Origin of the sequence: Pseudomonas sp. A-B-19 (assembly GCF_019947515.1) — a bacterium.
GTDB lineage: Bacteria > Pseudomonadota > Gammaproteobacteria > Pseudomonadales > Pseudomonadaceae > Aquipseudomonas.
Genome location: NZ_JAGYGN010000017.1, coordinates 1 through 57,032 on the forward strand (window position 1 = coordinate 1; position 57,032 = coordinate 57,032).

Below are 57,032 nucleotides of genomic sequence, written 5' to 3' on the forward strand. Positions count from 1 at the left end.
GACTGTGGACGCCGCAGGACTTCGCCTCAGCCCCTTGCTGAGCTGTTCAACCGCCGGATGCGGAAAACCGCACGTCCGGTGGTGTGGGAGGGGTAACGGGCGCAAGCCCGTTGCCTCCACCCAATCAGGGTTCGGTGGTGTTTTCTAATGCTGGTTAAAAAACAACCATCATTCTGTAGCCTATACGTAGTGCGGGCTGCCGGCCCTTTCACTCAGGTTATCCACAGGCAGTTCCACAGGCATTGTGGGTAAAGCATCCACAGTTCAGTGACAGCCTGATGACTGCCAGACGCGCTGCGCGCTGTGATGGAGGATGCCGTGACGGCGGGCCAGGGCCTGGCGGTCCTTGCTGTAGCCGCCGCCGATCACCCCGACCAGAGGAATGTCGCGGCCCAGGCAATGGCGCATCACGCTTTCATCACGGGCAGCGACGCCTTCGTCGGTCAGCTGCAGATAACCCAGGGCATCGTCCTTATGCACATCGACCCCGGCGTCATACAGCACCAGGTCCGGTTGGTAGAGCGGCAGCAGGTAATTGAGTGCATCGTCCACGACCTTCAGGTAGTCGGCATCGCCCATGCCGTTGGGCAGCGCAATGTCCCAGTCGCTTTCGGCCTTGCGTGCGGGAAAATTCTTCTCGCAGTGCAGGGAAACGGTCACTGCTTCCGGGGTGTTGTGCAGAATTCGTGCAGTCCCGTCGCCCTGATGCACGTCGCAATCGAAGATCAGCACCCGGTTCACCCGTCCACTTTCCAGCAGGTAATGGCTGATCACTGCCAGGTCATTGAAGATGCAGAACCCGGCCGGGTAGTCGTAGTGCGCGTGGTGGGTGCCGCCCGCCAGGTGACAGGCCAGGCCATGCTCCAGCGCCTGCTCGGCGGCGAGCAACGAGCCGCCGACCGCCCGCACCGTGCGCCGGGCCAGGGCTTCGCTCCAGGGCAAGCCGAGGCGGCGCTGGTCTTCGCGGGACAATTCGCCACTCATGTAGCGTTCGATATACGAAGGGTCATGGGCGAGGGCGAGAATGTCCGCAGGACACAGTTGCGGACGCAGCAGGTCGGCGTCGCAGGTCAGGCCGCTGTCCACCAGGTGGTCGCGCAACAAGCGGAACTTGTCCATGGGGAAGCGGTGGTCCGCCGGAAACTCGGGACTGTAGTCTTCGTGATAAATCAGCGGCAGCGGCATGATGACTTCATTCAGGAATGAGAGAAGGATCCTACCAGCGTTGTAGACTTGCGACATTGAAATGGAGGGGCGGGGCACGATGGAGCCAATACTGGAGCTTGAAAGCGCTCGGCTGCTGTTGCGCCAGTGGCGCGATGAAGATTTAGCGGGCTTTGCGGCGATGTGTGCCGATCCGCAGGTGATGCGCTATTTCCCGGCAACCTTGAGTCGGCTGGAAAGCGCATCATTGATCGGGCGAATCCGTGGTCATTTCGCCGAGCATGGTTATGGTCTCTGGGCCTTGCAGCGAAAAGACTCTGGCCAGTTCATCGGGTTTACCGGGCTTGGCGTGGTCGGTTTCGACGCACCGTTTACTCCGGCCACGGAAATCGGCTGGCGCCTGGCCCGCGAGCACTGGGGCCTCGGTTACGCCAGTGAAGCGGCGTGGACCGCTCTGCGCTGTGGGTTCGACCGCTTGCCGTTGAAAGAGGTCGTGGCCTTCACGACGCACACCAATCTACCGTCAGAGAAAGTCATGCAGGCCATCGGCATGCACCATGATCCGGTGGATGACTTCGATCATCCGCGACTTGAGGCTGATCATCCGTTGCGTCGGCATGTGCTGTATCGCATCAACCGGGAACAATGGCTGCAAACCTTGCATGGATAACCTGGCACGGACGTTTACAATGGCCTTCATGGGCCCGGTCCAGAAACTGAATCGACCGTTGCAGCCAAGGCTGCACGGCAATGTTTTGCGTGAGGAGCATCTGAATGAGCCAAGTGTTGGATGATCTGGTCGACCTGCTGACCCTGGAGCCGATCGAAGAGAACCTGTTCCGTGGCCGCAGCCAGGATCTGGGTTTTCGCCAGTTGTTTGGTGGGCAGGTGCTCGGCCAGTCGCTGTCGGCGGCCAGTCAGACGGTTGAAGAGGCGCGCCATGTGCATTCGATGCACGGCTATTTCCTGCGTCCGGGCGATGCCGGGTTGCCGGTGGTGTATCAGGTTGACCGGGTGCGTGACGGTGGCAGTTTCAGTACGCGCCGGGTGACGGCGATTCAGAAGGGCCACCCGATCTTCACGTGCAGTGCGTCGTTCCAGTACGACGAAGAAGGCTTTGAGCACCAGAGCGAAATGCCGGTCGTGGTCGGCCCGGAAAATCTACCCTCGGAGCTGGAAATCACCCAGCAACGCGCGCATCTGATCCCCGAAAAAATGCGCGAAAAGCTGTTGTGCCCCAAGCCGATCGAATTCCGCCCGGTGACCGAGAAAGATCCCTACAACCCGCAGCCGTCCGACCCGGTCAAGTACGTCTGGTTCCGCGCCGACGGGGCGCTGGCCGATTCGCCGGCGCTGCATAAATACCTGCTGGCCTATGCATCGGATTTCGGTCTGTTGGTCACCTCGATGCAGCCCCACGGCAAATCGGTATGGCACAAGGACATGCAGGTCGCCAGCCTCGATCACGCGCTGTGGTTCCACCAGAATCTGCGTGCCGATGACTGGTTGCTCTATGCGATGGACAGCCCGTGGGCCGGCAACTCCCGGGGATTCTCCCGTGGCAGCGTGTACAACCGCGCCGGGCAACTGGTGGCCTCGGTCACCCAGGAAGGCTTGATCCGTCATCGCAAGGACTGGGCATGAGCCTGGCCGATGTGCGTCACTGGGTGTTCGACATGGACGGTACCCTGACGGTTGCCGTGCACGACTTCGCGGCGATTCGCGTGGCGTTGGCGATCCCTGCCGGACACGACATCCTGACTCACCTCGCCGCACTGCCGGCCGATGAAGCCGCAGCCAAACATGCGTGGCTGCTGGAGCATGAGCGGGACCTGGCCCTCGGTTCGCAACCGGCCCCGGGCGCGGTGGAGCTGGTGCGCGAGCTGGCCGGGCGCGGTTATCGCCTGGGCATCCTCACGCGCAATGCCCGGGAGCTGGCGCATGTCACGCTGGAGGCCATTGGCCTGGCCGACTGCTTTGCGCTGGCGGATGTGTTGGGCCGCGATGATGCACCGCCCAAACCGCATCCGGGCGGGCTGCTGAAACTGGCCGAGGCATGGAAGGTGCCGGCGAGCGAGATGGTGATGGTCGGTGATTACCGCTTTGATCTCGATTGCGGGCGAGCGGCCGGTGCACGCACGGTGCTGGTGAATCTGCCGGATAATCCATGGCCGGAATTGACCGATTGGCATGCGGCGGATTGTGTCGAGTTGCGGCAGATGCTGTTGGCTTGAAGAATTTGTCGCCTGCTAAATCGCCATCGTCAGATCAAGCACTGCAAAACCTACTGCCCAAACAAAGCCTTCTGCCCCTCCGGCGATGTAAACATTCCGTCGCCGTTATGCCCGACCCCGGGTACTTCAACCAGCTGCTGCTTCAAACCCTGCGGTTGCAGCCGCTTCAGATAATCAAAGTAAAAGCGCCCGCGGGCCAATCGATACGGTCCTTGCGCCTTGGCCTCACAGCTCTTGTCCAGCGCCGGATGATTCGGGTCGGTGTCCTGTTGCCCCAGCAGATAAACGACTTCACGCTTGAGGTAATTTTCCTGCAGCTGCGCAGCGGTTTGTCCTTCGGCGTAGGCCGGTAAATCCGCCAGCCCGTACTTCCAGCGATTGAAATTCGGGCAACCGGCGTGGCTGAACGCCACGGGCCGGCGCTCATCGAAATAAGCGTAGGAGGACGGATTGGCGATCACATAGCGCACCTGCACGCCTGCTGCATCGAGTCCGGACTGCGCGTGACCGAGCAATGCATAGCGCTGAACCACCTGCGCGCCGCCGGAGTGCCCGGCGATGACAATTTGCTTCACATCCGGAAACTGCTGACGGTCACCCAGGCGGGCGATGATTTCGTCGAGCGCGGCGTAGGAGCTCAGCCGAAACGGCGCTGTGGATTCGCCACCGGCCATCCACTCATTGCCTTGCCAACGCAAAACCGTGTCGGCCACCGGATGGACCGCAACGTCGGTTTCATTGAGAAACTGCGGGGCAATCACCAGTGTCGTGGCGCTCTGTCCGGCCAGTTCGGCGGCGTGTTCACCGCTTTGCAGATACGTTTGCGCATTGCGCAAGCGCCCGTGGAGAAGGATCAACACCCGTTCGATTTTTGCCGGGGCGGGGCTGATGCCCACCGCCATTTCACCTGAATTCAACAGCAGGCGCCCGGAACTGAGTTCCTTGACGCCATGTTCTGCAGCCTGGGCACCTGCGCTAACGATCAGTACAGCCAACAACCAATTTTTCATTTACAGATTTTTCGTCGCAAAGGTATCGCACTGGCTTACCTGGCCTTGGGCGAAACCGGTTTTGAACCAGCGCACCCGTTGCGCCGACGTACCGTGGGTGAACGAGTCCGGGACCACGCGGCCCTGACCCTGTTGCTGCAAACGATCGTCACCGATGGCGTTCGCTGCGTTCAATGCTTCTTCGATGTCGCCCGGTTCCAGCCAGTTCAGGCGCTTCTGCGCATTGTTGGCCCAGACGCCGGCCAGGCAATCGGCCTGAAGTTCCTGGCGAACCAGCAAGCCGCCGTCGCCCTCCATCTGCCGACCCTGCTGGCGCGCTGCCTGAATTTTCGCGGATACCCCGAGCAAGGTCTGCACGTGGTGTCCGACTTCGTGAGCGATCACGTAGGCCTGGGCGAAGTCGCCCGCGGCGGAAAAGCGTTGGGACATTTCCTGGAAGAACGCCATGTCCAGATAGACTTTCTGGTCCGCCGGGCAATAGAACGGGCCGGTCGCCGAGGTGGCCAGGCCGCAGGCCGAATTCACGCGGTTGCTGAACAGCACCAGGGTCGGGTCTTTGTATTGGCGGCCAGCCTGCTGGAAAATCGCACCCCAGGTGTCTTCGGTATCGCCCAGGATCGAACGCACGAACTCCGCGCTTTCATCATTGACCGGCGGTGCCCGGCGACTCTGGTGGGTGGCGGGTGCTGATTGCTGGTCCATTTGCCCGGCCAGTTGTCCGAGGATTTGCAGCGGATCCTGGCCGGTGATCCAGCCGATGCCAACGATCAGGAGGATTGCTGTCAGGCTCAGGCCCTTGCCACCGCCCAAGCGCATCCCACCGCCGCCACTGCCGACATCATCACCACGGGCGTCGACCACGTTGTCGCTGCGTCGGCCTTTTTTCCATAGCATGTGGGAATCCTCTTCTGTTCCGGGTAACGCTCCGTGCGATGAGTGTTGCTGCCAAGTGGGAGCGACGCCAGTCCGGTCGTCAGACTATCGGTTGGGCGACTGGTTCCAAATTTTGCTTCGTGGGGCTTCTCTTCTAGAATCAGCCAAATTTTGTTTGAGACCTACCATGGCTGGCAGTCAGATCGAGCGTGTCTTCAGCGTACTGGAAAGCCTGACCGGTGAACCGCAGGGTTTGCCGATGCAGACGTTGGCCGAGCAATTGGAAATCCCGAAAAGCGCGACTCATCGGTTGCTCGCCGAACTGATTCGCCTGGGTTACGTGCGCCAGAATCCGGACAACCTGCGCTATCACCTGTCGACCAAACTGGTGGCCATGGGCTTTCGATACCTGTCCGGCAGCGGTGCGGATATCGTTCAGCCGGTGCTTGACCGACTGGCCGGGGAAACCGGTGAACTGGTGCGTCTGGGGGTGATTCAGGGTGAACGGCCCGTCTGGATCGCCAAGTCCCAGGGTGCCCGCTCGGGCCTGCGCTACGATCCGGACATGGGGCGTGATGCGCCATTGTCCTACACGGCTTCCGGGCATGCGTGGCTGGCGTGCATGAGCGATGCCGAGGCGCTGTCGCTGGTCGAGCGGCAAGGGGCCGAATTGCCTCGGGACATCGGGCCTAATGCACCGCGTTCGAATATTGAACTGCTGGAACGCTTGCGTCTGGCGCGCGAGCAAGGCTACGCCTGGGTCGAGGAAAGTTCGGCGGTGGGCACCTCGGCGATTGCCGCCGTGGTCCGTCATCCACTGGATGGCCGGGTCATCGGCGTGCTCAGTATTGCCGGGCCAAGCGCGCGAATGCCCGGTGCGCGATTGCATGATTTGGCGTCGACCTTGTTGAAGTACGCCGAAGAGCTTTCGCTGGCGAGCCAGGCGTCAGAGTTGTTCAGTTGAGCGTGATGTCTGCTTGAATAGAGTGTGCGGTATCCGCACACTTTCTTGAGTCATTGATGTCATAAAGTGGAACCGGGTTCTAAATTATTCAGATCTCGCCTCAACCCATAAAAGGACTTCATTTTGACGTCGCCCAGCAGTACTCCGCTTTCCGGCGTCAATCAGCCCTTCAAAGGGATCCTGCTGATTGTTGTCGCGACCTTCCTGTTTTCCACCCACGACGCCTTTTCCAAATATCTCTCGGGTTTCTATCCCATTGTCATGGTGGTCTGGGCGCGTTACGTGGTACACACTTTGCTGATGGCAGGGATTTTCCTGCCGCAATCCGGGCTGCGAGTGCTGCGTACCAAACGGCCATTGCTTCAGTTGATCCGGGCGCTGTGCCTGCTGGGTACCAGTCTGTTTTTCACCACAGGCTTGATGTACATCCCGCTGGCCGAGGCTACGTCGGTCAACTTCCTGGCTCCGGTGCTGGTCACCGCGTTATCGGTGCCGCTGCTGAAGGAGCGAGTGACACGGGGGCAATGGCTGGCGGTGATTTTCGGTTTCAGCGGAGTGCTGATCATCGTTCACCCCGGTGGTGATCTGTTTACCCCAGCGGTGTTGCTGCCGTTCTGCTCGGCGCTGTTTTTCTGTTTCTATCAACTGCTGACACGCAAGCTCAGCGAGATTGACAGCCCGACCACCAGCAATTTCTTCGCCGGTTTGTGCAACACGCTGGTGATGAGTGCGCTGGTGCCGTTCTTCTGGCAAACGCCGAACCTGATGCATGGCGCGATGATGCTGGCGCTGGGGGCTTGCGGAATGACGGCACACCTGTTCCTGACTCAGGCTTTCCGCCTCGCGGCACCGGCACTGCTGGCACCGTTCAGCTATTGCCAGATCATCTTCGCCGGTCTGCTGGGCTGGCTGCTGTTTTCCCATACGCCGACACTGACCACCGTGCTCGGCATTGCCGTTATCTGCTGCAGCGGGTTGGCAGCGGCCTGGCAACAAAGCCGTCGCTAAAACCCCTGTGAGAGCGGGCAAGCCCGCTCTCACAGGGTTTTTGCGCCGAACCTTAGTCAGTGACGGTCGGAATCTTGCGCGGTGCCATGAAGTACATCCAGGTCAGCGCAATGAAATACATCGCCGGAATCATGGTGAACAGCACGGTGTAATTGTTGTTGGTGATGGTCAGAATGTGGCCGACCAGTTGGGTCATGAACATCCCGCCAATCGCCGCACACATGCCGCCGAAGCCGAACACCGTACTCATCATGTGCTTGGGCGTGTAGTCCATCACCAGGCTCCAGATGTTCGCAGTCCAGGCCTGGTGTGCGCCGATGGCCAGGGAGATGGCGAACACCGCGACCCACAGGTTGCTGGAGCCGGCCGCCATGATCACGCCGATGATGCAGCAGGCGAACAGGAACATGGACATCAATCGCGCCTTGATCGGGTTGACTCCGCGACCGATCAGGAACGAGGAGAGAATGCCACCGCCAACGCTACCGAAGTCGGCAGTGAGGTAGATGATGATCAGCGGGATACCCATCTGGGTGACGTTGATGCCCAGGTTGTATTGCTGGTTGAGGAACGGCGGCAGCCAGTACAGGTAGAACCAGAACACTGGCGCTGTGATCGAGTAGGCGAGGGCGAAGGCCCAGGTGCCACGCATGCGCAGGATTTTCGAGAAGGGTACGCGGCTTTGTTCCGGCTCGGCTTCGTGCTGAATGTAGTCCAGTTCCGACTGTTTGACGCTCGGGTGATCTTCCGGGTTGAAGTACTTCAGGCCCCAGAACAGCAGCCAGATCCCGCCCAGTGCCGACATGCACAGGAACGCGGCTTGCCAGCCCCAGACGTGCAGGATCAGTGGCAACAGCATCGGTGTGAACATCGCACCGACGTTGGTGCCGGCATTGAAAATGCCGGTGGCCACGGCGCGCTCGCCGGCCGGGAACCACAGGCGCGTGGTTTTCACGCAAGCCGGGTAGTTCGCGGCTTCAGTCAGGCCGAGAATGAAGCGACAGACCATGAAGCCGACCGCCGAAGTGGCCAGGCCGTGGGCGCCGGTCGCCAGGCTCCAGAGCAGTACGGCACAGAAGAACACGCGCTTGACGCCGACCCGGTCGATCAACCGGCCCTGCAGCACGAACCCGATGGCGTAACCCACCTGGAACCAGAAGTTGATGTTGGCGTAATCCATCGCCGTCCAGCTCATCTCCTTGGCCAGGATGGGCTGCATCACGCCCAGGGCGGCGCGGTCGATGTAGTTCAGGGTGGTGGCGAAAAACACCAGCGCCAGCATACCCCAACGGGTTTTGCCGACCGCCATGGCGCCGCGGATTTTGTCGCCGATGCTACCGGCAGTGACGTTCATGGCCGTAGCCATGCGAGAGCTTTGGGAAGGAATCATGTGTACCACCCGTTTTTTGAATTTGTTATTTGGTGTTTTGGACATCGCGACCGGTGCTGCGTGTCCGGACTTAATGTGAGGACGGATGTTGGGCAGTGGACAAAAAATCGTCAATTCGCCTACGGCCATTTTGTTCGATAATCGAACACAAAACTAACTGGGTAGTACACTTTAAATTGCCCAATGGACAACCCGGCTCAATAATCCGCTCACTCTTTTAAAAGCGGCGCAAATTCCCTGTAGCCGAAGCCTCCACCGGGAGCCGAAATATGCAGCGTTCCATTGCCACCGTATCCTTGAGCGGTACCCTGCCGGAAAAACTCGAAGCCATTGCTGCCGCCGGGTTCGACGGTGTCGAGATTTTCGAGAACGACCTTCTCTACTACGACGGTAGTCCACGGGAAATTAAACAGATGTGCGCCGATCTCGGGATCGCCATCACCCTGTTTCAACCATTCCGTGATTTCGAAGGCTGTCGGCGTGATCGGTTGTCGCGCAATCTGGAACGTGCCGAGCGCAAGTTCGACCTGATGCAGGAGCTGGGCACTGACCTGGTGCTGGTGTGCAGCAACGCCTCGGCCGAGTCCATCGGTGATGAACGGATTCTGGTCGATGACTTGCGCCTGCTGGCCGAACGCGCCGGGGCACGAGGCCTGCGCATCGGTTACGAAGCGCTGGCCTGGGGCCGGCATGTGAACACCTGGCAACAGGTGTGGAACATCGTGCGGCAGGCCGATCACCCCAGCCTCGGCGTGTTACTGGACAGCTTTCACACCCTGTCGCTCAAGGGCGACCCAAGTGCAATCGCCGAGATTCCGGGCGACAAGATCTTCTTTGTGCAGATGGCCGACGCGCCGATCCTGGCCATGGACGTGCTGGAGTGGAGTCGGCATTTTCGTTGCTTCCCGGGGCAGGGCGAATTCGATTTGCCGGGATTCCTCGCGCCGATCATCAAGAGCGGGTACACCGGGCCATTGTCGCTGGAAATCTTCAACGACGGCTTCCGCGCCGCGCCGCCACGAGCCAACGCCGCTGACGGCTTGCGCTCGTTGTTGTACCTGGAAGAGAAAACCCGTGAGCGTCTGGCGCAGGAGGCCAAGCCAATGGCCTGCCCTGAGATTTTGTTCGAAACGCCAAAGGCCAGCCAGTACAACGGCATTGAGTTTCTCGAGTTCGCCGTGGATGAAAGCCTCGGCGCCAAGCTCGCCCATTGGCTGGAGCGACTGGGTTTCGTCAAGGCCGGGCAGCATCGCTCCAAGAGCGTCAGCCTGCTGCGCCAGGGCGATATCAACCTGATCCTCAACTCCGAGCCTTACTCTTTCGGTCACAGCTTTTTCGAAGCTCACGGCCCTTCGTTGTGCGCGACTGCCGTGCGGGTCAAGGACAGCGCAAGTGCCTTGGCCCGGGCAGTGGCCTACAAGGGCCAGCCATATCGCGGGCTGGTTGGCCCCAATGAACTGGAACTGGCGGCGGTGCGTGCGCCGGATGGCAGCCTGATCTATCTGGTGGATCAGGATGCCGACGTCTACGGCACCGACTTCAATCTGTACCCGCAAGCGGCGGCCAGCGGTGGCCTCAAACGCATCGACCACATGGCCATGGCGCTCCCGGCCGACAGCCTCGACAGCTGGGTGCTGTTCTACAAGGGCTTGCTGGATTTCGAGGCGGACGATGAAGTCGTATTGCCCGATCCTTATGGTCTGGTGAAGAGCCGTGCCTTGCGCAGTCGCGACAGTTCGATCCGCCTGCCACTGAACATTTCCGAGAACCGCAACACTGCGATCTCACACGCGCTGTCGAGTTATCGCGGCTCCGGTGTGCATCACATCGCGTTTGATTGTGATGACATCTTTGCCCAGGTCAGCCGTGCAAAAGAGGCGGGCGTGCCGCTGCTGGATATTCCGCTCAACTACTACGATGACCTGGCGGCGCGGTTCGATTTCGACGATGAGTTCCTCAGTGAACTGGCCTACTACAACGTGTTGTACGACCGCGACGCCCAGGGCGGTGAACTGTTTCATGTGTACACCGAGCCGTTCGAGGGGCGATTCTTCTTCGAGATCATCCAGCGTAAAAACGGTTATGCCGGTTACGGCGCGGCCAACGTCGCGGTGCGGCTGGCGGCCATGGCCAAATCCCGTAGCGGCGCATTGCGCCAGGCGAAGTTGTAGGGAATTGGTAAACGCTGGATTAAACGTGGGCTGTGCGGCTTCCTTCGCTGTGTCGCGCGGCCCATAATCGCCAGCCTGTGCAGTGATGGCCGTGAGCCCGCAATGACAATGACCTCAGAACTCCCCGCAGCCTCCGCCGAACCGGGTGCCGAGCCGCGCAAGAGTCGCAAGAACAACCCGGAAAAGACCCGCGAAAACATCCTGCAGGAGGCGATTGTCGAATTCGTCCAGCAGGGGCTTTCCGGGGCTCGTGTCGATGCCATCGCCGAGCGCATCCATACCTCCAAACGCATGATCTATTACTACTTCGGCAGTAAGGAACAGCTCTACGTCGAGGTGCTGGAGAAGCTTTACGGCGATATCCGCAACACCGAAAGCCGCCTGCACCTGACCGAACTGCCTCCGGTGGAAGCCATTCGGCGGATGGTTGAATTCACCTTCGATCACCATGATCGCAACGTCGATTTTGTGCGCATCGTCAGTATCGAGAACATTCACAACGCCGAGTACGTGAAGCATTCCGAGGCGATCAGGGCGATGAACAACACCGTTCTCGATTCCCTCGATGTGATTCTGCGTCGTGGCGTTGAAGAGGGTGTCTTCCGCGCTGGCCTGGTGCCGCTGGATGTGCATCTGCTGATCAGTTCGTTCTGCTTCTATCGCGTTTCGAACCGCCATACCGTGGGTGAGATTTTCCAGATCGACTTGCCGGACGAGCGCATCAAGCAGCGTCATCGTGAGATGATTTGCGAGTCGGTGTTGCGCTACCTGCACGCCTGATGCACAGCGTTGTGCCGGCTCCCAACACACACAACACACTGTAGGAGCTGGCTTGCCAGCGAAGGCGGCCTGCCTGATACACCGCATCGCCCGTTTCGCCAGCAAGCCGGCTCCTACGAATCGGCAAGATTGCCGCTTTAGCCATTCATGCTCTGGAAATGCTCAAGCATCCGCTGGGCATCCGGTACCACGCCGCTGAACAGCTCGAACGCCTTGACCGCCTGAAACACCGCCATGTTGCCGCCATCCAGCGTTCGGCAACCGAGGGCGCGGGCGTGGCGCAGCAGTTCGGTTTCCAGCGGGAAGTAAACGATCTCCGCCACCCACAATTCGCCCCGCAGCAACGCGGCCGGCACCGGCATGCCCGGCAGTTTTTTCATGCCCATCGGCGTGGTGTTCACCAGACCGTCAGCCAGGGCCATGGCGCTAGGCAAGTCATACCCGGCCACCGCTCGCCCGACGCCGAAATGCTGATTGAGGTTGTCGGCCAGATCCTGGGCGCGGCGGATGTCCACGTCAAAAATGCTCAGCTGTTGTACGCCTTCACTCAATAACGCGTGGGCCACCGCCGCACCTGCGCCACCGGCACCCATCTGTACGACACGTTCAACGGCAACGCCCTTCAAGCCCCGGCGAAAACCCTCGGCAAAACCCAGGCAGTCGGTGTTGTGGCCGATGCGTTTGCCATCCTTGAGTACCACGGTGTTGACCGCGCCTATACCGCGAGCTTGCGGCGAGAGTTCGTCGAGCAGCGGGATGATCGCCTGCTTGCAAGGAAAAGTGATGTTCAGCCCGGTGAAGTTCATGCGCTCGGCAGCCATCAACAGCTCGGGCAGGGCGTTGCTGTCGAGTTTCAACTGATCGAGATCAATCAGGCGATACAGGTAGCGCAGCCCCTGGGCATCACCTTCATGCTCGTGCAAGGCCGGTGTGCGGGAAGCCAGGATGCCAGCGCCGATCAGCCCGGCCAGTATCACGTTGTTCTGAGTCACGGCGATCACCCCTTCAAACGATGGCTGAAGTGTTCCAGCGCCAGGCGATAGCCGTGACTGCCAAAACCAGCCATCACCGCAGTCGCGATGGCGGAGACGAACGAGTGGTGGCGAAAGGGCTCGCGGGCATGCACGTTGGACAGGTGGACTTCGATGACTGGCAGTTCGCTGGCGACCAAGGCGTCGCGGATGGCGACCGAGGTGTGGGTCCACGCGGCAGGATTGATGACGATCCCGGCGCAGCGGCCACGGGCGGCGTGAATCCAGTCGAGCAATTCGCCTTCATGGTTGGTCTGGCGAAACTCCACTGCCAGGCCGAAATCTTCGGCGGCGCGTGCGCACAGGGCCGAGATGTCTGCCAGGGTTTCGTGGCCGTAAGTCGCCGGTTCACGGGTGCCGAGCAGGTTCAGGTTCGGGCCGTTGAGCACCAGAACGATGGGGGGCATCAGAATCTCTCCACTTATTATTTTTGGAATCGGCCGAGGTTTTCGGCCTGTGGAGATAAATTGTACTAACTAGTTAATTCGGTCAATTGAAGAGACGGCTCGCTGACGGTTTGTGGGCGATGATCGGACACTTTCGCTGTTCAGCGCGGCAAATGCTCCACCAGAAAATCAATGAACGCCCTCAAGCGCAGCGGCACGTGACGACTTTGCGGGTAAAGCAGCGTGAATGGCCGCGAGCGCCCGCCATAGGGTTTGAGCACTTCCACCAGCGAGCCGGCGGCCAGTTCCTTTTCCACGATAAAACGATAGGTCTGAAACAACCCCGCCCCGTGCTTGGCCAGGGTCACACCGCCCAGTACATCATCGGAACAACTGAGGTTGCCCTCGGCCAGAATCTCCCGAGGCACGCCTTCATCGTTGAACAACCAGGCAATGCGCCGGCCGCTGCTGGGCAATTCGTACTGAATGCATTCGTGGTTTTCGAGGTCGTCGAGGGTTTGCGGAGTGCCGGCCCGTTTCAGGTAGTCAGGGCTTGCGATCAACACCAGAGCGGCATCTTCCAGCTGTCGGGCGATCAGGCCGGAGTCCGGGATGGCTCGTACACGAATCGCCATGTCGTAGCCTTCGCCGACGAAATCGATGTTGCGATTGCTGATGTGCGACTCGACCTTCACTGCCGGATAGCGCGCCCGAAATTCGGGCAACAAAGGCAGGATTCGATGATGCGCGTAGGTGGTCGGAATACTGATGCGCAAGGTACCGGATGGCACTTGCTGTTGGCCCATCACCTCACGCTGGGCCTCGACCAGTTGTGCAAGGGCCAGGCGGCACTCCTCGTAATAGCGGCGACCACTGTCGGTCAGCTTCACGCTGCGGGTGGTGCGCGCAAACAGGCGCACACCCAGGCGTTCTTCCATGCGCGACACCGAGCGGCTCACGGCAGCGGGTGTGACGCCCGCCACCAGCGCCGCGGCAGTAAAACTGCCGGCCTCGGCCGCAAGGCAAAACAGCTCGATGCTGCCCAACTGAAGGTCGTCGAATTGTCGCTGCATGATTGATTACACCGGGGATCAAATGAAGAAGCTGGATCAGTATTTATCAGGTGCCAGCGCCGTAATGAAAGGATTTCTTACCATTTCGCTTGGTGCTCGGCAGGGCCGGATGACGCGAGGACGCTAGCCTGAGGACGGAAGAAGTGACTCCTCTGCCAATGCCAGCGGTCGGATTTTCCAGGGAATGTCGAATCCTCGGATTCATTAACCTAACGGATGGGTTAGCATGAAGATATGCAATCACAAAGGACTGTCAGTAGTGATCATGTTGCGAGACGAGCATTGTCCGCCTCATGCGCATGTGGAGGCGGGTACGTGGAGTGCGAGATTCAGGTTCAGTTTTTGGCACAACGGTGTCGAGCTCTGGGATGTAGTTCCGCTTTCGCGTCGGCCACCGTTGGCGGTGCTTGAGGGATTGCGTCAATCGCTCCAGCAACCTGCCCATTTGCGGCGCGCCCGGGGCATCTGGTGGCGAAAATTGCAAACGGCCTGTCTTGATAATCAATTGTGGGACTGGCAAAGCAACGAAGTCGTTGTGGTGAAAAGGGTTGTCAGTACCACCAATATGATTGGATCAGCTTGCTATGAACCTGAATCGAACAGGACGTTGCTGTCCCTGATAGGCGCACAGGAGAGTGTGGAGATCGAGTTATGAAAACGATAAAAGCCAAAGTTCAGGCTGATAGTCCCGTAACGGAAAGCAGCCTGGACAAAGCCATTGAACGTGGCGAATTACGTAGAAAAAATAGCCTGCAAGCGACAGCGGTTACCTACCTGGCCCCCTGTCTGGCCGTCAGCTTCGAAGACGGCAGCGGCGTATTGTTGCCCGTGGCCAACTATCCGGAGTTCGATGATTTTGAGGGCGGGGACTACACCAGCCTGACTGTCGGCTACGGGGGGACTGCCCTGTGCCATGAAGGCAAGGACCTGCATGTATCTATCGCCGGGATGATTTCTGCGAGCAAGCCGCTGATGGCTATGGCTGCGTCGGTCGTCGCTTCGCGCAATGGCCGTCAGAGCAGCGCCGCAAAGTCTGAAGCTGCGCGGGCCAACGGCAGGAAAGGCGGGCGCCCGCGCAAGGTCGATGTTGTCGTGTAAGTGTGCCCACAAAAAAGCCGTCTTGAAGACGGCTTTTTTGTGCCTGGCAGGAACCATCAACGCCGGGTCAGCATCACCCCGGATTCCATGTGATGGGTCCACGGGAACTGGTCGAACATCGCGCATCGGGTGATGCGGTGGGTGTCGTGCAGTTGGGCGATGTTGGCTGCCAAGGTCTGCGGATTGCAGGAGATGTACAGGATGTTGTCGAAGCGCCGGGTCAGTTCGCAGGTATCCGGGTCCATGCCGGCGCGAGGCGGGTCGACGAACACGCTGCCGAACTCGTAGCTTTTGAGGTCGATGCCGTGCAGGCGGCGAAACGGACGCACTTCGTTCAAGGCTTCGGTCAGCTCTTCGGCGGACAATCGTACCAGGGTGACGTTATCCACAGCGTTTTCGCTGAGATTGCTCAGCGCCGCGTTGACCGAGGTCTTGCTGATTTCGGTGGCCAGCACTTTGCGCACGCGGGTGGCGAGCGGCAGGGTGAAGTTGCCGTTGCCGCAATACAGCTCCAGCAAATCATCGGAGCGATCGCCAAGCGCATCGTACGCCCAGTTGAGCATCTTCTGGTTCACCGTGCCGTTGGGCTGGGTGAAGGCGCCTTCGGGCTGGCGGTAGCTGAAAGTGCGACCGCCGACGTCCAGCTTCTCGACCACGTAATCGTGACCGATGACTTCGCGTTTGCCCTTGGAGCGGCCGATGATGCTGACGTTCAGGTCCGCTGCCAGTTTCGACGCCGCCGCATGCCAGTGCTCGTCCAGCGGGCGGTGATAGCACAGGGTGATCATCGCGTCGCCGGCCAGGGTGGTCAGGAACTCTACCTGGAACAGCTTGTGGCTCAGGGCCGCACTGGCTTGCCACGCTGCCTTGAGCTGCGGCATCAACTGGTTGATGCGCAGGCCGGCAATCGGGAACTCTTCGATCAGGATTGGCGTGCGTTTGTCTTCCTGGGAAAACATCGCGTAATGACGCTCGCCGGCCTCGCGCCACAGGCGGAACTCGGCGCGCAGGCGGAAGTTTTGCAGCGGCGAATCGAAAACGGCTGGCTCGGGTGCATCGAACGGGGCCAGCAGGTCACGCAAACGCGTGACCTTTTCTTCGAGCTGAACGGCGTAGGCCTGGGAATCAAAAGTCATGCGTTGAACCAACCCAGCTTGATCACGAACAGAATCGACAGGATCACCAGCGCCGGGTTCAGCTCACGGCCACGACCGGACATCAGCTTGATGGCAGTCCAGGAAATGAAACCGAAGGCGATGCCATTGGCGATGGAATAAGTAAACGGCATCGCCAGCGCGGTGATTACCACCGGTGCGGCGACGGTGATGTCGTCCCAGTCTATTTCGGCCAGTCCGGATGTCATCAACACGGCGACGAACAGCAGGGCCGGTGCAGTGGCGAAGGCTGGAACGCTGGCGGCCAGTGGCGAGAAAAACAGCGCCAGCAGGAACAGGATCGCTACCACGATGGCGGTCAGGCCGGTGCGTCCACCGGCACTCACACCGGCAGCGGACTCGATGTAGCTGGTGGTGGTCGAGGTGCCCAGCAGGGAACCGGCCATGGCTGCAGTGCTGTCGGCGATCAGTGCACGGCCCATTTTCGGCATATGACCGTCCTTGCGCATCAATCCGGCGCGCTTGGCGACGCCGATCAGAGTGCCGGAGTTATCGAACAGATCGACGAACAGGAAGGCGAAGATCACGCTGACCAGACCGATGTCCAGTGCGCCCTTGATGTCCAGTTGCAGGAAGGTCGGGGCCAGGGACGGCGGCATCGACATCACGCCGCCGAACGGGGTGAAGCCCATCACGATCGAAACGATGGTCACCACCAGAATGCCGATCAGCACCGCACCGCGCACGGCAAGGGCTTCGAGGGCGACGATCAGGGCAAAACCGAGGGTAGCGAGGATCGGCGCCGGTTGTTTCAGGTCGCCGAGGCCGACCATGGTCGCCGGGTTACTGACCACGATACCGGCGTTGTGCAGGGCGATCAGTGCCAGGAACAGGCCGATACCGGCAGCAATCGCCGAGCGCAGCGGTAGCGGGATGCTGTTGATGATCCATTCACGGATGCGGAAGATCGACAGCAGAAAGAAACACACTGCCGAGATGAACACCGCGCCCAGTGCCACTTGCCAGGTGTGGCCCATGTGCAGGACCACGGTGTAGGTGAAGAAGGCGTTCAGGCCCATGCCCGGTGCCAGGGCGATCGGGTAATTGGCGATCAGGCCCATGGTCGTCGAGCCGATGGCGGCTGCCAGACAGGTGGCGACAAACACTGCGCCCTTGTCCATGCCGGTCTCGCCGAGGATGCTCGGGTTGACGAACAGAATGTAGGCCATGGCCAAAAAGGTCGTGAGACCCGCCAGAATCTCGGTCCGCACGTTGGTGTTGTGTGCCTTGAGTTGAAACAGCCTTTCCAGCATGTCTGCTCCCCGTGGCGCGCCGGGCGCCGTGAATGTATCGACCTCAACAGCAAAGCACAGGCCGCAGAACGCGCCTGGAAATTACTGTGGGCCGGAAAAAGCCGCGCATCATACCAGTAGCTTGGGGATATGGCTGCTTATGGCGGTGATCGTCGTCGATGTTTTGCGACAACACCAAGTACGCCATACTGCGCGCTGGTTTTTGAGGGGGATGGGTCCTGTATGAAAAGGCGTCTGGTTAGCGTGTTCGGCGTATGGATGGCGTTGTTGCTCGGGGCCCAAACGGCGGTGGCGGCTTCGGCTGCGCCACTGACGCAATTGAAGGTGCTCAAAGTCGCGTCGCCGTCCTGTGGCGTTGAAAACATCGACGAAGGACAAACCCGGACTCGCTGCGATCACAATGGCCCGAACATCACGGTGTACGTGCTGGAAGTGGGTTACGGGCGTGAGGCCCATGTCGCCCTGGACGGTTTTGAAGTCAATGGCACCCGCACACCAGTCTGCGCGTTCAAGAACGGCAACCTGACCAGTTGCACTCCCGGGGAAAAAACCGTCGGCTATTTGTATGCCCTCGATCTGGATGGCAAGCAGGAAGGCACGCTGACCTTCAGCAACACCTCGATCAACGCACCCGGCAATACGATGTCGACGCAACTTTACATCAAGTAACCACAGGTCCCGAACAAGGGTCAGGAAAGCTGACTACGCTTAAAAGATCATTCTGTGGACAATACCTGATGACCTTTAGAGCCTTGATTACCCTCGCCGAGGGCACCGATGACCTGCAAACCGTGACTCTGATCGACGTACTGCGCCGCGCCAAAATAGAAGTGGTGGTGGCGAGTATCGAAGGGCGGCGCATGCTCACCTGCGCCCGCGGCACGCGCCTGACGTCCGATGCCATGCTGGTGGATTTGCTGGCGCAGCCCTTCGACCTGATCGTCTTGCCGGGTGGTGCGGTAGGTTCGCAGCACTTGGCAGCCCACCAACCCCTGCAACAATTGATCAAGGATCAGGCGGCTGCCGGTCGCCTGTTCGCCGGCATCGCCGAGGCGCCTGCCGTGGCGCTGCAGGCCTTTGGCGTATTGCGTCAACGGCGCATGACCTGCCTGCCCTCGGCCAGCCATCAACTGTCGGGCTGCACCTTCGTCGATCAACCAGTGGTGGTCGACGGCAATTGCATCACCGCCCAGGGCTCGGCTGGGGCCTTGGCCTTTGCCCTGGCGCTGGTGGAGCAACTCTGCGGTAAAGCCACACGTACGGCGGTGGAGGGGGAGTTGCTCGTTTAGAGAACGTCAGACTTTCGCCTCTTGCTTCTCTTCATCTTTAGCTGCGTGCATGCGATCGCGGCTGGCCAGTGTCGGGAACAGTTTGACCCACGCGCCGGTTACCACCAGCGTGCCGATCCCGCCCATGACCACGGCTGGCACTGTGCCGAACCAGTGAGCAGTCAGGCCCGATTCGAATTCGCCCAGTTGGTTCGAGGCACCGATGAACAAGCCGTTCACGGCACTGACCCGACCGCGCATTTCGTCCGGGGTTTCCAGTTGCACGAACGAGGCACGGATCACCATGCTGATCATGTCCGCCGCGCCAAGCACCACCAAGACCGCCAGGGAAAACCAGAACGAGGTCGACAGGCCGAAGGCGATGGTTGCCACGCCGAAGATGCCCACGGCGGTGAACATCACTCGCCCGACGTTGCGCTCCACGGCAAACCGCGCCAGCAACAGCGACATCAGCAGCGCACCCACTGCCGGTGCCGAGCGCAACAGGCCCAGCCCCCACGGGCCGGTCAGCAGAATGTCCTTGGCGAACACCGGCAGCAACGCCGTCGCACCTCCCAATAGCACCGCGAACAGATCGAGGGAGATCGCCCCGAGAATGTCCGGACGACTGCGGATAAAGCGAATGCCCGCCAGCAGTGAATCCAGAGTGGCCTTGCCCTTGTTCAGCGGCGTCTGCCGCGCCGGCAGATTGAGCATCAGCGAACAGGCGATGACATACAGCAGCACCGTCGGGCCATACACCCAGACGCTGCCGAAGGCGTAGAGCAAACCGCCGAGGGCCGGGGCGACGATGGTTGCCGATTGCTGGGCCGATTGCGCGGCGGCTACCGCACGGGGAAACAGCGCGCTGGGCACGATGCTCGGCAGCAGGGCCTGGGTGGTCGGCATTTCAAAGGAGCGCGCGGCGCCGAGCAGGAAGGCCAGGATAAAGATCAGTTCCCGGGTGACATGGTCGGTCGCACTGCCGATGGCCAGCGACAGGGCAATCAATGCCTGCAGGGACTGGCAGATCGCCGCGACTTTGCGTCGGTCGTAGCGATCCGCGACGTGCCCTGTGTGCAGCATGAACAGCACGCGCGGGGCGAACTCGACCAGGCCGACCAGCCCCAGGTCGAGCACGTTGCCGGTCAATTGATACAGGTTCCAGCCGATGGCCACGGTAAGCATCTGGAAGCCGCTGGCGGTGAATACCCGGGCCAGCCAGAACGCAAGAAAAGGGCGATGGTGACGTAACAGCAAGGGTTCTTGGCTGGGCATCTGCGGGACAATCTGGGGAGAGGGGGAACGGCGAGATTATCACCAACCTGTAACAGGAAGTTGCCACGACAATAAAATAGTTAGCTAGATACCTATCTGGAAAGCACATGAAGCTCTGCAGGAGCGGGCTTGCCCGCGAAGGGGCCGTTAGCTTCAGCATCAATGTTGACTGGTACTCCGCTTTCGCGAGCAAGCTCGCTCCTACATGGATTTCGCTTAACTGATCGGCATTAGGGCAAGCCCGCTCCTTGGTAGTGTGTTGCTGCCTCTGACAAAATCCGTGAGGCAACTTGTCACGCGGCAAAAGACCACGCGGTTCATCCCCGAAATTGGGACTACTCTTTGAACGTTGATTGATCCAGATCAAAACCCACAAAAGGAATTGATCCGGCGGCCGCAAGGCCGGATTCCCTGCGTTGTGCTGCGTGCAAAAAAAGAACCAACAGAGATTCGCCACACTCCATATCCGTGGGGACCGTGGGTGCAGGCTTCCAGCCAGCAGCCGTACTACCTGACAGAGGAAGACTTATGTTCGGTTTAGAGGCACTTGATCTCGCCCGAATTCAGTTCGCGTTCACCATCTCGTTCCACATTCTGTTTCCGGCCATCACTATCGGCCTGGCGAGTTACCTGGCGGTACTCGAAGGCCTGTGGCTGAAAACCCATGACGACACCTACCGTGACCTCTACCATTTCTGGTCGAAAATCTTTGCCGTCAACTTCGGCATGGGGGTGGTTTCCGGCCTGGTCATGGCCTATCAGTTCGGCACCAACTGGAGCCGTTTCTCGGACTTCGCAGGCTCGGTTACCGGGCCGTTGCTGACCTATGAAGTGCTCACGGCGTTCTTCCTCGAGGCCGGTTTCCTCGGCGTCATGCTGTTTGGCTGGAACAAGGTCGGACGTGGCCTGCACTTCTTCGCCACCGTGATGGTGGCCATCGGTACATTGATCTCGACGTTCTGGATTCTTGCCTCCAATAGCTGGATGCAGACCCCCCAGGGCTTCGAGATCGTCAACGGTCAGGTCATACCCACGGACTGGCTGGCGGTTATCTTCAACCCGTCGTTCCCGTATCGCCTGATGCACATGGCCACGGCGGCGTTCGTCGCCACGGCCTTCTTCGTCGGTTCCTCCGCGGCCTGGCATTTGCTGCGCGGCAGGGACAACCCGGCGATCCGCAAAATGCTCTCGATGGCCATGTGGATGGCATTGATCGTCGCGCCGATCCAGGCGGTCATCGGTGATTTCCACGGCCTCAATACGCTTGAACATCAGCCGGCAAAAATCGCCGCGATCGAGGGGCACTGGGAGAACGTCGGTAACGAAGCGACTCCGCTGATCCTGTTCGGCTGGCCGGACATGAAGGAGGAGAAAACCAGGTTCGCCGTCGAGATCCCGTACCTGGGCAGCCTGATTCTCACGCACTCCCTGGACAAACAGGTGCCGGCGCTCAAGGAGTTCCCGCCTGAAGACCGGCCGAATTCGACCATAGTGTTCTGGTCATTCCGGATCATGGTGGGTCTGGGCATGCTGATGATTTTCACCGGTTTGTGGAGCCTGTGGCTGCGCACGCGCGACACCCTCTACACCTCGCGGCCGTTCCTGTACCTGGCGCTGTGGATGGGACCGTCCGGTCTGATCGCTCTCCTCGCCGGCTGGTTCACCACCGAAATCGGCCGTCAGCCGTGGGTGGTCTACGGCCTGATGCGTACGGCGGATGCGTCGTCCAACCATAGCTTCATGCAGATGAGCATCACTCTGATTCTGTTTGTCGTGGTCTATTTCGCGCTGTTTGGTGCCGGTCTTGGCTACATGATGCGCCTGGTGCGCAAGGGGCCGAAGATCGACGAAGGCAAGGAAACCAACGACGGTGGCCCTGGCCAGAAACGCACACCGGCCCGGCCGTTTTCCGCAGCCGACGACGACCACATCGACGCCGATCACAGCCTGACCAAGGAGATTTGAATCATGGGTATCGATCTTCCGCTGATCTGGGCCGTGATCATCATCTTCGGCATCATGATGTACGTGGTCATGGACGGTTTCGACCTGGGCATCGGCATTCTCTTCCCGTTCATTGCGGGCAAGACCGATCGCGATGTGATGATGAACACCGTCGCCCCGGTCTGGGACGGCAACGAGACCTGGCTGGTGTTGGGGGGCGCGGCGTTGTTCGGCGCGTTTCCGCTGGCCTATTCGGTGGTGCTCTCGGCGTTGTACCTGCCGCTGATCCTGATGTTGATCGGGTTGATCTTCCGCGGTGTGGCCTTCGAGTTCCGCTTCAAGGCCAGGGACGACAAGCGCCATCTGTGGGACAAGGCGTTCATCGGTGGCTCGGTCACTGCGACGTTCTTCCAGGGCGTTGCGCTCGGCGCGTTCATCGATGGGCTGCCGGTGGTCAATCGGCAGTTCGCCGGTGGTTCACTGGACTGGCTGACGCCGTTCACGATGTTCTGTGGTGCGGCGCTGGTGGTGGCGTATGCGCTGCTCGGTTGCACCTGGCTGATCATGAAGACCGAAGGCAAGTTGCAGCAACAGATGCATGACCTGGCCCGGCCATTGGCCTTCGTGCTGCTGGCGGTGATCGGCATCGTCAGCATCTGGACCCCGTTGGCCCACGCAGAAATCGCCGCCCGCTGGTTCACCATGCCGAATCTGTTCTGGTTCATGCCGGTGCCGATTCTGGTGCTGGTGACGATGTACAGCCTGATCCGCGCCGTGGCCCGCAACGCCCACTACACGCCGTTCCTGCTGACCCTGGTGCTGATCTTCCTCGGTTACAGCGGGTTGGGCATCAGCCTGTGGCCGAACATCATCCCGCCGTCGATCTCGATCTGGGATGCCGCCGCGCCGCCGCAAAGTCAGGGCTTCATGCTGGTAGGCACGCTGTTCATCATTCCGTTCATCCTGGGCTACACCTTCTGGAGCTACTACGTGTTCCGCGGCAAGGTCACCCATGAAGACGGTTACCACTAGTCCTGTGCACCGCGAACCTGAAATGTGGGAGCGAGCTTGCTCCGGGCGGCGCTCCGACGATGGCGTCGGATGCGACGCCATCGATCTTGAAGAGGATTGACGTTATGGCCGCCAAACATTCCCTGCACGACATTGAAGAAGCCGAAAAAAAGCCGCTGTGGCAGCGGCTTGGCTGGTTGGCCCTGATCTGGGTCGGCAGCGTCGGCGCCTTGTTCATCGTCGCCAGCCTGATGCGTTTGTTCATGAACGCGGCCGGCCTGACCACGCACTGACATCCCTCCCGTAGCCTCAAGGCATGGATTTACAACCTTGCGACCGGAGGTTTTTTTACCTGTTACTTGCGCGCCTTGAGGATTACGAACTTCGGGTTGGCCGCCACTTGCTCGACACCGCGGAACAATCGCGCCAGCTTGCTGTGGTAACCCAGGTGACGATTGCCGACGATGTACAGCGCGCCGCCCACGACCAGCGCTTCACGCGCCTGCTGGAACATCCGCCAGGCCAGGAAGTCGCCCACCACTTGTTGCTGGTGAAACGGTGGATTGCACAGCACAACGTCGAGCGATTGCGGTTCCTGGCCGGCCAGACCATCACCGGCACGCACGATCACGTCCCGTTCACCCAACGCTGCACGCCAGTTTTCGCGGGCCGATTGCACGGCCATGAAAGATTCGTCCACCAACGTGTAGTGGGCCTCGCGGTTTTGCAGGGCGCTGGCGATGGCCAGAACACCGTTGCCGCACCCAAGGTCAGCGACTCGCGAAGTACCGAGGTTTTTCGGCAAGTGCGGCAGGAAGGCTCGCGTGCCGATGTCCAGGCCCTCGCGGCAAAACACATTGGCGTGGTTGAGCAGTTCGATAGCCGGTTCGTCGAGTCTGTATCGCGTTGGGTAAGGCGATACAACTGGCGTTTTGTCTTGCGCCGTGGCAATCAATAGCCGCGCCTTCTTCACGGCCAACGAGGCTTGTACCGGGCCGATGTAACGCTCCAGCAAGTCGCCCGCGGCCCGGGGCAGATGTTTGATCATGGACGCGGCAACCACTTGGGCGCCCGGTGCCAGTCGGCCTTGCAGGCGGATCAGTTGTTCTTCCAGCAGGGCCAGGGTTTTCGGTACACGGATCAGCACACAGTCGAACGGCCCGGCAAGGGTTTCGCTGGCGGGTACGCTGGCCACCGCATCAAACGCCAGGCCGTTGCGCACCAGGTTCTTTTCCAGACCCTGGAAAGCCAGGAACGAATCACCGCTGCTGACCACCTGCACCTTGCCCGCCAGGCTGGCCGCCAGCGCGCCGAAACTGTCATTGAGCACCAGTACCCGAGTGTCGGCCACCGGCTGCTGTTCGGCCAGATGATTGAGCAGGTATTCATCGGCCGCATCGAAAGCTTGCAGCGGTTCATTCTGCTGTTCGGGCTGGCGGATCAGGTCGAGGCTGGCGAAGGGTGTTTCGAGCAAAGGCATGGGGCGGGGCTCTGGATAATCAACGGATGTCCCGCTGCCCGAAGGCGTTGAAGCGGGCGGAGCCGTCCGAGTGTACTGCGTCGTGAGGGTCTACACGCCATCACTCGGGAGGGGCCGCAAATGGTACGTTTTTTTGCCTGGATTACCCACAGGTTTTCCCACAGTCGGGCGCTTTCAGATGGCTCCGGACCGGGCCGCGGCGATGACTGCCGCAATCTTGTTGTTGACGCCGAACTTCTCGATAGCCCTGTGCACATGAAAGTTGACGGTGCGTTCACTCAAATTGAGGATCCTGGCAATTTCATAGGCCGTCTTGCCATCGGCCGACAGTTTCAATACTTCGAGTTCCCGCCGTGACAAGGGGGGAGCCTGGGGCCGAGCCAGTTTTTCCGGTTGCATTGCGATCGCCAGAGCGTGCAAGTGGCGGCTGATGAACACCGAGAATCCAAGATGCTCGTACAGCTCATAGGCTGAAATCGGGCAATGGCTTCTGGCCAGGCTGAAAATGCTGCGCAGGCCGGTTTCCTCATCAAAGATCGCCTGGGACCAGCCATGCTGCAAGCCTTGTTGTCGCAGCAGCTGCCATAACCATGGCGTCCTGGAAAAAAGCTCTTCACTCCAGAGAACAGGCAACATTGAGTGGTTGCAATGCGCTACTATCGGGTCTATTTGCGTGGCGTTGTTTTTTTCATATTGAGTATTCCATTCATGAGGGAAGTTGTTCAGGTTCACCGTACTGGTGTCGACCCCGAATGAGTTTGAAGTAATTGAAAAGCCACAAAATTTATATCCAAGGTTTCTAGCGAAATTGAGCGCGATTCGATAGGCCGTATTGATCTCTTGCGTGTGCGCCAATTGTTTGAGCTGCGACTCCTTCCAGATCTCCATACAGCGATCTCCATGAGTGTGTCTTCTGGGTGCAGTGTTGGATCCAGGATCCGGCACGCCACGAAGTGTAGGATATTTCCTGCGGAAGTGGTTCGAAAATTTCGCTCTTTCGACTGTTGGAAAAGTGTGCCCGAGGTTCTTAGGGAATAAGTGGTTATGATATGCCGCATATAATTTTATATGCAGGGTTGTATTCGTATTCTGTAATCGACGACTAGTGCGCATTAATGCCACTACAAATTGTCGGTGGTTACGCTGCTTTCTTTGCGGGACACTGGGGGTATCTGTTGATTGGAGTCTTCCATGTCCGTCAGTGAAGAAAAATTTACGCGTCAGACTTTGCTCGAGGTTCATCCGTTGACACCGAACCTGTTTACCCTGCGCACCACGCGGGATGCAGGGTTTCGTTTTCGGGCGGGGCAGTTTGCCCGGTTGGGCGTCACCAAGGCTGACGGCAGCACGGTATGGCGTGCCTACTCCATGGTGTCCTCGCCCTTTGACGAGTTCCTCGAGTTCTTTTCCATTGTCGTACCGGGCGGTGAGTTCACCAGTGAACTGAGCCGCCTGGGCGTTGACGATACATTGCTGGTTGACCGCCAGGCCTTCGGCTACCTGACGCTGGACCGTTTTGTCGATGGCCGCGATCTGTGGTTGTTATCCACAGGCACGGGCATCGCGCCGTTTCTGTCGATACTCCAGGATTTCGAAGTCTGGGAGAGATTCGAGCGGATCATCCTGGTCTACAGTGTTCGCGAAGCCCGGGAACTGGCTTACCAGGAGCTGATCGCGGGGCTGGCGCAACTTGAGTATCTGGCTGAATACGCACACAAATTGCAATTCATCGCCACAGTCACTCGTGAGCGGCATCCTGGCGCATTGAACGGACGGATCACCACATTGATCGAAAACGGCGAGTTGGAGCGCAGCGCGGGAGTTGCGCTGACGCCTGAGCATTCACGGGTCATGCTGTGCGGCAACCCGCAGATGATCGATGACACGCGCAAGTTGCTTAAACAGCGGGACATGCACTTGAGCCTCAGCCGGCGACCCGGCCAAGTGGCGGTGGAAAACTTCTGGTAAGCAAAACGGCGCCTCAAAGGCGCCGTTTTGCTTACCAGTGCAGTCAAGGCCGGTTGTTCTGGGCCTTGAGCAAGTCGCGGATCTCGCTCAGCAACTCTTCTTCCTTGGTGGGAACCGGCGGCAGGCTAGGGGCCACGGATTCCTCACGCTTCAGGCGGTTGATGGCCTTGACGCCCATGAAGATCGCAAAGGCGACGATGACGAAGTCGATGATGGTCTGGATGAATTTGCCATAGGCCAGCACCACCGCAGGAGTGGCGCCGTCTGCTGCCTTGAGCGTTATGGCCAGATCACTGAAGTCCACGCCTCCGATCAGCATCCCGATTGGCGGCATGATCAGGTCACCGACAAACGAGGTAACGATCTTGCCGAAGGCCGCGCCGATGATGATGCCGACGGCCATGTCGACCACGTTGCCTTTGACCGCGAAGGCCTTGAACTCGTTTAGCACGCCCATAGGTTATTCCTTGTTACAGATGAGGTAGATGAGCGCAGTGTAAATCAGCAAATCGCATCCTGCTCGAATCAACTGCCTGCTGTGCTTGCCAGCCATTGCCCCGGGTGGTGTTGAAACATTCATTGATTGACCTCATCTGGGGGCGGTCAGGCCTTCTGAGGCGTTCGCAGACGACGTTTTTTTCAGCGAAATGGCGTCATTTGTGTGGGCGAGTCAAGGTTGAACGACCATTCCTGAATCGGGACGCTCAAGATGATCGGGCAGTTAGTGGCCAAGAGGGTGCATTGAAAATTTAAAGCAACGGTAGTGGTGTGAACTGTTTCGTTAGTCTGGGGCGTCTGACAAGTTTCGCGTTTCTCTGAATCCCTGCTGCGTTTTGTGTGAGTGTTTTCGAAGTTGTGCAAAAAGTATGTAAGTGAACAAAGTCTGTATAGGTTTTCAAAACGTGCGGTATGGCATGTCCCTAGAATTTATTGGTCGAGTTGAGTAAAAAACTTATACAAGGTTTGTAGGGTGGAGGCATCTGAATATACCTGTGTTTAATAAGGTTATTTGAAGTCGTCAATAGGGGCGCGAAATATCTGGCCGCACTCGCGCGCCTTGGCTGAGCTATCATCGCGTTTTTTTTCCGGGAGTTCCGATGGCCAAGGCCAAGCGCATGTACGGCTGCACCGAGTGCGGCTCAACTTTCCCCAAATGGGCCGGCCAGTGCGGTGAGTGCGGGGCCTGGAACACGCTTACCGAAACCATGGTGGAAAGCGGCGGGGCAGCAGCCCCCAGCGGTCGTACCGGCTGGACCGGCCAGCAGGCGCAGATCAAGACTCTGGCTGAAGTCAGTGTCGAAGAAATTCCGCGCTTTTCCACCGCTTCCAGCGAGCTGGACCGGGTTCTGGGTGGTGGTCTGGTGGATGGCTCGGTGGTGCTGATCGGTGGCGACCCTGGCATTGGCAAGTCGACCATTTTGTTGCAAACCTTGTGCAACCTCGCCAAGAGCATGCCGGCGCTGTATGTCACCGGTGAAGAATCCCAGCAGCAAGTGGCCATGCGTGCGCGGCGCCTGGGGTTGCCTCAGGATCAATTGCGAGTCATGACCGAAACCTGCATCGAAACCATCATTGCCACGGCCCGTCAGGAAAAGCCCAGGGTGATGGTGATCGACTCGATCCAGACGATCTTTACCGAGCAATTGCAATCGGCACCGGGCGGCGTATCCCAGGTGCGCGAAAGTGCGGCGTTGCTGGTGCGTTATGCCAAACAGAGCGGTACGGCGATTTTCCTGGTGGGCCACGTCACCAAGGAAGGCGCGCTGGCTGGCCCTCGGGTGCTGGAGCACATGGTCGACACCGTGCTGTATTTCGAAGGTGAGTCCGACGGACGTCTGCGTCTGCTGCGGGCGGTGAAGAACCGCTTCGGTGCAGTCAATGAACTGGGCGTTTTCGGCATGACCGACAAAGGTCTGAAAGAAGTCTCCAACCCGTCGGCGATTTTTCTGACCCGTGCCCAGGAAGAAGTCCCGGGCAGTGTGGTGATGGCTACGTGGGAAGGCACACGGCCGATGCTGGTGGAGGTTCAGGCGCTGGTGGACGACAGTCACCTGGCCAACCCGCGTCGGGTCACGTTGGGGCTGGATCAAAACCGGCTGGCGATGTTGCTGGCTGTGCTGCACCGTCATGGCGGCATTCCGACCCACGATCAGGACGTGTTTCTCAACGTGGTCGGCGGGGTCAAGGTGCTGGAAACAGCGTCTGACCTGGCCTTGATGGCAGCGGTGATGTCCAGTTTGCGCAACCGGCCGTTGCCCCACGATCTGCTGGTGTTCGGTGAAGTCGGGCTTTCCGGTGAAGTGCGTCCGGTGCCGAGCGGTCAGGAGCGTTTGAAAGAAGCGGCCAAGCATGGCTTCAAGCGGGCCATCGTGCCCAGGGGCAATGCGCCGAAGGAGGCGCCGGCGGGGTTGCAGATCATCGCTGTGACCCGGTTGGAACAGGCGTTGGATGCGCTGTTCGAATAATTTCCGTTTGATACACAACCCTGTGGGAGCGAGCTTGCTCGCAATGAGGGCATGACATTCAAGTAGATGCTGCTTGTCTGGCCGCCATCGTCGGAACGCCGCCCGGAGCAAGCTCCCACAATGATTTTCGCTGATAGCTAGATCTCGATCAGCGCACCCAATTCTCGTTCAAGCTCCTGCGGGTCAGCCAGGTTGAGCTCGATCAACCGCCGCAGGCGTTCGATGGACTCCAGGCTGATGTGCCGGCAGACAAAGCCGAGTTGGCCGTGGTCTTCGTGGGTCAGTTGCACGTCCATGATGATGTCCGCCTCTTCGCCCAGATGAATGTCGACCAGAAAATTCTGCTGCGCATTGCCCTGCCACGGAACGGGTCGCTCGATCAGCAACCCCTTGAGCGACAGATCAATCAATTTCACCGACCAGATGGACTCGCCCTGACTCAGCTCGGTTCGGGCATCGAACGCAATACGCTTGAAGTGGCGACGTTTGGCAGGGTGCTCGCTCATGATGCGATCCTCGTAGATGTACGCTGACTATAGACCTGCATACTTCAAGGCGGCCAGCGCGCGCAGGTGTTCGGACCAATGTCGGGGGTATGGTCTTTGCCGTCAGGAGAGCTAAACTCGGAGTGGTTGTCTTTCTTGTCCACTCTTCTGGCTGGAATATCAAAATGAAAAATGACAAAAGCCCGCTACGCCATTTGCCTTGGCTGGTGCTGGCAATCACAGGTGCGTGCGCCCTGGGTGTCGTGGCATTGCGCCGGGGCGAGGCAATCAACGCCTTGTGGATTGTGGTCGCTGCCGTGGCCATTTATCTGGTCGCCTATCGCTACTACAGTCTGTTCATCGCTAACAATGTCATGCAACTCGATGCGCGACGGGCCACGCCTGCCGTGCTCAACAATGACGGTCTGGACTACGTGCCGACCAACAAACACATCCTCTTCGGTCACCACTTCGCGGCCATCGCCGGCGCCGGTCCGCTGGTCGGTCCGGTGCTGGCGGCGCAGATGGGCTACCTGCCCGGCACGCTGTGGCTGATCGCCGGCGTGGTGCTGGCCGGTGCCGTGCAGGACTTCATGGTCCTGTTCATGTCCACCCGCCGCAACGGCCGCTCCCTGGGCGACATGGTTCGCGAGGAAATGGGTCGCATCCCCGGCACCATCGCGTTGTTCGGCTGCTTCCTGATCATGATCATCATCCTCGCGGTGCTGGCGCTGATCGTGGTCAAAGCTCTGGCCGAAAGCCCGTGGGGTATTTTCACGGTGATGGCGACCATCCCGATCGCGATGTTCATGGGCATCTACATGCGCTACATCCGCCCCGGTCGCATCGGTGAAATCTCGCTCATCGGCGTGTTGTTGCTGCTCGGTTCGATCTGGCTCGGCGGGCAGATTGCCGCGGATCCGGTGTGGGCCAAGGCGTTCAGCTTCACTGGCGTGCAAATCACCTGGATGCTGGTCGGCTATGGTTTTGTCGCGGCGGTGTTGCCGGTGTGGCTGATCCTGGCGCCCCGTGACTACCTGTCGACCTTCCTGAAGATCGGCACCATCGTGGCCCTGGCCATCGGCATTCTGATCACCATGCCCGAGCTGAAAATGCCGGCCCTGACCCAGTTCGTCGACGGCACCGGCCCGGTGTGGAAGGGCGGGTTGTTCCCGTTCCTGTTCATCACCATCGCCTGTGGCGCGGTCTCGGGTTTCCATGCGCTGATCGCCTCTGGCACCACGCCGAAGCTGCTGGATAACGAAACCAACGCCCGCTACATCGGTTACGGCGGCATGCTGATGGAGTCGTTCGTGGCCATCATGGCCATGGTCGCCGCGTCGGTGATCGAACCGGGCGTGTACTTCGCCATGAACAGCCCGACCGCCGTCGTCGGCGGGGATGTGGTGGCGGTGGCGACAGCGGTCAGCAACTGGGGTTTTGCCATCACGCCGGACGCGCTGCAAGCGGTGGCCCATGACATCGGTGAAATCACCATCCTGGCCCGTGCCGGTGGTGCGCCAACCCTGGCGGTCGGTATCGCACAAATCCTGCACAGTGTTCTGCCGGGTGAAAACACTATGGCGTTCTGGTACCACTTCGCGATCCTGTTCGAAGCACTGTTCATCCTGACCGCGGTCGACGCCGGCACCCGTGCCGGGCGTTTCATGCTCCAGGACTTGCTCGGTTCGTTCGTGCCGGCCCTGCGCCGCACCGAATCCTGGACCGCCAACCTGATCGCCACCGCCGGTTGTGTGGCCATGTGGGGCTGGTTGCTGTATCAGGGCGTGATCGATCCGTTGGGCGGCATCAACACCTTGTGGCCGCTGTTCGGCATCTCCAACCAGATGCTGGCCGGTATCGCGCTGATGCTCGGCACCGTGGTGCTGATCAAGATGAAACGCCAGCGCTACATCTGGGTTACCTTGCTGCCGGCGACATGGCTGCTGATTTGTACCACCACGGCGGGCTTCATCAAGCTGTTCGATGCCAACCCGGCGATCGGCTTCCTGTCGCTGGCCAGAAAATACAGCGATGCGCTGGCCAACGGTCAGATCCTCGCCCCGGCCAAGGACATCACCCAGATGCAGCACGTGATCTTCAACGCCTACACCAACGCAACGCTGACCGCGCTGTTCCTGTTCGTGGTGTTCAGCATCCTGTTCTATGCGCTCAAGGTCGGTATTTCCGCCTGGGGCAGCAAAGGGCGTACGGATAAAGAAGCACCATTCCAGGCGCTGCCGGAAGCGTGATCGAGGATTTGCACCATGTTCAATGACCTGAGTCGCCTCGGTAAATACCTCGGTCAGGCCGCGCGCCTGATGGTCGGCATGCCCGACTACGACAACTACGTCGAGCATATGCAGACCAAACACCCGGACAAACCGGTGATGAGCTACGAGGCGTTCTTTCGCGAGCGTCAGGAAGCCCGTTACGGTGGCAAGGGTGGGCCGAAGTGCTGTTGATCCGGTTGTCGGATTAACGGCAATACCTGTGGGAGCGAGCCTGCTCGCGATGGCGGACTGTCAATCAACAGTGATGTTGAATGTCAAGCCGCTATCGCGAGCAAGCTCGCTCCCACATTTGTTTTGTGTTGTTTTTTCTCTGTGTGAAAAAGGAGATCCAGTTTGTCCTCTCCCATCCCCGTAACAATCCTCAGCGGCTTCCTCGGCGCTGGCAAGACCACCCTGTTGCGCCATCTGCTCAAGGCCGAGCACGGCCTGAAAATCGCCGTCATCGAGAACGAATTCAGCGATGCCGGCATCGACACCCAGTTGTTGGGTGATGAGCCAGTGCAAGTGATGACGCTGTCCAACGGCTGCGTCTGCTGCACCATCCATACGGACCTGACCAAAGCGCTTTATCTGTTGCTCGAGCGTCTGGATCAGGGCGACATCGCCTTCGACCGCCTGGTGATCGAATGCACCGGCCTGGCCGACCCGGCGCCCGTGGCGCAAACCTTTTTCATCGACGAAGAGTTGCGCGAGCGCTATATCCTTGACGGCATCATCACGCTGGTCGACGCAGCACATGCCGGCGTGCACCTGACCCAGACCATCGCCCAGGCGCAGATCGGTTTCGCCGACCGCTTGCTGGTGAGCAAACGCGATCTGGTGGACGAGCCGACTTTCACCGCGTTGAGCGAGCGCCTGACCCGCATTAACCGGCGAGCGCCGATTCGTGTGGTTGACCACGGCAGGATCGACCTGGCTGAACTGCTCGATGTCCGCGGTTTCAATTTGAACGCCGACCTTGGTGGTGGCGTGAGCCTGCGACCAGTGAATCAGGCCCCGTCTCTGGATCGCATTTCCAGCCTGGTGCTGCGCACCGACAAGCCGCTGGATATCGACAGGCTCAGTGAGTTCATGAATGAGCTGCTGGAAGATCACGGCAAGCAATTGCTGCGTTACAAGGGTGTGTTGAACATCCTTGGCGAGCCGCGGCGGATGGTGTTTCAGGGCGTCTTGAAGTTGTACGGATTTGATTGGGACACGGAGTGGGCTGACGATGAATCGCGTGAAAGCGTGATCGTGTTTATTGCTGATGATTTGCCGGAAGAGAAGATTCGCGAGGGGTTTGCACGGGTGGCGACGGTCTGAAGCTTTATGGCGTTTGTGAGGACGCCATCGCGGGCTTGCCCGCGATGCGATCTAGCTTGCAGCGCAATGTTCACGGGTTGTATTGAGCAGAGTCTGTTCCAGATAATCCAGATGCCGGTTGAGCACAATTTCCGCTTTCGCAGCATCCCCTCGCTCCAACGCATCCAGGATCTCCATGTGCACCTGCCACACGCAATAATCCATCGACTGCAGCTCAAACCGCGCAAGCGCGAACGAAATCAGCGGCACCAGGCTGTGTAGAAAGTGCGACAACGGGGCATTGCCTGCCATTTCTGCCAATCGCAGATGAAACTCTCCCGACAAACGGATTGCCCGGCCACGCTCAGCGCATTGACGCTCGCTATCGACCAGCGCCCGCAGTTGCTTCAGGTCTTGCGCGCAGGGTCGCTGACAGGCCAGCCGCACCAGCATGATCTCGGCCAGACGCCGGGCATGCAGTGTCTGCCGGGTATGCTCGGCATCAAGCTCGGCGAGGCGGGGGCGATGGTTGACTCGAAGAATGATGATCTGCTGATGGGACAGTCGCGTCAGGACTTCACGCATGTCGCTGCGCCTTGCACCGAACATCTGCGCCAGGCTTTCTTCCGTAAAGCGACTGGCCGAATGGATGCGCTGTTCGAAAATGGCATCGAGGACCCGTGAATACAGATCATCCACCGAAGGGCGGATGGGCAGGGTGGCGAGCGTTTGTGGCGAGGCGAAGCTGTTCATGGCCAATCTCCAGTTCGAAGAGGTTTCAACTGCCGAGGTTGTCTTCCGGGATGTTCAGTTCGATGCCCATGCGCTGGCCTTCGCGCAAAATGTGCCGACGCATCTCGGCGCTGGCCTGGGCGCTGTTCTTGGAGCGGATCGCCCGCACCACCGCTTCGTTTTCTTCAAGGCGCTCTGCCAGATGCTCCGGGGAGTTGCGCAACACTTCGGCGCTCTGCTTGAGGGCATTGCTGGTTTGCTGGACCACGCTCTGGAAGATCGGATTCGACGTCAGCGTGAACAGCTCTTCGTGGAACGCGATGTAGGCACTTACGCCGGCTTCACTGTCATTGGCCTCCAGGGCTTCGCGCATGTCCATCAAGGTCAGGCGCAGTTGCCCGACTTCCTTGCTGCTGATGGACTGCGCCACGAGGCCGACGATGAACGGTTCGAGGGTGTAGCGCAGTTGCAGCACGTCTTCCAGGCTCGCAGCAGCCACAGCGCTTTCATGCGCCTGGCTGTCGGCGAGATTGGCTTCGAGCACCACCACGCCTTTTCCTGGCATCGAGCGCACCAGGCCGAGGGTTTCCAGCACGATCACCGCTTCACGCAGGCTCGGTCGGCTGATGCCCAGTTGTTCGGCCAGTTCGCGTTGCCCCGGCAGCATTTCGCCGGAGCGCCACTGACCGCGGGCCAGCGCGGCCCGAAGTTTTTCCACGACTGAATTTACAACGGTTGACGAGGTAATCACTGTTCGCTCCATGAGCATCTAAAAGTGGTGAAGGTGTGCCGACCAAGGCGAAGTCGGCACACCGTTGATTCAGAATTCCTGCTGATGCGCCGGTGCGACCGGTTTACGCGGCTGGAAGGTATAACCCGCCTGGCCGGAAAGTACCTTGTTCGCCCGCTGCACATCGATGTCCTTTTCCCATCGCGCAATGGCGACGGTCGCCACACAGTTGCCGATCAGGTTGGTCAGCGCCCGGCCGATGCCCATGAACCAGTCCACGGCCAGCACCAGCACCAGACCCACCACCGGAATGGCCGGAATGGCTGTCAGGGTGGCCGCCAGGATCACCAGCGCCGAGCCCGGAATGCCGTGGGCACCTTTGGAGGTGATCAACGACACCAACAGAATCGTCAGCAGGTCGGTCATCGCCAGCGGCGTGCCGGTGGCATTGGCGATGAACACAATGGCCAGGGTCAGGTAGATCGAGAAACCGTCGAGGTTGAACGAGTAACCGGTAGGTATCACCAACCCGACCGTCGAACTGCCGATGCCCAGATGCTCAAGCTTGCGCATGATTTGTGGCAGCACGGCATCGGAGGACGCGGTGCCCATGACGATCAGCAGTTCTTCGCGCAGGTACTTGAGCAACGGCCACATCTTCAAGCCAGAGAGGCGCATCACCAGGCCGAGAATCAGGGCCACGAAGGCCGTGCAGGTCAGGTAGAACAGGCCGACCAGGCTGCCCAGGTGTTGCAGCGAGTCCAGGCCGTATTTGCTGGTGGTGAAGGCGATCGCGCCGAATACACCGATGGGGGCCAGTCGCACGATCATGCCCATGATGCGGAAGATCACGTGGCTGAGTTCATTGATCAGCCGCGAAATACCCGATGCCGCTTCTCCCACCAGATTCAGCGCACTGCCGAACAGCACGGAGAACAACAGGACCTGCAGGATGTTGTTATCGGCAAAGGCACCGATCACCGAAGTCGGAATCAGGTCCATCAGGAACTGTGTGGTGGTGTGCATGTGCTGACCGCGCTGGGCAATGTCGCCCATATCGGCTGCGGAAAGCTGCTCCAGGTGAATGTTCGCACCGCTGCCGATACCGGTGCTGAAGGCGAATACCAGTCCGATCACCAGGGCGATGGTGGTCAGCACTTCAAAGTAGATCACCGATTTCAGGCCGATTCGGCCGACCTTCTTCAGGTCGCCGGCACCGCTGATGCCGCTGACCACTACGCAAAACACAATCAAGCCAATGAGCATTTTGATCAGCTTGATGAAACCGTCACCGAGCGGTTTGAGCTGAGCGGAGTATTCGGGAAGGGTCAGCCCGCAGACGATGCCGAGCACCAGTCCGAGAACCACTTGGAGGAAGATTGAGCGCGAGCACCATCTGAGCATGGGAGGAATCCTGGTCGGTGTCCTGGCTGCCGTGTGCGGGGCACATCAGATTCAGGACTTAATTATTGTGGTCTTACCGGTATGTCCAGTGCAGGCGCAGTCTACGCTCGTTTTTTTCGAAATGACAAGGGGGAATGGAGAAATTGGCATGACCGGTCTTACCAGTTGTGGCGATCGGTCAATTCCAGGCCTGGAAGTAGCGCAGAACCGAGGAAAAAAGCCCGGACATCATCTGTCGGGCTTGTCTGTGCCGCCAAGGCGCGACTTCCGGTTCTGCGACCTCAGTACGGTGCATTGCGTTGCAGGATATTCAATTTGAACTCCAGAACAGCGGAACTTCGGTTCGGGTTGATGCGCACGAAAGTTCCCACCTTGGGATCATACTTGCTGCGGCTGAGTCCTGCTCGCAGCAGTTTGCCGCTTCGAGTTTGTATTCTTACCGTTGGCGTGTCGTTGTCGAGTTGATCCAGGGTGATTATTTTTCCGCTGCTATTCAGCAAGTTGAATGTCGTCTGATCGCCATCTTCTGTTGCGTAGGCATTCAGGAAATCTTTTTCTTCGTTACTCACGGTCATATAGTAGTAAGTGCCATGGGTGAAGATGTAGAGCGTGTAATAGTCGTCAAGGCACCTGAAGTAAAACGTTAATGCGTTTGCGGCGATATCGGGGTTCAGAAAAAGATAGTTGGAAACATCGATGTGATGCGAAAAGGTAAAGGCCTCATAATCCGGTCTGGCTGTCGTGATGTTTTTTCCATAAGTAAGTTTTGGGAAGTGTGGATGACCAAAACGAGTGCTCATGGTTGCAATGAATGATTTTTCCTGATCGGTACTCATGTTCGCTCACTCCTGTCAGATTTCGTCCGGGTTACTCAGGTAAGGAGCGTTTCGCTCCAGGATGCGTAACTTGAATACGATGCCTTCCTTTTCGATTCCGGCCAGGTAGCTATAGGGCGCACCTCTGCGGAGAACTGCGCCGATGTGCCCGGAATTACGTGCCTTGAGCCGGACCCGCTGGATGTCCTTGGCCATGTTGTCCAAGGTCATGGTGCGGTTTTGCAGGCTCTGGAGATTGAAGGTGGTGGTATCGCCGCCGGCAGCAGGAAATGCCCCCAGCACTCCGGCTGCGTCCTTGCTGATACAGTGCCCTGTGTACGTCTCGTGTGAGCGGATATAGAGGTGGTAGTAGTCGTCAGTGCAACGAAAGTAAATGTTCAGTGGTGCGATGTTTTTGACTTCGCTTCGCAGGCGTCTGCCAAGCAGATGAGAGTCATCCTGTCTTCTCGTGGCGCCAGTAAAAAAACCACCCGAGAAAAGTGTGTCGTGTCGTAGGGCCGGAGTGCCATACAGACCACCCAGGAAGTCTACGTGGTGTTCGTCAAGTTCCAGTGTTGCGATAAAGGATTTTTGTCTGTTTGTGCTCATTAATTCGTTCCTTGAATCAGAGTTTCATTCAATATGAGGCTGGGTGAAGTAAAGTGGACGCTTTGGTAGTGTTGGATTGAGCTGTTTGTTGTGTGGCTACGATAACAACTTATATGTGAGGGTGGTCGAAATTCATGAAGGGTTGTTGTTTCAAACTCTTAATCGAGTATCACGAGTGGTAAGCACATAAAGTTCTGTCTTTGTAAATTCAGGCGAAAAAAAACCGGCACAAGTGCCGGTTTTTCAACTGAGGTTTAGCGGGGCTGATTAAGCGCCGTATACCGGCAGCTTCTTGCAGATGGCCTTGACCTTCTCACGAACGGCGTCGATCACCGCTTCGTTGTTCAGGTCCGCCAGGATGTCGCAGATCCAGCCGGCCAGTTCCTTGCACTCGGCTTCCTTGAAGCCACGAGTGGTCACGGCCGGGGTGCCGAAGCGCAGGCCGGAAGTGACGAACGGAGAGCGTGGGTCGTTTGGCACGGAGTTCTTGTTCACGGTGATGAACGCTTTGCCCAGAGCGGCGTCGGCGTCTTTACCGGAGATTTCCTGCTTGATCAGCGACAGCAGGAACAGGTGGTTCTGAGTACCGCCCGACACCACGTCGAAACCGCGCTCGATGAACACGCCGGCCATGGCCTGGGCGTTCTTCACCACTTGTTGCTGGTAAGCCTTGAACTCAGGCTGCAGCGCTTCCTTGAAGCAGATCGCTTTAGCGGCGATCACGTGCTCCAGCGGGCCGCCCTGGGCGCCCGGGAATACGGCGGAGTTCAGTTTCTTCTCGATGTCGGCGTTGGCGCGAGCCAGGATCAGGCCGCCACGTGGACCGCGCAGGGTCTTGTGGGTGGTGGTGGTCACCACGTCAGCGAATGGAACCGGGTTCGGGTAGACGCCAGCAGCCACCAGGCCGGCCACGTGGGCCATGTCGACGAACAGGTAGGCACCTACTTTGTCGGCGATTGCACGGAAGCGCGGGAAGTCGAGGATCTGCGAGTAGGCAGAGAAACCGGCCACGATCATTTTTGGTTTGTGCTCGACAGCCAGGCGCTCGACTTCGTCGTAGTCGATCAGGCCATTGGCGTCGATGCCGTACTGGATGGCGTTGTACAGCTTGCCGGAGGACGAAACGCTGGCGCCGTGGGTCAGGTGACCGCCGTGGGCCAGGCTCATGCCCAGGATAGTGTCGCCAGCCGACAGCAGGGCCAGGTAAACGGCGCTGTTGGCTTGCGAACCGGCGTGCGGCTGAACGTTGGCGTAGTCGGCACCGAACAGCTCTTTGGCGCGGTCGATGGCCAGTTGCTCAACCACGTCGACGTACTCGCAACCGCCGTAGTAGCGCTTGCCCGGGTAGCCTTCGGCGTACTTGTTGGTCAATACCGAGCCTTGAGCTTCCATCACCGCTGGGCTGGTGTAGTTTTCCGAAGCGATCAGCTCGATGTGTTCTTCCTGGCGCTGAGCTTCTTGCTCCATGGCGGCAAAAAGGTCGGCGTCGTACTTGGCAATAGTCAAATCACGGCTGAACATGGCGGTCCTCAAGGATCGGGGGCGGAAAAGGGGGGCATTCTAACCCAATGGGTTTTAGATGGCATATGAAACGGCATCATGTCGCAGACAAGTGGTGTTCATGCTTGGATAGATGGTGTTTGTGCCGGCCCCATCGCGAGCAAGCTCGCTCCCACAGGGCTCTCGGTTGTACACAAAATGTGCGAACACTGTAGATCCACCGTGGGAGCGAGCTTGCTCGCGATGAGGCCAGTAGCCGCGCCGCAAATCTCAGTCGAACATGAAGAGGGCGTCGTTGCTGAACTGCGCCTCGAACCGGCTCGCCGGCATCGGCCGTCCGAACAGGTAACCCTGCACCTCGTCGCAACCGTGTTCCCTCAGAAATTCCAGTTGCTCATGGGTTTCCACACCTTCGGCGATCACCGCCAGGTTCAGGCTGTGGGCCATGGCGATGATTGCCCGGGCGATCTGCGCATCCTGCTCACCCGACGGCAGGCCGTCGACGAAAGTGCGGTCGATCTTCAGTACGTCGATCGGGAACTGCTTGAGGTAGTTGAGCGATGAGTAACCGGTACCGAAATCGTCGACCGCAATGCTCAGGCCGAGGTTTTTCAGGCCGTCGAGGATCTGCATCGCCTCGCGGACTTCGCGCATCAGGATACTTTCGGTCAGTTCCAGTTCCAGGCACGCCGGCGGCAGGCCGGTTTCCTTGAGGATGGTGGCGATTCGCGTGCCGAGCTGGCCATCGGAGAACTGCCGCGCCGAGATGTTCACCGACACCTTTGGCACCCGCACCCTGGCCTGGTGCCAGGCCTTGAGTTGGCGGCAGGCTTCGCTGATTACCCAGTCGCCGACATCCACCACCAACCCGAGCTCTTCGAGCACCGGAATGAAATCCCCCGGCGGCACCAGCCCGCGGCGTGGATGACGCCAGCGCAGTAGCGCCTCGGCACCGGTCAGGCGCTTGCCGTCACCGCTGAATTGCGGTTGGTAATACAGCACGAATTCGTTCTGTTCCAGGGCATGGCGCAAGTCGCTTTCCAGCTCCAGTCGCTCCAGGGCGCTGGCATTCATGTCCGCCTGATAGAACTGGAAGTTGTTCTTGCCGCGCTCCTTGGCGTGGTACATCGCCGTGTCGGCATTCTTCATCAGCTGGCTGAGTTCGTTGCCATCCTGCGGGCTCAGGGCGATGCCGATACTGGCCGTGACGAAGAATTCGCGGCCTTCGAGCACGAACGGTTTCACCAGACTGGCGAGAATCTGCTCGGCCACATGAATCGCCCGGTTCAGGGCGATTTCACGGTTGGCTCGCGGTTGCAGGAGCAGGGTGAATTCGTCACCGCCCATACGCGCCACGGTGTCGTCATCGTCGACACAACCGAGCAGGCGCGTGGCCATTTCCTTGAGCATGCGGTCGCCGGCGGCGTGGCCCAGGGAGTCGTTGATCGGCTTGAAGCGATCGAGATCGAGGAACATCAGCACCACCCACGACTTCTGTCGTTCGGCCGATTGCAACGCCGTATGCAGGCGATCCTGGAACAGCGAGCGGTTGGGCAGGTGGGTCAGGGCGTCGTAGTAGGCGAGGCGGTGAATCCGCTGCTCGCTGGCCTTGCGCTCGCTGATGTCGCTGAAGAAACACACATAGCTGGCCAGGTCGCCTTCGTCATCGAGTACCGCGGTGATCCCGACCCAGGCCGGGTAGTGCTCGCCGTTGCGACGCTTGAGCCAGACTTCGCCTTCCCAGGTGCTGTGCTGGGCCAATTGCTTGAGCACGTAGCGCAGATGGGATTCCTGTTGCTCGTCGACGGTCAGCATGTTCGGCAACTGGTCGAGGACCTGCTCCACGGCGTAGCCGCTGACACGGCTGAAGGCCTCGTTGGCCTGGACGATGTAGCCGGCCGGGTCGGTGATCAGGATCGCCGAGGCCGAGTGTTCGAATACCGTGGCGGCCATGCGCAAGTCTTTTTCCGCCCGGCGTTGCTGGCTGATGTCGCGGCCGACGCCGAGCACGCCTTCGAACGTACCGTGTTCGTCCCAGACCAGTACCAGGCGCAGTTCGATCGGGATCTTGCGCCCGTCGGCCCGCAGGCAATCGAACAGGAACAGTTGGGTTTGCACCTGGCTGCGCAGCAGCGCCAGCTTGTCCGGCTGATCCAGCGCTTTGCTGACCCGGTCCATCAGGTGGTAGATGCCGGTCAGTTGTTGTGGGTTGGCGATGGTCGATTGCCAGCCGTTCTGGAAAATCCACTCGGCGTCGTAACCCAGCACCGCTTGCACCGAAGGGCTGACGTAATTGAGGTTCAGGCGGCTGTCGGTGGAGAAGATCACGTCGCTGATGCTTTCGGCGAGCATCCGGTAGCGCTGTTCGCTGTCGCGCAGGGATTCACTGGCTTCGAGCTGGTCGGTGATGTCCTTGGCCACGCCGATGATCCGCGTGACCTGATCGTCCTTGTCCCGCGCCAGTGCCTGCTCGCGAATCTCGAAGCGTCGCCACTGGCCGTCTCGATGGCGGAAGCGCAACTGGCACTGCATCAATTGGCGATATCCGGCCTGGCGCTGGACCTGCCGGGAGCGATGGTAATAGTCGGCGTCTTCGGGGTGCAGGAGGATTTCCCAGAAGTATTCGCCCATCTGGTGCAGTTCGGTACGGTTGTAACCCAGTGTCTGGCCCAGATGATGGTTGCTGTAGATCATGCGCTGGCTGAAAACATGCTGCACATAAAGGTGATCCGGTACGGTGCGCACCACGTCCGACCAGAACCCTTCGCGCTCCTGCAGTGACAATTCGATGAGCTTGCGACTGGTGATGTCGGTGATGCTCAGGATCACCGCGTTATAGTCGTCCTGGTTTTGCGGCAGGCGCAGCACCAGCCATAGATGCTGGTCGCGACCGCTGGCATCCTGCAGTTTGATTTCCAGCTCAAGCTGTTGCTGCCGGTTGAGCATCGCGTCGAGCACCTGGTTGCCGATGGCGGTGCCGTCCTGCGGGTGGCCGTCGATCAGCAGTTTCCAGGCATTGTCGGCGCTATCGACATTGAGCAGTTGCAGCGCGACCTGGTTGACCTCGGTGATCCGCAGTTCCTTGAGCAATGGCTGGCGTTGTTCCGGGATCGCCAGCCACGCCTGCAGTTGCTCGCTGCTCTGCAGTTGTGCCTTGTCGAAAAAGACCTTGAGCCCGGACATGTCGAGGACACACAAAGCCACGCCGGTGCCTTCGAAAATGTCCTGATAACGCCGGCGGCCTTCACTCAATTGGCGCTGACGCCGGCGCATGTTCAGCAAGGCGATGAACGGCAGCATGGAAAACGCCAGGCCCAGCAGGCATTTGCCGATGAACGCCGGCAGCAACTCTTCCAGCACGCGTTGGCGGTCGAACAAGCCGCGCAGTTGCCAATCGCTGCTGCTCAGCGCAACGGTCAGCACGCTGTTGGCGACATCGTCCTCGGTCAGCGTGCCCGGATTGACCGAGGGCAGCGCATCGTCGCGGCTGATGATCTGATGATCGATGCGGTTCTCCACCAGCCACAATGGGCGACGGCCGGCCTCACTTTGCCTGGTCAAGGACGAAAAGAAGGTAGGGGGCAGGCGCAAGACCCAATAGCCTCGGGAACCGCCGCTGGCCTGATGCAACAATAAATGCACCACGGAGCCGTCGGTGGCGTTGCTGAAGTAGTGCGCCTGGGCGTGGCTGCGGCGTACCAGTTCACCCAGGTAGGCACTGTCATTGCTGTCGGGAGCGCTGTCACGGATAACTCTTCCCGAGGGGCTGAGCAATGCCAGGCTGCGCAGATCAGGCAGCGACTGTTGCAGCTTGCGCAGCAGTGCCTGCAGCTCATCAGCGTCCTGGGGTTGCTCGACGATCGGCAACAGGTTGAGGGCGATCTGCGCGTTTAACGCCATGTTCAGGCTGACCTGCGCGGCCAGATCGGCGGTGTAGTCGATGGTGTATTGACGCTGGTTTTTCTGGGTTTCGCGCAACTGATCGAGCAACTGCCAGAACAACAGGGCCAGCAGCAATAGTGCAAGTGTCGCCAAGGCGCCCTTCAAGGTCCCGCGCAGGGGAGAGCCGGGCGCTGTGGCCGGCTCACTGGAAGGCAGAGGCGAAGGGGCATTGGACAAGCTGTAATCCTGCGGTTTGGCTGGACTGGCGCGACGTGCACTATAAGCCGGACGCCCGAAGGGCGGCTAGCATGCCTTGAGTTGTGGCTAAGTGCCAGCCCCTGCCCGTCGGCTGGACTGCCATCTGTCATTCAGGTAGCTTTGCCGGTTACGCGGGAGCGTTCCAGCTCCTAGACTCAGACTTTTTCAGCGTCGCCTCACGCAGGCGACGCGCACGGTCTGGCCGGGCATCGCCTGCGCTCCAATCATTCATCAGTCACTGACCCTAGGTTCTCCATGGCTCAATACGTATTCACCATGCATCGGCTGGGAAAAGTTGTTCCGCCGAAGCGGGAAATCCTGAAAAACATTTCTCTGTCTTTCTTCCCCGGCGCCAAGATCGGCGTGCTCGGCCTCAACGGTTCGGGTAAGTCCACGCTGCTGAAAATCATGGCTGGTGTCGACACCGAGTTCGAGGGCGAGGCCCGCCCAATGCCGGAGCTGAACATCGGTTATCTGCCACAAGAGCCGATCCTGGATCCGACCAAGACCGTGCGTGAAGTGGTCGAGGAAGCGGTCAGCGTGATCAAGGACGCCCAGGCGCGCCTGGACGAGGTCTACGCGGCCTACGCCGATCCGGATGCCGACTTCGACAAGCTGGCCGCCGAACAGGCCAAGCTCGAAGCCATCCTGCAAGCCAGCGACGGCCACAACCTGGAGCGCCAGCTGGAAGTCGCCGCCGATGCGCTGCGTCTGCCGGCCTGGGACGCCAAGGTCGAACACCTCTCCGGTGGTGAGAAGCGTCGTGTGGCCCTGTGCCGTCTGCTGCTGTCCGCACCGGACATGCTGCTGCTCGACGAACCGACCAACCACCTGGACGCCGACTCCGTTGCGTGGCTCGAGCACTTCCTGCACGACTTCCCGGGCACTGTGGTAGCGATCACGCACGACCGTTACTTCCTGGACAACGTTGCCGGCTGGATTCTGGAACTCGACCGCGGCGCTGGCATTCCTTACGAGGGCAACTATTCGGGCTGGCTGGAAGCCAAATCCGATCGTCTGGCTGCTGAGTCCAAGCAGCAGTCGGCCCACGAAAAAGCCATGAAGGAAGAACTGGAGTGGGTGCGCAAAGGCGCCAAGGCCCGCCAGTCGAAATCCAAGGCACGTCTGCAGCGCTTCGAAGAAATGCAATCCCAGGAATTCCAGAAGCGCAGCGAAACCAACGAGATCTACATCCCGGCCGGTCCGCGCCTGGGCGACAAGGTCATCGAGTTCAAGAACGTCACCAAGGGCTACGGCGATCGTGTGCTGATCGACAACCTGTCGTTCTCCATGCCTAAAGGCGCCATCGTCGGCGTGATCGGCGGTAACGGTGCCGGTAAGTCGACCCTGTTCCGCATGTTGATGGGCAAGGAAACGCCGGATTCGGGCAGCATCGAAGTCGGTGAAACCGTGCAGCTCGCTTGTGTGGATCAGAGCCGTGAGGATCTGGATGGCAGCAAGACCGTGTTCCAGCAGATCTCCGACGGTTCCGACCAGATCCGCATCGGCAACTACGAGATCCCGTCGCGTACCTACGTCGGTCGCTTCAACTTCAAGGGCGGTGACCAACAGAAGTTCGTCAAGGACCTGTCCGGTGGTGAGCGCGGTCGCTTGCACCTGGCCCTGACCCTGAAAGAGGGCGGCAACGTCCTGCTGCTCGACGAACCGTCCAACGACCTCGACGTCGAAACCCTGCGTTCCCTGGAAGAAGCCTTGCTGGACTTCCCGGGCGCCGCCATTGTGATCTCTCACGATCGGTGGTTCCTTGACCGCGTCGCAACGCACATCCTGGCGTACGAAGACGACTCGCAAGCGGTGTTCTTCGAAGGCAACTACAGCGAATACGAAGCCGATCGTAAAAAGCGTCTCGGCGAGGCAGCTGCCCAGCCGCATCGTGTACGGCACAAAAAACTGGCCTGATTTTGGGTTGGTTGCATAAGAGAGCGGAGCCTTCGGGCTCCGTTTTTTTTTGAGTTTTTTTTCAGTGATACCGCGGCGCATTCATCGCGAGCAAGCTCGCTCCCACAGGGGAATGCATTTCAAGCTGTGGGAGCGAGCCTGCTCGCGATGGTGGTGTACCTGATGGTGCAAGACTTGAGTTGTGAATCCCCATTCAGGTGCAAAAAATGGTCAAAAATCAAGCTGATTTATATTCTGTGCACCATTTAATTTCATAAGTGCGACATTTTGTTCTATTCCTGTGCGCAAGTCGTTTGTTACAGTCCGGCTCAATCTCCTACAACGACAATCAATTTGCCGAGACTTTTCCATGATCGAATCCGTCGAATCCTTCCTTGCTCGCCTGAAAAATCGTGATCCGGACCAGCCTGAATTCCATCAGGCTGTGGAGGAAGTATTACGCAGTCTGTGGCCGTTTCTTGAAGCCAATCCGCATTACCTGAACTCCGGCATTCTGGAGCGCATCTGCGAGCCGGAGCGGGCGCTGGTGTTTCGCGTGTCGTGGGTCGACGATCAGGGCAAGGTCCAGGTCAATCGCGGGTTCCGCATCCAGATGAACAGCGCGATCGGCCCGTACAAGGGGGGGCTGCGTTTCCATCCGTCGGTGAACATGGGCGTCCTGAAATTCCTCGCTTTCGAGCAGACCTTCAAAAACTCTCTGACCTCGCTGCCCATGGGCGGCGGCAAGGGCGGGTCGGACTTCGACCCAAAAGGCAAAAGCGACGCGGAAGTCATGCGCTTCTGCCAGGCCTTCATGAGCGAGTTGTACCGCCACATCGGTGCCGACGTCGACGTACCGGCCGGTGATATCGGTGTCGGCGCGCGGGAAATCGGTTTCCTGTTCGGCCAGTACAAGCGTCTGAGCAATCAGTTCACCAGCGTGCTGACCGGCAAAGGCCCAAGTTACGGCGGCAGCCTGATTCGTCCGGAAGCCACCGGTTTCGGCTGCGTGTATTTCGCCGAAGAAATGCTCAAGCGTCGCGGTCTGGCCGTCGAGGGCAAGCGCGTAGCGATCTCCGGCTCCGGCAACGTCGCGCAATACGCGGCGCGCAAGGTCATGGACCTGGGTGGCAAAGTGATATCGCTGTCCGACTCCGAAGGCACGCTGTATTGCGAAAGCGGTTTGACCGAGGAGCAATGGCTGGCGGTTCTGGAGCTGAAAAACGTACAACGCGGGCGCATCCGTGAACTGGCCGGCCGTTTTGGCCTGGAGTTCCGCACCGGTCAGCTGCCATGGAGCCTGAGCTGCGATATCGCGCTGCCGTGTGCGACGCAAAACGAACTGGATGTCGAGGCCGCCCACACCTTACTGCGCAACGGCTGCATCTGTGTGGCCGAAGGCGCGAACATGCCGACCACCCTCGAGGCGGTGGACCTGTTCATCGAGGCCGACATTCTGTTCGCACCGGGCAAGGCGTCCAACGCCGGCGGTGTGGCGGTGAGCGGGCTGGAAATGTCGCAGAACGCCATGCGCCTGGCGTGGACCGGCGGCGAAGTGGACAGCAAACTGCACGCGATCATGCAGTCGATTCACCACGCTTGCGTGCATTACGGCGAAGCGGACGGTCGGGTCAATTACGTCAGGGGGGCGAACATCGCCGGCTTCGTGAAGGTCGCCGATGCGATGCTGGCCCAAGGCGTCGTCTAAGCCGGTTCGATGCGAATCACTTCAATCATTTGATCCCCGGCGGGGCGCTGCCACAGTACTTCGTCGTTGAGTTGTGCGCCGAGCAGCGCCCGGCCCAGCGGTGAGCCCCAATTGATCAGGCCATGGGCGGCATCGGCCTGATCCTCGCCCACCAGTTGTACCCGGCGCTCGGTGGCGTGTTCGTCGGCGTAGGTCACCCAGCTGCCGATTTGCACTTTCTGGGTCGAGGTCGCGGCGGGTACCACCTGAGCGCTGCCCAGGCGCTGTTTGTAATAACGCAGATCACGCTCGAGATCGGCCAGGCGCTGTTTGTCCGCCTGCTCACCTTTCGCCGATTGCTCGGCATGCAGGGTTTGCAGTTCGGCGACTTTGTCCTGCAACAGCTTCAGGCCTTGCGGCGTGACGTAATTGGGCTGCGCGCTGACTTGCCGTTCGACGGGCTGATCGGCTTGCGCGGTGGCGTTATCTTCATTGACGAAGGCACGGCTCATGGAATTCTCCCGGTATAGGGTTTGGGTCATGGTCGCAGGCATTTAGTTTCAGCAAATGTCTGAAAGCGACTTACGGCGAGTGATAGGCCCGTGCGGCATCCTGATTTTTCTGTTGCTGCCAGGTCTTGTCTCATTCTTCCTTATGGCTGTTGCGCTCAGCCCTGCGGTCCTGGATCCGCCGCCCATAGAGAAAGTTTAGAAGTGGATTCGTCGGGATGTTGTGAAGGTGTTTGATCAACCTGTCGGCAATCGACGATTCTCTGTGGGAGCTCGCTCCCGCAGGGTAAGTGGTGTGTCAGGTCAGTAGTGATACCACTTCAGCTCAAGCATCACTTCGTTCTCGGCCGTCGCCAAATGACTGAACTCACGCTGGGCGCTCAAGCGCAGACCGAGATTGCGGGATATTTCCCACTGCTGGTTCAGGCTCAGGCTACGGCGCACTTCACCATGGGTGAAATAGTCGCCTTTGGCTTCGAGGCTCAAATTGCCCAGCGGGTTTTTCCACAGCACACCAGTGTTGAAGCCAGCGGCCGGGGCAATGAACGCGGCGAAGTCGTTGTTGTGCTCGATACGCACGGTGCCCAGGGCAAAGCCGAGCAGCTCATCGCCCAGTTGCCAGGTGCCACCGCCACCGCCGTTGACGTGACTGACCAGGGTTTGGTCATCATGCTTGCCCGGCACCCGCTCCAGACCACCGGTGACTTGCCATGACAGCGGTTGCAGCAACTCGTTACGCGGCGTCAGGGAGCGAATGGTCGCCAGGTCCAGTCGCTGCACTTGCCAGTCATTGCCTTCGTACTGGCGCAGTTTCAATTGCAGGATTTCGATCTGCGCGCCAAGGGGAAAGCTTTCGTTGTTGTCATTGAGGTCGTGATAAGCCATACGCAAGCCGTACTCGCCAAAGGCTTTATCGCCACGGGTGCCGAGGCCGAGTTGCCAGGTACGGGACTCGTGACCGTCTTCAGGCAGGCCGGGTTGCGGGATATCCAGCTCCGGCGCCGGGTTCTGGTTGATTGCCCGCAACAGTTCGAAGCTGCGCTGGGCGCGCGCCGGGTCGCGCTCCCGGCCATTGGCGCGGTAACGCTCCAGACGATAGGCCGCATCGATGATCAGCGCCTGACGGTCGCGGGGTTGAGCCTTGAAGGCCGGGTCTTGCAATTGTTTCTGATCGGCGCTGACTTTCAGCACCCATTGCTGCTCTTCAGGGTTCAACGGTTCGGCGCGACTGAGCAACTCGCGTTCCCGGGACGGACGATACTGGATGGATTCCACCAGCCCGGCATTTTTCACGGCTTTGACGGTGTCGGTGGGGATGGCTGTGAGTGGGAATTGCTCGGTCAGGCGCAAGCTCGGGCGGGCCACTTGCAGCAGCTCCAGCAAACGGTATGAGCAGTTTTCGTCGAAGAAGAAATAGTCGAACCTGACCTGCTTGAGCTCCCAGACGTGCTCGACCATGCGCGCGGTTTCCTGTTGGGTCAGGTTCAGCCGGTATTCCCACAGGTCGCGGTTTTCCAGGCTGCGGTACTCCGAGAGCTTTTCCTGATAGGGCACCAGCGCGAACAGGCCGGGATAGCCGCCCATCAGGCCTTTCCAGGCATAGAGGATGCTGTTGTCCGAGCCCTCGATGTAGGCGCCGAAGTTGATCGCGTAACTGAGCAGCGAAGTCTTGTCGTTCTTCACTTCGGCCTGGTCGATGCGCAGCAGGGTGTGGCCAAACATCGAGGACGGGCTGTTCAGATAGGCCGCCGGGAAGATCATCACTGCGCTGTCGGGCGAGACGTCCTTGAACCATTGCTTGAACCCGGCGCAGTCCGGCGTCGGCAGTCCGCTCAGGCCGAGTTGCTCTTTCAGCCAGCGGGTGCGGGCCGGGTAGACGCATTGAGCGTGTTGTTCACCGGCACTGGCCGGGCCGTACAAGGCTTGTACGGTCGCCGCCAGTTCATGGTCCGGATGTTCATTGCCGTCAGCGGCGAGGAAGAATTTCGGGTCGCTGACATAGCTGCGCCAGCCACCGAGCTTGGCGGTTTCGTAATGGCCCAGGGATATCCAGAAAGGGTCGTTGGCCAGTTGCTGCAAACGTTGTGGGTCGATCTGAGGCGCGGCGGACAGCGGGGCGCAGGCACACAGCGCCAGCCAGGCAAGGCGTTTGAGCATAGGTGGCAACTTAACTCGAAAAAAAACCAAGCCCTGTGGGTACCATTGACTGTAGGAGCTGGCTTGCCGGCGATGGCTTCAAAGACGCTGTATTTATCCAGTAAACACGCGTGATCGTTAACGACCATCGCTGGCAAGCCAGCTCCTACAGTCAAGCGGTATTACCCAAAAAGGGGCAAGTCCAGAAAACAAAACCCGCTTCCCGTAAGAAGCGGGGGCGAGTGCAGCTTATGCCTGGGTCGCGTACTTGGCCAGGCGAGGGTCGGCTTTGAGCACGGCCAGGGTGTTGGTATGCACGTCTTCGGCAGTCACGTCAGCCTTGCTGAAGATCTGCTGGAAGTGCTCGTGAGTGACGGCGGCGAAGTGGGCACGGTCCTCCGGCGCCACGCCCAGTACCACGGCATAGGTGGTCAGCGCTTCGCCCTGACCTTTGGCCATGTCCTCGGACAGCTCGTTCATCATGCCATTCATGGCAAACCAGGATTTGCCGCCATAGGTCAGCGACGCGTTGGTTGCGCAACCGTTGGTACCGGAAGTCATGCCGAAGGTTGCGTTACCGGAGGTGCCGTTGGTGGTGGATGCCAGGAAGTGAGCTGGAGTACCACGCTGACCTTCGAACAGCATGTTGCCCCAGCCGCAATCCGGGCCGCCCGGCGCCTGAGCCATGGCGTTGATGGATACAGCGGTGAAGAGAGTACCAAGAAGAATCCGTTTCATAGCTTTGTTCTCTTTATGTGCATACCAATGGACAAGTGGGCCGGTCATTAGTCCAGCCGCGCAGTCTGGAGTTTAGGCACGATCACGGGGTTCCGTGATTTTTTGCAAAACACTCACGGGAAACGGCGGCGCAAGCCCGGCCTGCCTGGGATTGGCGGATTGACAATGCTCAGGCCTGCGGCGCTCCTTGCCAGTCGGGTATGGGCGGCGCCAGAATGCTGCCATCTGCCCCGCCTGATTGTTAAGGAAGCCCGATGCCTGATCCTGTTGCTGCCAGCTTGCGTCTAGCGCCCGAAGCGCTGACCCGTCCGTTTTCCGCTGAACAGTTCAGCTTCTCTACCACCAATGATCTGGAGCCCTTTCGCGGTGTGCTTGGCCAGGAACGTGCGGTCGAAGCCTTGCAGTTCGGTGTGGCCATGCCACGCCCCGGTTACAACGTATTTGTCATGGGCGAACCCGGTACCGGTCGGTTTTCGTTCGTCAAACGCTACCTCAAGGCCGAAGGCAAGCGCCTGCAGACCCCGGCGGACTGGGTCTACGTCAACAATTTCGATGAGCCGCGCGAACCGCGCGCACTGGAGCTGCCGTCGGGCAGCGCCGGTGCTTTCATCGGTGACATCAACGGCTTGATCGACAACCTGCTGGCGACGTTTCCGGCAGTCTTCGAGCATCCGTCCTACCAGCAGAAAAAAAGCAGCATCGACCGCGCCTTCAACCAGCGCTATGACAAGGCGCTGGACGTCATCGAGCGTCTGGCGCTGGAAAAGGACGTCGCGCTGTACCGCGACGCCAGCAACATCGCCTTCACTCCAATGGGCGATGGCAAGGCGTTGGACGAAGCTGAATTCGCACAACTGCCGGAAGCCGAGCGCGATCGCTTCCACGAGGATATTTCGGTACTGGAGGAGCGCCTGAACGAAGAACTCGCCAGCCTGCCGCAATGGAAGCGCGAGTCGAGCAATCAACTGCGTCATCTGAACGAAGAAACCATCACCCTGGCCTTGCAGCCGTTGCTGTCGCCGTTGTCGGAGAAATACGCCGAGAACGCCGCGGTGTGTGGTTATCTGCAAGCCATGCAGGTGTATTTGCTCAAGACGGTGGTCGAGCAACTGGTGGACGACAGCAAGACCGATGCCGTTGCCCGCAAGTTGCTGGAAGAACAATACGCGCCGAGCCTGGTGGTTGGTCATTCGGCCAGCGGCGGTGCGCCGGTGGTGTTCGAGCCGCACCCGACCTATGAAAACCTCTTCGGTCGCATTGAATACAGCACCGATCAGGGCGCGCTGTACACCACCTACCGCCAACTGCGGCCGGGTGCCTTGCACCGGGCCAATGGCGGTTTTCTGATCCTTGAAGCGGACAAGATGCTCAGCGAACCGTTCGTGTGGGATGCGCTCAAACGCGCCCTGCAATCGCGCAAGCTGAAAATGGAGTCGCCGCTGGGTGAGCTGGGCCGCCTGGCCACCGTGACCCTGACACCGCAACACATTCCGTTGCAGGTCAAAGTCGTCATCATTGGTGCCCGTCAGCTGTATTACACGCTACAAGACCTCGATCCGGACTTCCAGGAGATGTTCCGCGTCCTGGTGGATTTCGATGAAGACATCCCGATGGTCGACGAGAGCCTGGAACAGTTCGCCCAGTTGCTCAAAACCCGTACTTCCGAAGAAGGCATGGCACCGCTGACCGCCGATGCGGTGGCACGCCTGGCAACCTACAGTGCACGTCTGGCCGAGCATCAGGGGCGCTTGTCGGCGCGTATCGGTGACTTGTTCCAACTGGTCAGCGAGGCGGACTTCATCCGCCATCTGGCCGGTGATGAAATGACCGACGCCGGGCACATTGAAAGGGCGCTCAAAGCCAAGGCCACGCGGACCGGACGGGTTTCGGCACGGATTCTCGACGACATGCTGGCCGGGATCATCCTGATCGACACCGCAGGCGCGGCGGTCGGCAAGTGCAACGGCCTGACCGTGCTGGAAGTCGGCGATTCGGCCTTTGGTATACCGGCGCGGATTTCCGCCACGGTGTACCCGGGCGGCAGCGGCATTGTCGACATCGAGCGCGAGGTCAACCTCGGCCAGCCGATCCACTCCAAAGGCGTGATGATCCTTACCGGTTATCTGGGCAGTCGTTACGCCCAGGAGTTTCCGCTGGCGATTTCCGCGAGTATCGCCCTGGAGCAATCCTACGGTTATGTCGATGGCGACAGTGCTTCCCTGGGCGAGGCCTGCACCCTGATCTCGGCCTTGTCGAAAACCCCGCTCAAGCAGTGCTTTGCCATCACCGGTTCCATCAACCAGTTCGGCGAAGTGCAGGCGGTCGGCGGAGTCAACGAGAAGATCGAGGGCTTCTTCCGCCTGTGCGAGGCCCGCGGGTTGACCGGCGAGCAGGGGGCCATCATTCCTCACGCCAACGTCGCCACGCTGATGCTCGACGAGAAGGTGCTGGCGGCGGTACGTGCGGGGCAATTCCATGTCTATGCGGTCCGTCAGGCCGACGAAGCCTTGAGTTTGCTGGTTGGCGAGCCAGCCGGCGAGCCGGACGAGAATGGCGAATTCCCTGAAGGCAGCGTGAACGCGCGGGTCGTGGAGCGTCTGCGGGTTATCGCGGAAATGATCAGTGACGATGATCTGAAAGAGGCCGAGAAGGAGTTGGCGCAAGAGGCTTTGGCGCAAACCAAACCGGCTTGATGCATCGTTGAGCCAAGCGCAAGCCTCCCCTGTGGGAGCGAGCTTGCTCGCGATAGCGATGGAACAGTCAATATCTTGTTGTCTGGACTGACGCTATCGTGAGCAAGCTCGCTCCCACTGTTTTTTGTGGCGAGCGTCGAATAGCGTCGTCGTAATGACGTCAACATTCACACTGTGACCATTCGGCGCCTTTCGGTATCGCACTGCCTGCAAGCCAGACTTTTCTTCTATTATCTGCTCAAGGATGTCGACAGTAATCACAGGATCGAAACAGCCTTCACATGGGGGCTGAATACCGGATCTACCGAGGGTCGCCGCCATGTCGCGCAACCTCTGCCTCACCCGTCAATGCCTGGGCCTTGAAACCCGTATCGAGTGTGCCATCCGTCCGTTGGCGGGAGATACGGGCATGTGGACCCTGCTGTTCGCCGCCGGAATGGCCGGTGAACAACCTTCGGCCATCAAGGCCCAAGGCCCGTTTCACGGTCCGTTCGTCGCTGAATCAATCCTCGACACCATCGTTGAAAGCCTGACCTTGCACGGCTACGAGCTGGCCGACGATCCGCAAATCTGGTGCCTGCACCTGCAAGCCCAACTGCGGGAAATCAACGGTGGTCGCTGCCGAAACATGGGTGGCTTCGAGTTTCACCCCGAGCACTGATTCGCACTATTGATCAAGGCGCGTCATGTCGGCCTTGTCGAGTTTGACCTCGAAACCATACTGCACGGTGGCGAGGTCAGTGCGCTGATAGGTTTCCAGGCGCGTAGGCTGTCCGTAGAAGTAATGCACGGCAAACTGTGCCGGCCCCTGTGCGCTTGCGCCATGGTTGACCGACAGAATCTCCTTCAAGTAATTACCGGTGTCGTCCTTGGCGAAAAAACGCCAGTCCTGGGCGGGAAACGCCTTCAAATCAACTATCAGAGCATTGGCTTTAAGCGCGAGGCCTTTGGGCAGTTGACGGGCATCGACGGTTTTTTGCTCGACGGTGGCCAGGAACAGCGGCATCGAGCCCACCGCATAGGCCGGCGTTTGCGCAAACAGATTCAAATCGTAGGTAATGGTGCCGCGCAGGGGGTCGATCCGGTACGCCTCGGGCGGCAACTCGATCGGCTCGTCGCGTTTGCCACTCGCGTCTTCGGTAAAGAAACTCACCGGACTTTCACCGGGGTTGAACGATGTGCCGAGCAGTTCATCGTTGAAGCTGCGCAGATGAGTGAATTCGATTCGCGCAGCACTGGGGTCGTCGACCGACTGACTGATGCTGACGTTCTTTTTCAGTCGATCCTCGCTCAGCGTTGCCCCTTTGAGCCAACCGGGCGCCTGGTCGTCATAGACCACCACGGGCAGGTTCAAGGGCTGGACGGTCTTGTCCGTGGTCTCGGCATCGAAGTGCCGGACTGGCAGGTCGAGGCTCTTGCGGGTGACCGTGACGGCGGAAAAATCCAGCATGCTGACTTCGAGGGTTTCGATCGTCCCGTTGAAGTACACCTTCGAATAATGCCGAGCCTGCTGTTTCTCAAAGTTGCGCTGTTCTTCGTCGAGCTGTTTTTCCAGGGCCTCGCTCCAGCTCTTTTGCTGCTGCATCTTGGCCAGCTGCTGCTGATAGAAGGCAATTTGTACCGCGGTTTCGTTGATCGAGCCGGCGCGCGAGATGAATTGCCCGGTGCTGTCCGTGGCCTGGACGATCAGCGGGTTCAGCGGTGTTTCTCTGACTTCGGGGGCTAGCGGCGCGCTGTTGTTGTATTCGATTTCCGCGTAGTTGTTCGTCAATGTGAGCAGGGTGACGCTCAGGTTGTCATTGGTGCGGGTCTGGCCTACGTCCTTTTTCGTCAGGTCGAAGCTGTAGAGGCGGCGTGGCGCGATGACCTCGACCTTGCCTTGCAGGCTCACCGGTTGCGGTTGCTGCTTTCTGTCGATGTCGAAGCCTTCGATGAAGGGGTAGGCCACAGTCAGGTCATCGGGGTTGGTCAGGTTGGAACTCGATGGGCTGAGTTGAATGCCGGGGTCGGTTTCTGACCATTCCGGCTGGAATGGGATCACTCGTTTATTGCTTAGTGTGACCGACTGCCATTCCAGGCCATGGGGAAACAAAAACGCGGCAGGAACGCTGAAAGTGAAAGGAAACACCGGTTGCAGATCGGTCAGGTAGTCGGAGCTGGAGTCCTTTTGCAGCACGAACAACCCGTTGATGTAGGTGTCGACCAGGGCTTGCGGGGTCGGGTAGTGCTTGAGCATGGCGAGGGCGTCTTCGCCGTATTCGGTTTCCACCGGTTTACTGTCGAGCTTGAGTTGCGCGCGTTCGAGCAGCAGCAGTGAGCCGCCCAGCTCCGACACGGCATCCTTGAGCTTCGGATCCTGGATGGCGTCCAGCGACTTTTCGAATTGCGCGGTTTTTTCTTCAAGGCTGACCTGGCGTTTTTCATCGCTGGGTGAGCAGCCGCTTAGAAGCAGCGCCATGCAAATTCCGGCACTCGTCAAAGGCAATCGCACATCCATTTCCAGTCTTCCTGTCCGATATCACTGAGCGGTCAATGATTTGGACACTAGCAGAAAAACTTTGATACACAGGCGCAGGTGGCGGATTTTTCGACGGTTTCTGGCGGCTTCTGGGTATGGACGGGTGGCTGGTATACTCGCGGCCATTTTCCGCCTACAGTGAGATTCAATGGAACGTTTTATCGAAAATACAATGTACGCCTCGCGCTGGCTGCTGGCGCCGATCTATTTCGGCCTGTCCCTCGGGTTGCTGGCGCTGGCGCTGAAATTCTTCCAGGAAGTCTCCCACGTCATCCCGAACGTGTTTTCGATGGCCGAATCGGACTTGATCCTGGTGCTGTTGTCGCTGATCGACATGGCGCTGGTGGGCGGTTTGCTGGTGATGGTGATGATTTCCGGCTACGAGAACTTCGTTTCGCAACTGGATATCGACGACAGCAAGGAGAAGCTCAACTGGCTGGGTACCATGGACTCTTCGTCGCTGAAGATGAAAGTGGCCGCGTCGATCGTGGCAATCTCGTCCATTCACCTGCTGCGTATCTTCATGGACGCCAAGAACGTCGATCCTGGACATCTGCAGTGGTACGTGATCATCCACATGACCTTCGTGGTATCGGCATTCGCCATGGGTTACCTGGATAAACTCACCAAGCACTGATCCGGACCCGCTCTCTTTGTGGCGAGGGAGCTTGCTCCCGTTGGATTGCGAAGCGATCCCGCTTTTTTGGGGCCGCTACGCAGCCCGGCGCGAGCAAGCTCGCTCGCCACAACCTCCTGCGATAACAGACAAACGGTCTGGCCAGTGGCTTGTGCTTTGATGCGCCGAAGCCTATCCCTGTAATGAGGCCCGCTACTGCATGAGGTGCGCTCATGAACCTGAAAGAGTTGAATGCGTATGCCGTCGCCGGAAAGGTCGATGAGCTGAACCTGATCTCCATGGAGGGGGGCATTTACCTGCTGGAAGCACGGATGCATGGCGCGGCGTACCCCCTGAGCGATACGCACGGCCATATGCTGAGCCTGCGTTCGGTGGAGCATGCCCGTGATGTGCTGCGCTCCTTTCCCAAGTTGCACTTCAATCTTGTGCACACGGTCGTGCATGACGAAATGTGCGGGCTGGTTGCCGGTGTAGAAGAAAACCTGAAGGTGCCGATCGCCTGACGTCCCTCATCAATGGCATGACATCTGTGCTAGTCTGCTGGCCCTTTTGGTTCCGGGCGCTCCGGGACGCGCTGTGTACGCATGGCAAGTTCCCGAGCCGTCCGCACAGCGGAGCAGTGTCATGTCCGAAGTAAATCTGTCCACCGACGAAACCCGCGTCAGCTACGGTATTGGCCGTCAGCTGGGCGACCAACTGCGCGACAACCCGCCACCGGGTGTCAGCCTGGACGCGATCCTGGCTGGCCTGACCGACGCATTCGCCGGCAAGCCAAGCCGTGTGGGTCAGGAAGAAATGTCCGCCAGCTTCAAAGTCATCCGCGAAATCATGCAGGCCGAAGCTGCTGCCAAGGCTGAAGCGGCTGCTGGCGAAGGTCTGGCCTTCCTGGCTGAAAACGCCAAGCGTGAAGGCATCACCACTCTGGCTTCCGGCCTGCAGTTCGAAGTTCTGACCGCAGGCGAAGGCGCCAAGCCATCCCGTGAAGACACCGTGCGTACTCACTACCACGGCACTTTGATCAACGGCACCGTGTTCGACAGCTCCTACGATCGTGGAGAGCCTGCAGAATTCCCGGTTGGCGGCGTGATCGCCGGCTGGACCGAAGCCCTGCAACTGATGAATGCCGGCAGCAAATGGCGTCTGTACGTGCCGAGCGAACTGGCTTACGGCGCTCAAGGCGTTGGCAGCATCCCGCCGC

The 57,032-nt window shown here is 59.4% G+C and carries 51 protein-coding genes (1 of these 51 running past the window's edge); 26 read left to right on the forward strand and 25 right to left on the reverse strand.

Annotated elements, in window-relative coordinates:
- Positions 1-264 precede the first annotated feature (264 nt).
- The gene (locus tag KGA81_RS18700) at positions 265-1,185 is read right to left on the reverse strand and encodes a histone deacetylase (protein WP_223547639.1); all 921 of its coding nucleotides are present in this window, start codon (positions 1,183-1,185) and stop codon (positions 265-267) included.
- Positions 1,186-1,264: 79 nt separating this feature from the next.
- Here KGA81_RS18700 and KGA81_RS18705 point away from each other — a divergent pair, with 79 nt between their 5' ends.
- The 3 genes from KGA81_RS18705 to KGA81_RS18715 all read left to right on the forward strand — a co-directional run bounded on the left by KGA81_RS18705 (position 1,265) and on the right by KGA81_RS18715 (position 3,398).
- A complete protein-coding gene (locus KGA81_RS18705; RefSeq protein WP_223547640.1) occupies positions 1,265-1,834 on the forward strand; it encodes a GNAT family N-acetyltransferase in 570 nt (189 codons plus the stop codon).
- 104 nt (positions 1,835-1,938) lie between these two features.
- Positions 1,939-2,808, forward strand: a complete 870-nt coding sequence (gene tesB / locus KGA81_RS18710; protein WP_223547641.1) for an acyl-CoA thioesterase II — start codon at positions 1,939-1,941, stop codon at positions 2,806-2,808.
- A complete protein-coding gene (locus KGA81_RS18715) occupies positions 2,805-3,398 on the forward strand; it encodes an HAD family hydrolase (protein ID WP_223547642.1) in 594 nt (197 codons plus the stop codon). The genes tesB and KGA81_RS18715 overlap by 4 nt, the downstream gene beginning before the upstream one ends.
- 50 nt (positions 3,399-3,448) lie before the next feature.
- On the opposite strand, the gene KGA81_RS18720 is transcribed toward KGA81_RS18715, so the two are convergent.
- Both KGA81_RS18720 and KGA81_RS18725 read right to left on the reverse strand, forming a co-directional pair.
- Positions 3,449-4,408, reverse strand: coding sequence for an alpha/beta fold hydrolase (locus KGA81_RS18720; RefSeq protein ID WP_223547643.1), 960 nt, complete (start codon positions 4,406-4,408; stop codon positions 3,449-3,451).
- Positions 4,409-5,302, reverse strand: coding sequence for a neutral zinc metallopeptidase (locus tag KGA81_RS18725; RefSeq protein ID WP_223547644.1), 894 nt, complete (start codon positions 5,300-5,302; stop codon positions 4,409-4,411).
- A gap of 166 nt (positions 5,303-5,468) precedes the next feature.
- Here KGA81_RS18725 and KGA81_RS18730 point away from each other — a divergent pair, with 166 nt between their 5' ends.
- Both KGA81_RS18730 and KGA81_RS18735 read left to right on the forward strand, forming a co-directional pair.
- Positions 5,469-6,245 carry an IclR family transcriptional regulator gene (locus tag KGA81_RS18730; protein WP_223547645.1) on the forward strand — a complete coding sequence of 259 codons (777 nt, stop codon included), beginning with the start codon at positions 5,469-5,471 and terminating at the stop codon, positions 6,243-6,245.
- Between the two features lie 123 nt (positions 6,246-6,368).
- Entirely contained in the window at positions 6,369-7,253 is an 885-nt protein-coding gene (locus KGA81_RS18735) for a DMT family transporter (RefSeq protein ID WP_223547646.1), read from the forward strand.
- A gap of 52 nt (positions 7,254-7,305) precedes the next feature.
- Here the strand turns inward: KGA81_RS18735 and KGA81_RS18740 are convergent, their stop codons facing one another.
- Positions 7,306-8,643, reverse strand: a complete 1,338-nt coding sequence (locus KGA81_RS18740) for an MFS transporter (protein ID WP_223547647.1) — start codon at positions 8,641-8,643, stop codon at positions 7,306-7,308.
- A gap of 269 nt (positions 8,644-8,912) precedes the next feature.
- On the opposite strand from KGA81_RS18740, the gene quiC reads away from it, so the two are divergent.
- Together quiC and KGA81_RS18750 are read left to right on the forward strand one after the other, a co-directional pair.
- Positions 8,913-10,814 carry a 3-dehydroshikimate dehydratase QuiC gene (gene quiC / locus KGA81_RS18745; RefSeq protein WP_223547648.1) on the forward strand — a complete coding sequence of 634 codons (1,902 nt, stop codon included), beginning with the start codon at positions 8,913-8,915 and terminating at the stop codon, positions 10,812-10,814.
- 102 nt (positions 10,815-10,916) lie between these two features.
- Entirely contained in the window at positions 10,917-11,594 is a 678-nt protein-coding gene (locus KGA81_RS18750; RefSeq protein WP_223547649.1) for a TetR/AcrR family transcriptional regulator, read from the forward strand.
- Positions 11,595-11,731: 137 nt separating this feature from the next.
- Here the strand turns inward: KGA81_RS18750 and KGA81_RS18755 are convergent, their stop codons facing one another.
- The 3 genes from KGA81_RS18755 to KGA81_RS18765 form a co-directional block, all read right to left on the reverse strand.
- Positions 11,732-12,586: a shikimate dehydrogenase gene (locus KGA81_RS18755; RefSeq protein WP_223547650.1), complete on the reverse strand. Its 855-nt coding sequence runs from the start codon at positions 12,584-12,586 to the stop codon at positions 11,732-11,734.
- Positions 12,587-12,591: 5 nt separating this feature from the next.
- Positions 12,592-13,032 carry a type II 3-dehydroquinate dehydratase gene (gene aroQ / locus KGA81_RS18760; RefSeq protein ID WP_223547651.1) on the reverse strand — a complete coding sequence of 147 codons (441 nt, stop codon included), beginning with the start codon at positions 13,030-13,032 and terminating at the stop codon, positions 12,592-12,594.
- A 140-nt stretch (positions 13,033-13,172) separates the two neighbouring features.
- Entirely contained in the window at positions 13,173-14,084 is a 912-nt protein-coding gene (locus tag KGA81_RS18765) for a LysR family transcriptional regulator (protein WP_223547652.1), read from the reverse strand.
- 226 nt (positions 14,085-14,310) lie between these two features.
- Here KGA81_RS18765 and KGA81_RS18770 point away from each other — a divergent pair, with 226 nt between their 5' ends.
- Positions 14,311-14,739, forward strand: coding sequence for a DUF4160 domain-containing protein (locus tag KGA81_RS18770; protein ID WP_223547653.1), 429 nt, complete (start codon positions 14,311-14,313; stop codon positions 14,737-14,739).
- Positions 14,736-15,182: a DUF2442 domain-containing protein gene (locus KGA81_RS18775; RefSeq protein ID WP_223547654.1), complete on the forward strand. Its 447-nt coding sequence runs from the start codon at positions 14,736-14,738 to the stop codon at positions 15,180-15,182. Before KGA81_RS18770 ends, KGA81_RS18775 begins: the two co-directional genes overlap by 4 nt.
- Before the next feature lie 56 nt (positions 15,183-15,238).
- Here the strand turns inward: KGA81_RS18775 and trmA are convergent, their stop codons facing one another.
- Both trmA and KGA81_RS18785 read right to left on the reverse strand, forming a co-directional pair.
- Positions 15,239-16,318, reverse strand: a complete 1,080-nt coding sequence (trmA, locus tag KGA81_RS18780; RefSeq protein ID WP_223547655.1) for a tRNA (uridine(54)-C5)-methyltransferase TrmA — start codon at positions 16,316-16,318, stop codon at positions 15,239-15,241.
- A complete protein-coding gene (locus tag KGA81_RS18785; protein ID WP_007990905.1) occupies positions 16,315-17,610 on the reverse strand; it encodes an NCS2 family permease in 1,296 nt (431 codons plus the stop codon). Before KGA81_RS18785 ends, trmA begins: the two co-directional genes overlap by 4 nt.
- A gap of 222 nt (positions 17,611-17,832) precedes the next feature.
- Between KGA81_RS18785 and KGA81_RS18790 the strand changes: the two genes are divergently transcribed.
- Positions 17,833-18,279 carry a DUF4879 domain-containing protein gene (locus KGA81_RS18790; RefSeq protein WP_223547656.1) on the forward strand — a complete coding sequence of 149 codons (447 nt, stop codon included), beginning with the start codon at positions 17,833-17,835 and terminating at the stop codon, positions 18,277-18,279.
- 68 nt (positions 18,280-18,347) lie between these two features.
- The gene (locus KGA81_RS18795; protein WP_223547657.1) at positions 18,348-18,899 is read left to right on the forward strand and encodes a DJ-1 family glyoxalase III; all 552 of its coding nucleotides are present in this window, start codon (positions 18,348-18,350) and stop codon (positions 18,897-18,899) included.
- Between the two features lie 6 nt (positions 18,900-18,905).
- On the opposite strand, the gene KGA81_RS18800 is transcribed toward KGA81_RS18795, so the two are convergent.
- Entirely contained in the window at positions 18,906-20,156 is a 1,251-nt protein-coding gene (locus KGA81_RS18800) for an MFS transporter (protein WP_223547658.1), read from the reverse strand.
- Positions 20,157-20,684: 528 nt separating this feature from the next.
- Between KGA81_RS18800 and KGA81_RS18805 the strand changes: the two genes are divergently transcribed.
- From KGA81_RS18805 to KGA81_RS18815, 3 genes are all read left to right on the forward strand, one after another.
- Complete coding sequence (locus tag KGA81_RS18805) at positions 20,685-22,121, forward strand: cytochrome ubiquinol oxidase subunit I (RefSeq protein WP_223547659.1); 1,437 nt, start codon at positions 20,685-20,687, stop codon at positions 22,119-22,121.
- A gap of 3 nt (positions 22,122-22,124) precedes the next feature.
- Complete coding sequence (gene cydB, locus KGA81_RS18810; protein ID WP_223547660.1) at positions 22,125-23,132, forward strand: cytochrome d ubiquinol oxidase subunit II; 1,008 nt, start codon at positions 22,125-22,127, stop codon at positions 23,130-23,132.
- 104 nt (positions 23,133-23,236) lie between these two features.
- Positions 23,237-23,404 carry a DUF2474 domain-containing protein gene (locus KGA81_RS18815; RefSeq protein ID WP_007975773.1) on the forward strand — a complete coding sequence of 56 codons (168 nt, stop codon included), beginning with the start codon at positions 23,237-23,239 and terminating at the stop codon, positions 23,402-23,404.
- A 62-nt stretch (positions 23,405-23,466) separates the two neighbouring features.
- Here the strand turns inward: KGA81_RS18815 and KGA81_RS18820 are convergent, their stop codons facing one another.
- Together KGA81_RS18820 and KGA81_RS18825 are read right to left on the reverse strand one after the other, a co-directional pair.
- Positions 23,467-24,591, reverse strand: a complete 1,125-nt coding sequence (locus KGA81_RS18820; RefSeq protein WP_223547661.1) for a methyltransferase — start codon at positions 24,589-24,591, stop codon at positions 23,467-23,469.
- A 174-nt stretch (positions 24,592-24,765) separates the two neighbouring features.
- Positions 24,766-25,479 carry an autoinducer binding domain-containing protein gene (locus KGA81_RS18825; RefSeq protein WP_223547662.1) on the reverse strand — a complete coding sequence of 238 codons (714 nt, stop codon included), beginning with the start codon at positions 25,477-25,479 and terminating at the stop codon, positions 24,766-24,768.
- A 303-nt stretch (positions 25,480-25,782) separates the two neighbouring features.
- Between KGA81_RS18825 and KGA81_RS18830 the strand changes: the two genes are divergently transcribed.
- A complete protein-coding gene (locus KGA81_RS18830; RefSeq protein ID WP_223547663.1) occupies positions 25,783-26,559 on the forward strand; it encodes a ferredoxin--NADP reductase in 777 nt (258 codons plus the stop codon).
- 43 nt (positions 26,560-26,602) lie between these two features.
- On the opposite strand, the gene mscL is transcribed toward KGA81_RS18830, so the two are convergent.
- On the reverse strand, positions 26,603-27,016 hold the full coding sequence (mscL, locus tag KGA81_RS18835) for a large-conductance mechanosensitive channel protein MscL (RefSeq protein WP_223547664.1): 414 nt from the start codon (positions 27,014-27,016) through the stop codon (positions 26,603-26,605).
- A 640-nt stretch (positions 27,017-27,656) separates the two neighbouring features.
- Here mscL and radA point away from each other — a divergent pair.
- Positions 27,657-29,024 carry a DNA repair protein RadA gene (radA, locus tag KGA81_RS18840; RefSeq protein WP_223547665.1) on the forward strand — a complete coding sequence of 456 codons (1,368 nt, stop codon included), beginning with the start codon at positions 27,657-27,659 and terminating at the stop codon, positions 29,022-29,024.
- Positions 29,025-29,161: 137 nt separating this feature from the next.
- On the opposite strand, the gene KGA81_RS18845 is transcribed toward radA, so the two are convergent.
- Positions 29,162-29,530, reverse strand: coding sequence for a PilZ domain-containing protein (locus KGA81_RS18845; protein ID WP_223547666.1), 369 nt, complete (start codon positions 29,528-29,530; stop codon positions 29,162-29,164).
- Positions 29,531-29,694: 164 nt separating this feature from the next.
- On the opposite strand from KGA81_RS18845, the gene KGA81_RS18850 reads away from it, so the two are divergent.
- From KGA81_RS18850 to yjiA, 3 genes are all read left to right on the forward strand, one after another.
- Positions 29,695-31,761 carry a carbon starvation CstA family protein gene (locus tag KGA81_RS18850; RefSeq protein ID WP_223547667.1) on the forward strand — a complete coding sequence of 689 codons (2,067 nt, stop codon included), beginning with the start codon at positions 29,695-29,697 and terminating at the stop codon, positions 31,759-31,761.
- A 15-nt stretch (positions 31,762-31,776) separates the two neighbouring features.
- Entirely contained in the window at positions 31,777-31,974 is a 198-nt protein-coding gene (locus KGA81_RS18855) for a YbdD/YjiX family protein (protein WP_007937254.1), read from the forward strand.
- A gap of 162 nt (positions 31,975-32,136) precedes the next feature.
- Entirely contained in the window at positions 32,137-33,108 is a 972-nt protein-coding gene (yjiA, locus tag KGA81_RS18860; protein ID WP_223547668.1) for a GTPase, read from the forward strand.
- Positions 33,109-33,159: 51 nt separating this feature from the next.
- Here yjiA and KGA81_RS18865 read toward each other — a convergent pair whose 3' ends face one another.
- The 7 genes from KGA81_RS18865 to KGA81_RS18895 all read right to left on the reverse strand — a co-directional run bounded on the left by KGA81_RS18865 (position 33,160) and on the right by KGA81_RS18895 (position 42,996).
- Complete coding sequence (locus KGA81_RS18865; RefSeq protein WP_223547669.1) at positions 33,160-33,840, reverse strand: GntR family transcriptional regulator; 681 nt, start codon at positions 33,838-33,840, stop codon at positions 33,160-33,162.
- Between the two features lie 25 nt (positions 33,841-33,865).
- On the reverse strand, positions 33,866-34,570 hold the full coding sequence (locus KGA81_RS18870; RefSeq protein WP_223547670.1) for a FadR/GntR family transcriptional regulator: 705 nt from the start codon (positions 34,568-34,570) through the stop codon (positions 33,866-33,868).
- Between the two features lie 69 nt (positions 34,571-34,639).
- Positions 34,640-35,953, reverse strand: a complete 1,314-nt coding sequence (locus KGA81_RS18875) for a C4-dicarboxylate transporter DctA (RefSeq protein ID WP_108216408.1) — start codon at positions 35,951-35,953, stop codon at positions 34,640-34,642.
- A 281-nt stretch (positions 35,954-36,234) separates the two neighbouring features.
- Positions 36,235-36,789 (reverse strand): hypothetical protein, encoded by a 555-nt coding sequence (locus KGA81_RS18880; RefSeq protein ID WP_223547671.1) that lies wholly within the window; start codon positions 36,787-36,789, stop codon positions 36,235-36,237.
- A 15-nt stretch (positions 36,790-36,804) separates the two neighbouring features.
- Positions 36,805-37,377: a hypothetical protein gene (locus tag KGA81_RS18885; RefSeq protein WP_223547672.1), complete on the reverse strand. Its 573-nt coding sequence runs from the start codon at positions 37,375-37,377 to the stop codon at positions 36,805-36,807.
- A gap of 267 nt (positions 37,378-37,644) precedes the next feature.
- Entirely contained in the window at positions 37,645-38,898 is a 1,254-nt protein-coding gene (gene glyA, locus KGA81_RS18890) for a serine hydroxymethyltransferase (RefSeq protein WP_108216409.1), read from the reverse strand.
- Between the two features lie 249 nt (positions 38,899-39,147).
- A complete protein-coding gene (locus KGA81_RS18895) occupies positions 39,148-42,996 on the reverse strand; it encodes an EAL domain-containing protein (protein ID WP_223547673.1) in 3,849 nt (1,282 codons plus the stop codon).
- Between the two features lie 276 nt (positions 42,997-43,272).
- Between KGA81_RS18895 and ettA the strand changes: the two genes are divergently transcribed.
- Together ettA and gdhA are read left to right on the forward strand one after the other, a co-directional pair.
- Positions 43,273-44,937, forward strand: coding sequence for an energy-dependent translational throttle protein EttA (gene ettA, locus KGA81_RS18900; RefSeq protein WP_223547674.1), 1,665 nt, complete (start codon positions 43,273-43,275; stop codon positions 44,935-44,937).
- A 349-nt stretch (positions 44,938-45,286) separates the two neighbouring features.
- On the forward strand, positions 45,287-46,624 hold the full coding sequence (gene gdhA / locus KGA81_RS18905) for an NADP-specific glutamate dehydrogenase (RefSeq protein ID WP_223547675.1): 1,338 nt from the start codon (positions 45,287-45,289) through the stop codon (positions 46,622-46,624).
- Here the strand turns inward: gdhA and KGA81_RS18910 are convergent.
- The 3 genes from KGA81_RS18910 to KGA81_RS18920 all read right to left on the reverse strand — a co-directional run bounded on the left by KGA81_RS18910 (position 46,621) and on the right by KGA81_RS18920 (position 49,986).
- Positions 46,621-47,115, reverse strand: coding sequence for a GreA/GreB family elongation factor (locus KGA81_RS18910; protein WP_223547676.1), 495 nt, complete (start codon positions 47,113-47,115; stop codon positions 46,621-46,623). The genes gdhA and KGA81_RS18910 overlap by 4 nt on opposite strands.
- Positions 47,116-47,415: 300 nt before the next feature.
- Entirely contained in the window at positions 47,416-49,269 is a 1,854-nt protein-coding gene (locus KGA81_RS18915; RefSeq protein ID WP_223547677.1) for a DUF4105 domain-containing protein, read from the reverse strand.
- 228 nt (positions 49,270-49,497) lie between these two features.
- Positions 49,498-49,986, reverse strand: a complete 489-nt coding sequence (locus KGA81_RS18920) for a DUF3015 domain-containing protein (RefSeq protein ID WP_007970900.1) — start codon at positions 49,984-49,986, stop codon at positions 49,498-49,500.
- A gap of 254 nt (positions 49,987-50,240) precedes the next feature.
- On the opposite strand from KGA81_RS18920, the gene KGA81_RS18925 reads away from it, so the two are divergent.
- Both KGA81_RS18925 and KGA81_RS18930 read left to right on the forward strand, forming a co-directional pair.
- On the forward strand, positions 50,241-52,679 hold the full coding sequence (locus tag KGA81_RS18925; protein WP_223547678.1) for a Lon protease family protein: 2,439 nt from the start codon (positions 50,241-50,243) through the stop codon (positions 52,677-52,679).
- Positions 52,680-52,998: 319 nt separating this feature from the next.
- A complete protein-coding gene (locus KGA81_RS18930) occupies positions 52,999-53,340 on the forward strand; it encodes a hypothetical protein (protein WP_108216416.1) in 342 nt (113 codons plus the stop codon).
- Between the two features lie 6 nt (positions 53,341-53,346).
- Here KGA81_RS18930 and KGA81_RS18935 read toward each other — a convergent pair whose 3' ends face one another.
- Positions 53,347-55,176, reverse strand: coding sequence for a hypothetical protein (locus KGA81_RS18935; RefSeq protein WP_223547679.1), 1,830 nt, complete (start codon positions 55,174-55,176; stop codon positions 53,347-53,349).
- Positions 55,177-55,345: 169 nt separating this feature from the next.
- On the opposite strand from KGA81_RS18935, the gene KGA81_RS18940 reads away from it, so the two are divergent.
- From KGA81_RS18940 to KGA81_RS18950, 3 genes are all read left to right on the forward strand, one after another.
- Positions 55,346-55,834: a TIGR00645 family protein gene (locus tag KGA81_RS18940; protein ID WP_223547680.1), complete on the forward strand. Its 489-nt coding sequence runs from the start codon at positions 55,346-55,348 to the stop codon at positions 55,832-55,834.
- A gap of 212 nt (positions 55,835-56,046) precedes the next feature.
- A complete protein-coding gene (locus tag KGA81_RS18945; RefSeq protein WP_223547681.1) occupies positions 56,047-56,337 on the forward strand; it encodes a DUF6482 family protein in 291 nt (96 codons plus the stop codon).
- 121 nt (positions 56,338-56,458) lie between these two features.
- Positions 56,459-57,032: the 5' portion of an FKBP-type peptidyl-prolyl cis-trans isomerase gene (locus KGA81_RS18950; RefSeq protein WP_108216420.1), read on the forward strand. The gene runs 44 nt beyond the window's last position; 574 of the gene's 618 nt are visible here — the first part of the coding sequence; it begins with the start codon at positions 56,459-56,461; its stop codon lies off the right edge, out of view.

Bases quoted from the DNA above. Each gene is read 5' to 3' on its own strand.
- KGA81_RS18925 (WP_223547678.1), top strand. From the start codon at position 50,241: ATGCCTGATCCTGTTGCTGCCAGCTTGCGTCTAGCGCCCGAAGCGCTG.
- KGA81_RS18765 (WP_223547652.1), bottom strand. From the start codon at position 14,084: ATGCAGCGACAATTCGACGACCTTCAGTTGGGCAGCATCGAGCTGTTT.
- KGA81_RS18805 (WP_223547659.1), top strand. From the start codon at position 20,685: ATGTTCGGTTTAGAGGCACTTGATCTCGCCCGAATTCAGTTCGCGTTC.
- KGA81_RS18940 (WP_223547680.1), top strand. From the start codon at position 55,346: ATGGAACGTTTTATCGAAAATACAATGTACGCCTCGCGCTGGCTGCTG.
- KGA81_RS18910 (WP_223547676.1), bottom strand. From the start codon at position 47,115: ATGAGCCGTGCCTTCGTCAATGAAGATAACGCCACCGCGCAAGCCGAT.
- KGA81_RS18825 (WP_223547662.1), bottom strand. From the start codon at position 25,479: ATGGAGATCTGGAAGGAGTCGCAGCTCAAACAATTGGCGCACACGCAA.
- aroQ (WP_223547651.1), bottom strand. From the start codon at position 13,032: ATGCCCCCCATCGTTCTGGTGCTCAACGGCCCGAACCTGAACCTGCTC.
- KGA81_RS18750 (WP_223547649.1), top strand. From the start codon at position 10,917: ATGACAATGACCTCAGAACTCCCCGCAGCCTCCGCCGAACCGGGTGCC.
- ettA (WP_223547674.1), top strand. From the start codon at position 43,273: ATGGCTCAATACGTATTCACCATGCATCGGCTGGGAAAAGTTGTTCCG.
- KGA81_RS18795 (WP_223547657.1), top strand. From the start codon at position 18,348: ATGACCTTTAGAGCCTTGATTACCCTCGCCGAGGGCACCGATGACCTG.
- KGA81_RS18930 (WP_108216416.1), top strand. From the start codon at position 52,999: ATGTCGCGCAACCTCTGCCTCACCCGTCAATGCCTGGGCCTTGAAACC.
- cydB (WP_223547660.1), top strand. From the start codon at position 22,125: ATGGGTATCGATCTTCCGCTGATCTGGGCCGTGATCATCATCTTCGGC.
- KGA81_RS18775 (WP_223547654.1), top strand. From the start codon at position 14,736: ATGAAAACGATAAAAGCCAAAGTTCAGGCTGATAGTCCCGTAACGGAA.
- KGA81_RS18920 (WP_007970900.1), bottom strand. From the start codon at position 49,986: ATGAAACGGATTCTTCTTGGTACTCTCTTCACCGCTGTATCCATCAAC.
- KGA81_RS18915 (WP_223547677.1), bottom strand. From the start codon at position 49,269: ATGCTCAAACGCCTTGCCTGGCTGGCGCTGTGTGCCTGCGCCCCGCTG.
- tesB (WP_223547641.1), top strand. From the start codon at position 1,939: ATGAGCCAAGTGTTGGATGATCTGGTCGACCTGCTGACCCTGGAGCCG.
- glyA (WP_108216409.1), bottom strand. From the start codon at position 38,898: ATGTTCAGCCGTGATTTGACTATTGCCAAGTACGACGCCGACCTTTTT.
- KGA81_RS18820 (WP_223547661.1), bottom strand. From the start codon at position 24,591: ATGCCTTTGCTCGAAACACCCTTCGCCAGCCTCGACCTGATCCGCCAG.
- KGA81_RS18700 (WP_223547639.1), bottom strand. From the start codon at position 1,185: ATGCCGCTGCCGCTGATTTATCACGAAGACTACAGTCCCGAGTTTCCG.
- KGA81_RS18845 (WP_223547666.1), bottom strand. From the start codon at position 29,530: ATGAGCGAGCACCCTGCCAAACGTCGCCACTTCAAGCGTATTGCGTTC.
- KGA81_RS18945 (WP_223547681.1), top strand. From the start codon at position 56,047: ATGAACCTGAAAGAGTTGAATGCGTATGCCGTCGCCGGAAAGGTCGAT.
- KGA81_RS18885 (WP_223547672.1), bottom strand. From the start codon at position 37,377: ATGAGCACAAACAGACAAAAATCCTTTATCGCAACACTGGAACTTGAC.
- KGA81_RS18815 (WP_007975773.1), top strand. From the start codon at position 23,237: ATGGCCGCCAAACATTCCCTGCACGACATTGAAGAAGCCGAAAAAAAG.
- KGA81_RS18740 (WP_223547647.1), bottom strand. From the start codon at position 8,643: ATGATTCCTTCCCAAAGCTCTCGCATGGCTACGGCCATGAACGTCACT.
- KGA81_RS18935 (WP_223547679.1), bottom strand. From the start codon at position 55,176: ATGGATGTGCGATTGCCTTTGACGAGTGCCGGAATTTGCATGGCGCTG.
- mscL (WP_223547664.1), bottom strand. From the start codon at position 27,016: ATGGGCGTGCTAAACGAGTTCAAGGCCTTCGCGGTCAAAGGCAACGTG.
- quiC (WP_223547648.1), top strand. From the start codon at position 8,913: ATGCAGCGTTCCATTGCCACCGTATCCTTGAGCGGTACCCTGCCGGAA.
- KGA81_RS18725 (WP_223547644.1), bottom strand. From the start codon at position 5,302: ATGCTATGGAAAAAAGGCCGACGCAGCGACAACGTGGTCGACGCCCGT.
- KGA81_RS18730 (WP_223547645.1), top strand. From the start codon at position 5,469: ATGGCTGGCAGTCAGATCGAGCGTGTCTTCAGCGTACTGGAAAGCCTG.
- KGA81_RS18705 (WP_223547640.1), top strand. From the start codon at position 1,265: ATGGAGCCAATACTGGAGCTTGAAAGCGCTCGGCTGCTGTTGCGCCAG.
- KGA81_RS18830 (WP_223547663.1), top strand. From the start codon at position 25,783: ATGTCCGTCAGTGAAGAAAAATTTACGCGTCAGACTTTGCTCGAGGTT.
- KGA81_RS18785 (WP_007990905.1), bottom strand. From the start codon at position 17,610: ATGCTGGAAAGGCTGTTTCAACTCAAGGCACACAACACCAACGTGCGG.
- KGA81_RS18715 (WP_223547642.1), top strand. From the start codon at position 2,805: ATGAGCCTGGCCGATGTGCGTCACTGGGTGTTCGACATGGACGGTACC.
- radA (WP_223547665.1), top strand. From the start codon at position 27,657: ATGGCCAAGGCCAAGCGCATGTACGGCTGCACCGAGTGCGGCTCAACT.
- trmA (WP_223547655.1), bottom strand. From the start codon at position 16,318: ATGACTTTTGATTCCCAGGCCTACGCCGTTCAGCTCGAAGAAAAGGTC.
- KGA81_RS18850 (WP_223547667.1), top strand. From the start codon at position 29,695: ATGAAAAATGACAAAAGCCCGCTACGCCATTTGCCTTGGCTGGTGCTG.
- KGA81_RS18790 (WP_223547656.1), top strand. From the start codon at position 17,833: ATGAAAAGGCGTCTGGTTAGCGTGTTCGGCGTATGGATGGCGTTGTTG.
- KGA81_RS18800 (WP_223547658.1), bottom strand. From the start codon at position 20,156: ATGCCCAGCCAAGAACCCTTGCTGTTACGTCACCATCGCCCTTTTCTT.
- KGA81_RS18875 (WP_108216408.1), bottom strand. From the start codon at position 35,953: ATGCTCAGATGGTGCTCGCGCTCAATCTTCCTCCAAGTGGTTCTCGGA.
- KGA81_RS18770 (WP_223547653.1), top strand. From the start codon at position 14,311: ATGAAGATATGCAATCACAAAGGACTGTCAGTAGTGATCATGTTGCGA.
- KGA81_RS18720 (WP_223547643.1), bottom strand. From the start codon at position 4,408: ATGAAAAATTGGTTGTTGGCTGTACTGATCGTTAGCGCAGGTGCCCAG.
- KGA81_RS18880 (WP_223547671.1), bottom strand. From the start codon at position 36,789: ATGAGTACCGATCAGGAAAAATCATTCATTGCAACCATGAGCACTCGT.
- KGA81_RS18855 (WP_007937254.1), top strand. From the start codon at position 31,777: ATGTTCAATGACCTGAGTCGCCTCGGTAAATACCTCGGTCAGGCCGCG.
- gdhA (WP_223547675.1), top strand. From the start codon at position 45,287: ATGATCGAATCCGTCGAATCCTTCCTTGCTCGCCTGAAAAATCGTGAT.
- KGA81_RS18865 (WP_223547669.1), bottom strand. From the start codon at position 33,840: ATGAACAGCTTCGCCTCGCCACAAACGCTCGCCACCCTGCCCATCCGC.